The 56131-nt window shown below is 60.0% G+C and carries 54 protein-coding genes and 1 pseudogene (1 of these 55 cut by a window edge); 25 read left to right on the forward strand and 30 right to left on the reverse strand.

Going from position 1 to position 56131, the window contains the following annotated elements:
* Positions 1 to 140: 140 nt before the first annotated feature.
* On the reverse strand, positions 141 to 596 hold the full coding sequence (locus KFS80_RS24045) for a YaiI/YqxD family protein (RefSeq protein WP_212546193.1): 456 nt from the start codon (positions 594 to 596) through the stop codon (positions 141 to 143).
* Positions 597 to 730: 134 nt separating this feature from the next.
* Complete coding sequence (locus tag KFS80_RS24050; RefSeq protein WP_159814370.1) at positions 731 to 2629, reverse strand: FTR1 family protein; 1899 nt, start codon at positions 2627 to 2629, stop codon at positions 731 to 733.
* Positions 2630 to 2807: 178 nt separating this feature from the next.
* Between KFS80_RS24050 and KFS80_RS24055 the strand changes: the two genes are divergently transcribed.
* From KFS80_RS24055 to KFS80_RS24075, 5 genes are all read left to right on the forward strand, one after another.
* Positions 2808 to 4211, forward strand: coding sequence for a COG3014 family protein (locus tag KFS80_RS24055; protein ID WP_212546194.1), 1404 nt, complete (start codon positions 2808 to 2810; stop codon positions 4209 to 4211).
* A gap of 195 nt (positions 4212 to 4406) precedes the next feature.
* Entirely contained in the window at positions 4407 to 5801 is a 1395-nt protein-coding gene (locus KFS80_RS24060) for a COG3014 family protein (RefSeq protein WP_159814374.1), read from the forward strand.
* 15 nt (positions 5802 to 5816) lie between these two features.
* Positions 5817 to 6191: a YcfL family putative periplasmic lipoprotein gene (locus tag KFS80_RS24065; RefSeq protein ID WP_007911131.1), complete on the forward strand. Its 375-nt coding sequence runs from the start codon at positions 5817 to 5819 to the stop codon at positions 6189 to 6191.
* Positions 6192 to 6227: 36 nt separating this feature from the next.
* Positions 6228 to 6815: a penicillin-binding protein activator LpoB gene (gene lpoB, locus KFS80_RS24070; protein ID WP_016772610.1), complete on the forward strand. Its 588-nt coding sequence runs from the start codon at positions 6228 to 6230 to the stop codon at positions 6813 to 6815.
* 3 nt (positions 6816 to 6818) lie between these two features.
* The gene (locus tag KFS80_RS24075) at positions 6819 to 7565 is read left to right on the forward strand and encodes a hypothetical protein (RefSeq protein WP_053124935.1); all 747 of its coding nucleotides are present in this window, start codon (positions 6819 to 6821) and stop codon (positions 7563 to 7565) included.
* Between the two features lie 196 nt (positions 7566 to 7761).
* On the opposite strand, the gene rhtB is transcribed toward KFS80_RS24075, so the two are convergent.
* The 3 genes from rhtB to KFS80_RS24090 all read right to left on the reverse strand — a co-directional run bounded on the left by rhtB (position 7762) and on the right by KFS80_RS24090 (position 11038).
* Positions 7762 to 8394 (reverse strand): homoserine/homoserine lactone efflux protein, encoded by a 633-nt coding sequence (gene rhtB / locus KFS80_RS24080; protein ID WP_053124937.1) that lies wholly within the window; start codon positions 8392 to 8394, stop codon positions 7762 to 7764.
* Positions 8395 to 8546: 152 nt separating this feature from the next.
* Positions 8547 to 9128 (reverse strand): mechanosensitive ion channel family protein, encoded by a 582-nt coding sequence (locus tag KFS80_RS24085; RefSeq protein ID WP_016985893.1) that lies wholly within the window; start codon positions 9126 to 9128, stop codon positions 8547 to 8549.
* The gene (locus tag KFS80_RS24090) at positions 9128 to 11038 is read right to left on the reverse strand and encodes an ATP-binding cassette domain-containing protein (RefSeq protein WP_212546195.1); all 1911 of its coding nucleotides are present in this window, start codon (positions 11036 to 11038) and stop codon (positions 9128 to 9130) included. The genes KFS80_RS24085 and KFS80_RS24090 overlap by 1 nt, the downstream gene beginning before the upstream one ends.
* 50 nt (positions 11039 to 11088) lie before the next feature.
* Here KFS80_RS24090 and KFS80_RS24095 point away from each other — a divergent pair, with 50 nt between their 5' ends.
* Positions 11089 to 11550, forward strand: coding sequence for a TIGR02444 family protein (locus KFS80_RS24095; protein WP_212546196.1), 462 nt, complete (start codon positions 11089 to 11091; stop codon positions 11548 to 11550).
* Here KFS80_RS24095 and KFS80_RS24100 read toward each other — a convergent pair.
* Positions 11547 to 12791: an AlgP family protein gene (locus KFS80_RS24100; protein ID WP_212546197.1), complete on the reverse strand. Its 1245-nt coding sequence runs from the start codon at positions 12789 to 12791 to the stop codon at positions 11547 to 11549. The genes KFS80_RS24095 and KFS80_RS24100 overlap by 4 nt on opposite strands.
* Positions 12792 to 12984: 193 nt before the next feature.
* On the opposite strand from KFS80_RS24100, the gene KFS80_RS24105 reads away from it, so the two are divergent.
* Positions 12985 to 13650 (forward strand): FKBP-type peptidyl-prolyl cis-trans isomerase, encoded by a 666-nt coding sequence (locus KFS80_RS24105; RefSeq protein ID WP_159814381.1) that lies wholly within the window; start codon positions 12985 to 12987, stop codon positions 13648 to 13650.
* Positions 13651 to 13708: 58 nt separating this feature from the next.
* On the opposite strand, the gene KFS80_RS24110 is transcribed toward KFS80_RS24105, so the two are convergent.
* From KFS80_RS24110 to KFS80_RS27375, 8 genes and pseudogenes are all read right to left on the reverse strand, one after another.
* Positions 13709 to 14167 (reverse strand): Rsd/AlgQ family anti-sigma factor, encoded by a 459-nt coding sequence (locus KFS80_RS24110; protein WP_053124949.1) that lies wholly within the window; start codon positions 14165 to 14167, stop codon positions 13709 to 13711.
* Between the two features lie 184 nt (positions 14168 to 14351).
* Positions 14352 to 14903, reverse strand: coding sequence for a disulfide bond formation protein B (locus KFS80_RS24115; protein WP_212546198.1), 552 nt, complete (start codon positions 14901 to 14903; stop codon positions 14352 to 14354).
* Between the two features lie 219 nt (positions 14904 to 15122).
* Positions 15123 to 16361, reverse strand: a complete 1239-nt coding sequence (locus KFS80_RS24120; protein WP_212546199.1) for a heme biosynthesis protein HemY — start codon at positions 16359 to 16361, stop codon at positions 15123 to 15125.
* Positions 16358 to 17500, reverse strand: coding sequence for a uroporphyrinogen-III C-methyltransferase (locus KFS80_RS24125; protein ID WP_212546200.1), 1143 nt, complete (start codon positions 17498 to 17500; stop codon positions 16358 to 16360). The genes KFS80_RS24120 and KFS80_RS24125 overlap by 4 nt, the downstream gene beginning before the upstream one ends.
* Before the next feature lie 16 nt (positions 17501 to 17516).
* On the reverse strand, positions 17517 to 18278 hold the full coding sequence (locus KFS80_RS24130) for a uroporphyrinogen-III synthase (protein WP_212546201.1): 762 nt from the start codon (positions 18276 to 18278) through the stop codon (positions 17517 to 17519).
* Positions 18275 to 19216, reverse strand: coding sequence for a hydroxymethylbilane synthase (hemC, locus tag KFS80_RS24135; protein WP_159814389.1), 942 nt, complete (start codon positions 19214 to 19216; stop codon positions 18275 to 18277). Before hemC ends, KFS80_RS24130 begins: the two co-directional genes overlap by 4 nt.
* Before the next feature lie 138 nt (positions 19217 to 19354).
* Positions 19355 to 20101, reverse strand: coding sequence for a LytR/AlgR family response regulator transcription factor (locus tag KFS80_RS24140; RefSeq protein ID WP_212546202.1), 747 nt, complete (start codon positions 20099 to 20101; stop codon positions 19355 to 19357).
* Positions 20098 to 20301 (reverse strand): annotated as a pseudogene (locus tag KFS80_RS27375) (sensor histidine kinase); the annotation flags it as partial. The gene KFS80_RS24140 and the pseudogene KFS80_RS27375, both read right to left, overlap by 4 nt.
* 272 nt (positions 20302 to 20573) lie before the next feature.
* On the opposite strand from KFS80_RS27375, the gene argH reads away from it, so the two are divergent.
* Positions 20574 to 21968, forward strand: coding sequence for an argininosuccinate lyase (gene argH / locus KFS80_RS24145; RefSeq protein WP_008084559.1), 1395 nt, complete (start codon positions 20574 to 20576; stop codon positions 21966 to 21968).
* 129 nt (positions 21969 to 22097) lie between these two features.
* Here argH and KFS80_RS24150 read toward each other — a convergent pair whose 3' ends face one another.
* Positions 22098 to 22757 (reverse strand): glutathione S-transferase family protein, encoded by a 660-nt coding sequence (locus KFS80_RS24150; protein WP_212546203.1) that lies wholly within the window; start codon positions 22755 to 22757, stop codon positions 22098 to 22100.
* A 123-nt stretch (positions 22758 to 22880) separates the two neighbouring features.
* Between KFS80_RS24150 and KFS80_RS24155 the strand changes: the two genes are divergently transcribed.
* The 3 genes from KFS80_RS24155 to KFS80_RS24165 all read left to right on the forward strand — a co-directional run bounded on the left by KFS80_RS24155 (position 22881) and on the right by KFS80_RS24165 (position 26701).
* The gene (locus KFS80_RS24155) at positions 22881 to 23171 is read left to right on the forward strand and encodes a hypothetical protein (RefSeq protein ID WP_150648999.1); all 291 of its coding nucleotides are present in this window, start codon (positions 22881 to 22883) and stop codon (positions 23169 to 23171) included.
* Between the two features lie 258 nt (positions 23172 to 23429).
* A complete protein-coding gene (locus KFS80_RS24160; protein ID WP_008084565.1) occupies positions 23430 to 23675 on the forward strand; it encodes a TIGR02647 family protein in 246 nt (81 codons plus the stop codon).
* A 182-nt stretch (positions 23676 to 23857) separates the two neighbouring features.
* Positions 23858 to 26701 (forward strand): class I adenylate cyclase, encoded by a 2844-nt coding sequence (locus KFS80_RS24165; RefSeq protein WP_212546204.1) that lies wholly within the window; start codon positions 23858 to 23860, stop codon positions 26699 to 26701.
* A gap of 7 nt (positions 26702 to 26708) precedes the next feature.
* Here KFS80_RS24165 and rnk read toward each other — a convergent pair whose 3' ends face one another.
* From rnk to cyaY, 3 genes are all read right to left on the reverse strand, one after another.
* Positions 26709 to 27128, reverse strand: coding sequence for a nucleoside diphosphate kinase regulator (rnk, locus tag KFS80_RS24170; RefSeq protein ID WP_053124969.1), 420 nt, complete (start codon positions 27126 to 27128; stop codon positions 26709 to 26711).
* Between the two features lie 269 nt (positions 27129 to 27397).
* On the reverse strand, positions 27398 to 27616 hold the full coding sequence (locus KFS80_RS24175; protein WP_081500526.1) for a DUF1289 domain-containing protein: 219 nt from the start codon (positions 27614 to 27616) through the stop codon (positions 27398 to 27400).
* Positions 27617 to 27620: 4 nt separating this feature from the next.
* A complete protein-coding gene (cyaY, locus tag KFS80_RS24180; RefSeq protein ID WP_008084571.1) occupies positions 27621 to 27953 on the reverse strand; it encodes an iron donor protein CyaY in 333 nt (110 codons plus the stop codon).
* 318 nt (positions 27954 to 28271) lie between these two features.
* Between cyaY and lptM the strand changes: the two genes are divergently transcribed.
* From lptM to KFS80_RS24210, 6 genes are read left to right on the forward strand one after another with little or no spacing between them, the layout of a single operon-like run.
* Positions 28272 to 28445 (forward strand): LPS translocon maturation chaperone LptM, encoded by a 174-nt coding sequence (gene lptM / locus KFS80_RS24185; RefSeq protein WP_082341500.1) that lies wholly within the window; start codon positions 28272 to 28274, stop codon positions 28443 to 28445.
* 9 nt (positions 28446 to 28454) lie between these two features.
* Positions 28455 to 29702, forward strand: coding sequence for a diaminopimelate decarboxylase (gene lysA, locus KFS80_RS24190; RefSeq protein ID WP_053124971.1), 1248 nt, complete (start codon positions 28455 to 28457; stop codon positions 29700 to 29702).
* A gap of 3 nt (positions 29703 to 29705) precedes the next feature.
* Positions 29706 to 30536 carry a diaminopimelate epimerase gene (gene dapF / locus KFS80_RS24195; RefSeq protein ID WP_212546205.1) on the forward strand — a complete coding sequence of 277 codons (831 nt, stop codon included), beginning with the start codon at positions 29706 to 29708 and terminating at the stop codon, positions 30534 to 30536.
* Positions 30537 to 30549: 13 nt separating this feature from the next.
* On the forward strand, positions 30550 to 31275 hold the full coding sequence (locus KFS80_RS24200) for a DUF484 family protein (protein ID WP_064116398.1): 726 nt from the start codon (positions 30550 to 30552) through the stop codon (positions 31273 to 31275).
* A gap of 2 nt (positions 31276 to 31277) precedes the next feature.
* Positions 31278 to 32177, forward strand: a complete 900-nt coding sequence (gene xerC, locus KFS80_RS24205) for a tyrosine recombinase XerC (protein ID WP_053124977.1) — start codon at positions 31278 to 31280, stop codon at positions 32175 to 32177.
* Positions 32174 to 32881 carry an HAD family hydrolase gene (locus tag KFS80_RS24210; protein ID WP_212546206.1) on the forward strand — a complete coding sequence of 236 codons (708 nt, stop codon included), beginning with the start codon at positions 32174 to 32176 and terminating at the stop codon, positions 32879 to 32881. Before xerC ends, KFS80_RS24210 begins: the two co-directional genes overlap by 4 nt.
* A gap of 234 nt (positions 32882 to 33115) precedes the next feature.
* Here KFS80_RS24210 and sutA read toward each other — a convergent pair whose 3' ends face one another.
* The 4 genes from sutA to glnK all read right to left on the reverse strand — a co-directional run bounded on the left by sutA (position 33116) and on the right by glnK (position 35901).
* The gene (gene sutA, locus KFS80_RS24215; RefSeq protein WP_007920420.1) at positions 33116 to 33442 is read right to left on the reverse strand and encodes a transcriptional regulator SutA; all 327 of its coding nucleotides are present in this window, start codon (positions 33440 to 33442) and stop codon (positions 33116 to 33118) included.
* A 102-nt stretch (positions 33443 to 33544) separates the two neighbouring features.
* Positions 33545 to 33970, reverse strand: coding sequence for a secondary thiamine-phosphate synthase enzyme YjbQ (locus tag KFS80_RS24220; RefSeq protein WP_007920418.1), 426 nt, complete (start codon positions 33968 to 33970; stop codon positions 33545 to 33547).
* Between the two features lie 216 nt (positions 33971 to 34186).
* Positions 34187 to 35524 carry an ammonium transporter gene (locus KFS80_RS24225; protein ID WP_016985874.1) on the reverse strand — a complete coding sequence of 446 codons (1338 nt, stop codon included), beginning with the start codon at positions 35522 to 35524 and terminating at the stop codon, positions 34187 to 34189.
* A gap of 38 nt (positions 35525 to 35562) precedes the next feature.
* Positions 35563 to 35901 (reverse strand): P-II family nitrogen regulator, encoded by a 339-nt coding sequence (glnK, locus tag KFS80_RS24230; RefSeq protein ID WP_002555808.1) that lies wholly within the window; start codon positions 35899 to 35901, stop codon positions 35563 to 35565.
* Positions 35902 to 36315: 414 nt separating this feature from the next.
* Here glnK and KFS80_RS24235 point away from each other — a divergent pair, with 414 nt between their 5' ends.
* On the forward strand, positions 36316 to 36576 hold the full coding sequence (locus tag KFS80_RS24235) for an accessory factor UbiK family protein (RefSeq protein ID WP_008086041.1): 261 nt from the start codon (positions 36316 to 36318) through the stop codon (positions 36574 to 36576).
* A 364-nt stretch (positions 36577 to 36940) separates the two neighbouring features.
* Positions 36941 to 37462: a BRO-N domain-containing protein gene (locus tag KFS80_RS24240; RefSeq protein ID WP_212546207.1), complete on the forward strand. Its 522-nt coding sequence runs from the start codon at positions 36941 to 36943 to the stop codon at positions 37460 to 37462.
* On the opposite strand, the gene KFS80_RS24245 is transcribed toward KFS80_RS24240, so the two are convergent.
* A complete protein-coding gene (locus KFS80_RS24245; RefSeq protein ID WP_116254251.1) occupies positions 37457 to 37726 on the reverse strand; it encodes a HigA family addiction module antitoxin in 270 nt (89 codons plus the stop codon). The two genes, KFS80_RS24240 and KFS80_RS24245, sit on opposite strands and share 6 nt — an antisense overlap.
* A 916-nt stretch (positions 37727 to 38642) precedes the next feature.
* On the opposite strand from KFS80_RS24245, the gene KFS80_RS24250 reads away from it, so the two are divergent.
* The 3 genes from KFS80_RS24250 (at position 38643) to KFS80_RS24260 (ending at position 40968) form a co-directional block, all read left to right on the forward strand.
* Positions 38643 to 39095 (forward strand): N-acetyltransferase, encoded by a 453-nt coding sequence (locus KFS80_RS24250; protein ID WP_338109632.1) that lies wholly within the window; start codon positions 38643 to 38645, stop codon positions 39093 to 39095.
* A gap of 34 nt (positions 39096 to 39129) precedes the next feature.
* Positions 39130 to 39300, forward strand: a complete 171-nt coding sequence (locus KFS80_RS24255) for a hypothetical protein (RefSeq protein ID WP_171057229.1) — start codon at positions 39130 to 39132, stop codon at positions 39298 to 39300.
* A 174-nt stretch (positions 39301 to 39474) separates the two neighbouring features.
* Positions 39475 to 40968 carry a YifB family Mg chelatase-like AAA ATPase gene (locus KFS80_RS24260; RefSeq protein ID WP_053124981.1) on the forward strand — a complete coding sequence of 498 codons (1494 nt, stop codon included), beginning with the start codon at positions 39475 to 39477 and terminating at the stop codon, positions 40966 to 40968.
* Here KFS80_RS24260 and KFS80_RS24265 read toward each other — a convergent pair.
* The 3 genes from KFS80_RS24265 to KFS80_RS24275 form a co-directional block, all read right to left on the reverse strand.
* Entirely contained in the window at positions 40965 to 42179 is a 1215-nt protein-coding gene (locus KFS80_RS24265; protein WP_212546209.1) for an aldose 1-epimerase family protein, read from the reverse strand. The genes KFS80_RS24260 and KFS80_RS24265 overlap by 4 nt on opposite strands.
* A 218-nt stretch (positions 42180 to 42397) precedes the next feature.
* On the reverse strand, positions 42398 to 44374 hold the full coding sequence (locus tag KFS80_RS24270) for a methyl-accepting chemotaxis protein (RefSeq protein WP_212546210.1): 1977 nt from the start codon (positions 44372 to 44374) through the stop codon (positions 42398 to 42400).
* 189 nt (positions 44375 to 44563) lie between these two features.
* Positions 44564 to 45484 carry a LysR substrate-binding domain-containing protein gene (locus KFS80_RS24275; protein ID WP_212546211.1) on the reverse strand — a complete coding sequence of 307 codons (921 nt, stop codon included), beginning with the start codon at positions 45482 to 45484 and terminating at the stop codon, positions 44564 to 44566.
* 159 nt (positions 45485 to 45643) lie between these two features.
* On the opposite strand from KFS80_RS24275, the gene KFS80_RS24280 reads away from it, so the two are divergent.
* Positions 45644 to 47038 (forward strand): NorM family multidrug efflux MATE transporter, encoded by a 1395-nt coding sequence (locus tag KFS80_RS24280; protein ID WP_212546212.1) that lies wholly within the window; start codon positions 45644 to 45646, stop codon positions 47036 to 47038.
* Positions 47039 to 47108: 70 nt separating this feature from the next.
* On the opposite strand, the gene KFS80_RS24285 is transcribed toward KFS80_RS24280, so the two are convergent.
* Positions 47109 to 48779 (reverse strand): putative bifunctional diguanylate cyclase/phosphodiesterase, encoded by a 1671-nt coding sequence (locus KFS80_RS24285; RefSeq protein WP_212546213.1) that lies wholly within the window; start codon positions 48777 to 48779, stop codon positions 47109 to 47111.
* A gap of 264 nt (positions 48780 to 49043) precedes the next feature.
* Between KFS80_RS24285 and rep the strand changes: the two genes are divergently transcribed.
* Positions 49044 to 51053 (forward strand): DNA helicase Rep, encoded by a 2010-nt coding sequence (gene rep / locus KFS80_RS24290; RefSeq protein WP_212546214.1) that lies wholly within the window; start codon positions 49044 to 49046, stop codon positions 51051 to 51053.
* Positions 51054 to 51112: 59 nt separating this feature from the next.
* Positions 51113 to 51685 carry a xanthine phosphoribosyltransferase gene (locus KFS80_RS24295; RefSeq protein ID WP_016985833.1) on the forward strand — a complete coding sequence of 191 codons (573 nt, stop codon included), beginning with the start codon at positions 51113 to 51115 and terminating at the stop codon, positions 51683 to 51685.
* Between the two features lie 236 nt (positions 51686 to 51921).
* On the opposite strand, the gene srmL is transcribed toward KFS80_RS24295, so the two are convergent.
* From srmL to KFS80_RS24310, 3 genes are all read right to left on the reverse strand, one after another.
* Positions 51922 to 53058: a PheS-related mystery ligase SrmL gene (srmL, locus tag KFS80_RS24300; protein ID WP_212546215.1), complete on the reverse strand. Its 1137-nt coding sequence runs from the start codon at positions 53056 to 53058 to the stop codon at positions 51922 to 51924.
* A 352-nt stretch (positions 53059 to 53410) separates the two neighbouring features.
* Complete coding sequence (locus KFS80_RS24305) at positions 53411 to 55339, reverse strand: acetyl-CoA hydrolase/transferase C-terminal domain-containing protein (RefSeq protein WP_212546216.1); 1929 nt, start codon at positions 55337 to 55339, stop codon at positions 53411 to 53413.
* Positions 55340 to 55832: 493 nt separating this feature from the next.
* A protein-coding gene (locus tag KFS80_RS24310; protein ID WP_159814952.1) for a c-type cytochrome crosses the window boundary here: on the reverse strand, positions 55833 to 56131 show its 3' portion. It continues 118 nt past the right edge of the window; 299 of the gene's 417 nt are visible here — the last part of the coding sequence; its start codon lies off the right edge, out of view; it ends in the stop codon at positions 55833 to 55835.

Below are 56131 nucleotides of genomic sequence, written 5' to 3' on the forward strand. Positions count from 1 at the left end.
GCTTTTGGTCCCACCCACCCCTTCGAGTCCTACCATACAAGCGGGCTTGCTCGCGATGGCGGTGTGTCAGGCAACATATCTGTTGAATGATCGACCGCTATCGCGAGCAGGCTCACTCCTACAAGGGATTTGTGTTGGGCTCAGGGCTTGCGCTCCAGTCGGGTGAGAATCCGGTCCAGCGCATTGGCAAACGCCTGCTTCTCGCGATCGCCAAATGGTGCCGGGCCGCCGCTCATCTGGCCTTGTTCGCGCAGATCGGTGAACAGGTTGCGCACCGCCAATCGCTCGCCCATGTTCTGCGCATCGAACTCCTTGCCGCGCGGATCCAGCGCCGCCACGCCCTTCTTCACCAGCCGATCGGCCAGCGGGATATCGCTGCAAATCACCAGCTCCCCCGGCACCGCGTGCTCGACCAGATAATCATCCGCCGCATCCGGCCCGCTCGGCACCACGATCAGTTTGACGATGGCCAGCCCCGGCTTGATCTGCGGCTGCCCGGCCACCAGCACCACTTCGTACTGGCGCTTGAGCGCAAATTTCACCACCAGATCCTTCGCCGCCCGTGGGCAAGCGTCGGCATCGATCCATACACGCATTTTGTTTACCTCATAAAGCAAAAGATCGCAGCCTGCGGCAGCTCCTACAGAGTGCTCGTCGCGCCGCAATATTGCGACATGCGCGGCCCCTGTAGGAGCTGCCGAAGGCTGCGATCTTTTAAGGGATCACCCAATCAAGCAGCCGAAATCCGCTTCTTCTCAGCCACCCAACTACGCCCATACAACACAACAATCGCCAGAATCGCCACCGCTTGCGCCGTCAACGAATACGCATCGGCATGAATCCCCAACCAGTCAAACTCAAAGAACGCCACCGGCCGCGTGCCGAAGATCCCGGCCTCCTGCAACGCCTTCACGCCATGCCCGGCAAACACCACCGACAGCGCGCAGAGCAGTGCCGCGTTGATGCTGAAGAACAACGTCAGCGGCAGTTTCGCCGAACCGCGCAGGATCACCCATGCCAGACCGACCAGCAGCACCAGCGCCGTCGCACCACCGGCGAGTACCGCGTCATGCCCGGCCGGGCCTGCCTGCAGCCACAGGGTTTCGTAAAACAGGATCACTTCGAACAACTCGCGATACACCGAGAAGAACGCGAGGATCGCAAAACCAAACCGCCCGCCACCGCCGACCAGACTGCTCTTGATGTAATCCTGCCAGGCTGCAGCGTGGCGACGATCGTGCATCCACACGCCCAGCCACAGCACCATGACGCTGGCGAACAGCGCCGTCGCGCCCTCGAGCAATTCACGCTGCGAACCGCTGACATCGATCACGTAAGCCGCCAACGCCCAGGTGCCGAGGCCGGCCAGCAGCGCCAAGCCCCAACCGACGTTAACGCTGCGCACCGCCGACTGCTGGCCGGTGTTGCGCAGGAAGGCCAGAATCGCCGCCAGCACCAGAATCGCTTCCAGGCCTTCGCGCAGCAGAATCAGCAAACCGGAGATGTAGCTCAGCGACCAGCTCAAACCATCGCTGCCAAGCAGCCCGGCGGACTCCTTCAGCTTGGCCTTAGCCGCGTCCAGACGCTGCTCGGCCTGTGCGACCGGCAAACCGTCCTGCAACGACTGACGATAAGCCATCAGCGATTTTTCAGTGTCCTTGCGTACGTTGGCGTCGACGTTATCCAGCGAACTCTCAACCAGCTCGAAACCTTCCAGATACGCCGCCACTGACAGGTCGTAAGCCTGATCGTGTTCACCGGCGCGGTACGCCGCCAGACTCTTGTCCAGCGTCGCCGCGGTGTAGTCGAGCAACTGCGCCGGGCCGCGTTTAACCTGCGGCGGTTGCGCTCGCTGCGCACGGAAAGTCGCCGCCGCTTGCGGGCCTTCAGCGCCCTGCACTTCGGCCGGGGTCTGGCGCGCCAGATCGGCGATGTTGTAGGTTTTCTCGGATTGAGCGGCCGCTGCATCGGCGCTGAAGCCGGCAATGTAAGTGGCCAGATCCCAACGCTGGCGATCGTCGAGCTGATCGGCGAACGCTGGCATGTCGGTACCTTCGACGCCTTGGCCGAGGGTGCTGTAAATCGCGTACAGGCTCAGGTGATCCATCCGCGCCGCCTCACGCAGATTGGCCGGCGCCGGCGACATGCCGACACCCGCCGGGCCATCGCCGAGGCCGGTATCGCCGTGACACACCGAGCAGTTCTGCGCATACAACGGCGCGCCACGGGTCGGATCCGGGGTGATGATCGGCGCCTGACTGACTTCATACGCCACGGCCAGTTTCGCACCCAGTTGCCGCGCCTGACGGGCGACTTCAGCGCCGTCCTGCTTCGCGGTGATGGCCGCACGCAACGCGGCGACGCCCTGCTCCAACGCAGCCTTTTCAGGCTTGGCCGGCATGTCGGCGATCAAGCCTTGCAGCGCTTGGGTGAATTCCAGCTGCTCGCGGTATTCGGCGTCATCGACAACTGTGCCCGCCTCGACCGTCGGCGGGTAATCCGCGCTGATGTAATCGAGCAGGTGCAGCGCTTGTGGCGCGCCTTCCACGGTATCGGCCAGCAGATTGAAGCTGCTCAGGGCAAACAAAGGGAACAGCAGCCAGGCCAGAAATCGGGACGAGGCAGTCATGAAGGAGTCTCAAGGGGAAATACAGAGTTACATATTGTTCACTCCGGCGCCATTTCCCTCAAGCTTTGTCGGTGTTTGATATGTTTCAGCGCTGAATTCGATGACCACTTCCGGGCGCAAACCGCCCCTATAATGCGTCACCTCCCAGCCTTTGCCGTTCAAGGAAGAACCCGTCTCCATGCGCCATTGCCTGCCGTTCTTCCTGCTGCTCAGCGCCATCGTGCAACTGAGCGGGTGCGCCGCTTACCGCAATTACGATGAGGAAATGCAGCAAACCATCGACCAGATGGCCAAGGGCGACCTCAACGAAGCGCTGTACGTGCTGAAGGTCAACAATCCCTGGGAAGACAAGGATCTGCTGTATTACCTGGAGCGAGGCGCGATTCTCAGCGCTGGCACCGCCCTGCCAAAAAGTCAGGAAGCCTGGCGCACCGCTGAGCAGATGATTATCCAGCGTGAAGACGCCGTGCCCTCCGCGCCCATGAAACTGTTGACCCGTTTCGGCAATGAAATGGGCACGATGCTGGTCAACGACAAGCTACTGCGCTACGAAGGCTACGACTACGAAAAGGTCATGCTGACCACCGAGATGGCCCTCAATCAATTGGCAGACACCGATTTCGACGGGGCCCGCGCCGACATCAAGAAAACCCACGAACGCGAAACCCTGATTGCCCGCCAGCGCGAACGGCAATACGAAGAGGCTGAAGAGCAAGCCAAGCAGCAAGGGATCAAGCTGCATTACAAAGACCTGCAAGGCTACCCGGTCGCCGTCCTCGACGCCCCACAGGTCATCGAGCTGAAGAACGGTTACCAAAGTGCGTTCAGCCATTATCTGGCCGGTTTCACCTATGAAGCCTTGGGCGAACGCACGCTCGCGGCGCCGGGTTATCGTCAGGCGATCGAGTTGCGGCCGGGCGTGCCCTTCCTCGAAAGCGCGTTGCGCAATCTCGACAAGCCCGGGCCGGACGATGATGAAAGCGAAGTTCTGATCGTGGTGCAGAGCGGTTTCGCCCCGGCGCGCAGCTCGGTGCAAGTGCCGATTCCGGTGCGCCTCAACGATAACCTGACGATAGTTGCGCCGATCTCGTTTCCGGTGATGCTCCCCGACACCCTCACGCCGCCCCTGACGCATATCGTCGTCGACGGTAAACAGCAGAAACTGACGATGATCAACAGCGTTACCGACATGGCCATGCGTACCTTGCGCGATGACATGCCGCAGATCATTTCGCGGGCGATGTTCCGCGCCAACATGGCCGCCATCGGCCAGGCGGAAAAGAACGAGCGCGATCCTTCCAAGGCTTCGCTGGTAGTCACCGATCCCGACCCTTTCGAAGAGGCTGACACGCGCACCTGGCGCACCCTGCCGGACAAAACCCTGGTCGCCCGGCTGCGCCTGAAAAAAGGCCTGCACCGCGTGCGTTTTCCCTACGAAGGTGCGGAGGGCGGCCTGACCGTGCGCATCGACCAAAGCCACCAGCTATTGAGCCTGCGGGTCTTTTTGTATCAGGGCTTTTTCATCGGATCGTCGTGGCTGTTCCCCGAAACACCGGCAGCGGCCGTAATGGCACCTGACTGACATATGCAATTAAAAAGCTATCACATGGCCATCATCCCGCGCTTATAATGCCGCGCCTTCGCTATGGCGAAACGGCATTAAAGCTCCTCTGGTTATGAGGAATTGGCAGGAGGCCAGCGCCACTGTCGATCGGTCACAACAGCCCGACCAGCACACGCGGCTGCATTTATCTGCACTCAGGGAAGACGTCACCCCATGGCATTCCGCGCCCCCACTTTGATCGCGCTCAGCGCCGTCACTCTGCTGTCCGGCTGTTCGGCCTTTCGCAATTACGATTCGGAACTGGCCCAGACCAACCAGCAACTGGCCTCCGGCAACGTCGACGCGGCGCTGACCCTGCTGGAAAAGAACAACTCCAGCGCGGACAAAGACCTGCTCTATTACTTCGAGAAAGGTGAGTTGTTGCGCGCCAAGGGCGACCTGTCCGGCAGCCAGAACGCCTGGACCAGCGCCGATGTGGTGGTCGGTCAGTGGGAAGATTCGGTCAAGCTCGACACCGGCAAGTACCTGGCCCAGTTCGGCAGCTTCATCGTCAACGACAAGGTGCGTCGCTACGAAGGCTACGACTACGAAAAAGTCATGCTGACCACGCAGATGGCCCTGAACCTGTTGGCGGTCAACGATTTCGACGGCGCCCGCACCGCGATCAAAAAGACTCACGAACGTGAAGCGGTGATCGCCGACCTGCGCGACAAGGAATACCTCAAGAGCGAAGAAGAGGCCGAGAAAGAAGGCGTCAAGACGCAGTACAAAGACCTGCAGGGTTACCCGGTCGCCAGCCTCGACGCGCCGGAAGTGGTCGGCCTGAAAAACAGCTATCAGAGTGCGTTCAGCCACTACCTGGCCGGCTACGTTTACGAAGCGCTGGGCGAAAAAGACCTCGCCGCGCCGGGCTACCGCAAAGCCGCCGAACTGCGCCCGAACACGCCACTGCTGGAACAAGCGCTGATCGACCTCGACAAGCCGTCGAAGTCCGATGACAGCGACATCCTGATCGTGGTGCAAAGCGGTCTGGCCCCGGCGCGTGATTCGATCCGCATTCCGCTGCCATTGCCGATTGCCAACAACGTGGTGATCACCCCGCTGTCGTTCCCGATCATCAAAGCGGATACCTCCACTGCGACTTTTGCGCAGATCGGCGTCGACGGTCAGCAAGTGAATCTGACCGCACTCAACAGCACCACCGCCATGTCCCGCCGCGCCCTGCGTGATGACATGCCGGGCATCATCGTACGCACCACCGTGCGCGCGATCACCAAAGGTGTGGCGCAAAAGAAACTCAACGAAACCAGCCCGCTGGCCGGTCTCGCCGTGGGTATTTCTTCAGCTGTGCTCGAAGGTGCCGATACCCGTACGTGGCGCACCCTGCCGGACAACACCCAGGTGGTGCGTCTGCGCTTGAAGAAAGGTGAGCATCAGGTCACCCTGCCGAGCGCCGTCGGCGGCTCGGTGGTCAAGGTCACCATCGATCAGCGTTATCAAGTGATCAGCCTGCGCGCCGTCGGCAACCAGGTGTTCGCCGGCGGTATCGCCGCCCACGTGATGCCGAGCGCCAGCGCGACCAACGTCGCCAGCCTCAAACAACCTTAAGAACGGAGTCTTTGCATGCGCTTCAAACTCATCGCCGTCGCCGCCCTCGCCTTGCTGGCCAGCGGCTGCGCCACCCCGCCACCGCCTGAGCCGGGCAGCGCCGCGAGCAAAGTCGTGGCCATGGGCCCGCAGAAACACATCGTCGTCGGCGCCATGCGCGTCGCCCGCGAAAACGGTTTCATGACGGTCAATGTGCAGTTGAGCAACACCCTCAACAGCAACAAGATTTTCTACTACCGCTTCGCCTGGCTCGGTGCGGAAGGTTTCCCGATCGCCGAAGAAGAAGTCTGGAAAAGCCAAATGATGTACGGCGCCCAGACCAGCTTCATTCAGGGCATCGCCCCGACCCCGAAAGCCGTGGACTTCCGTCTGGAAATCAAGACGCCGTAAGCCCGCCACCCTATTCCTGATTTAGAGAGCACTCCCATGTTTGCACGCTTTTCCTGCATCGCCGTCATCGCCCTGCTGGCCTCCGGTTGCGCCAATACTTCGCCGACCCTGGGCAGCAAGAACATCAGCTACGGCGACACCAAAGCGGTTGAAACCGTGACCAACGAATTCGGTTCGACCGACCTGCAAATGATCGCCGAATCGATGACCCGCTCGCTGGCCCAGTCCGGCATCCTGCAGGGCCGTCCGGTGGTTCAGGTCTACGACGTGAAGAACAAGACCAGCGAGTACATCGACACCCGCGAAATCACCACCAGCATCAAGACTCAGCTGATGAAGACCGGCGTAGCCCGCTTCGCCAGCGACAACAATGCGATGCAGAGCCAGGTTGACCAGCTCAAGCTGCAAAACCAGAGCGGTCTGTACAAGAAGAGCACCGTGGCCAAGACTGGCAACATGGTTGCCGCCAAGTACCGCATCGAAGGTTCGATCAGCTCGATCGTCAAGCGCAGCAGCGACTACAAGGACGTCTTCTACAAATTCAGCCTGCAATTGATCGACGTTGAAAGCGGTCTGGCCGAGTGGATGGACGAAAAAGAGATTCGCAAAACCACGGAGCGTTAATTGATGCGCGCATGGATTGGCATGATGGCCCTGGCTTGCGCGTTCAGCGTGCAAGCGGCCCCGAAAGTCGCGGTAACGGATCTGGCGTATCAGGAACGCGTGGAGCAATACATCCACATCGTTTCGGCGCAGAGCAGCCACCGCGAGGGTTACTACAGCGCGAGCGGCTCTTCGAGCTACAACGAGATCGAAGCGAGCACCAGCTACATCGAACAAGGCGAGCTGCGTAAATTCACCGGCGACATCAAGGGTGAAATTCTGCGTACCGGCATGTTCCAGCTGGTGCAGGGCACGCCGTACACCGCGTCGTCCAAGGGTGACGTCTACGACGTGATCAAGCGGATCAAGGCCGGCAACTTCAAGGGCGCCGACTACGTGCTGTTCGGTACCGTGTCGGACATCGACTTCACCCAGGACATCAACGAACTGGCGAACACCGACAGCTATTCGGCGGTGCTGGCTTTGACGTTGGTGGCGGATTTCAGCCTGATCAATACCAAGACTTTCGAGATCACTTCGGCCTTCACAGCGATGGGCGAAGCGCAGGACACCAAACTGGTGAACCACCGCGACATCAAGATCTCGCTGAACCGCCCACGGGTGGTGCGTGACGTGTCGAAGGCGCTGGGTGAGGACGTGGCCGGGCAACTGAGCATGCAGCTCGGTGGTGGCGACGGTTATGAACAGCCGCGTGAAGCACCGCAGCGCAACAATTTACCGCGTGATACCGCGCCGGTGATCCTGCGCTGATTAATTTGGAGAAATGCTTCCCTGTGGCGAGGGGATTTATCCCCGTTGGGCTGCGCAGCGGCCCCCTCTTTTAAGATCAAGAGGGCCCGCTGCGCGAGCCAACGGGGATAAATCCCCTCGCCACAAAAGCTCACTCGCCAGACCGGGCAATAAAAAAGGCGACCTCTTGAGGTCGCCTTTTTTGTGCCCGAGCGCTTTACGCCGCTGCTTTGCGCAGCGTCGCCATAAACGCCGCCGCGCCGATGAACAGCCCGGCAAACGTGCGGTTCATGCGTTTCTGCTGCTGCGGTGTGCGCAACAGGCGCAGCACCTTCGACGCCAGACCGGTGTAACCCGCCATCACGATCAGGTCGACGCAGACCATCGTCACGCCAATCACCACGTACTGAATCAGCAGCGGCGCATGCGGATTGATGAACTGCGGCAGCACCGCGAGCATGAACACCAGGGCCTTGGGGTTGCTGATGTTCACCAGAAAGCCTCGGAACACCAATGCCAGCGGCTTGCCGATCGGACGCACCGCTGCGTCATCGCTCATGTCCATGGGCTGCGCGCGCCATTGCTTGATCGCCAGATACACGAGGTAAGCGACACCAAACCATTTGATCGCGTGGAAGGCTGTGGCCGAAGCAGTCAGAATCGCGCCCACACCGGCGCCGACAATCGCGATCTGCACGGCCAGACCGATTTGCAGGCCGAGCGCGTTCCAGTAACCACGCCAGAAACCGTATTGCAGACCGCTGGACATCGACGCAATGGCGCCAGCACCCGGGGACAGACTGATCACCCAGCAGGCGGCAAAAAACGCCAGCCATGTTTGAAGCTCCATCGCACACCTCGCATCTGAATCGTGACAGACGCTCAAGCTAATGCGGTTTGGGGCTAAAAGCAAAAGATCGCAGCCTCCGGCAGCTCCTACATTGGAATGCGATCCCTGTAGGAGCTGCCGCAGGCTGCGATCTTTTGATCTTGCTTGAACCCCTACTTCTCAAACCCGCTAGACGGAAACACATCCGTCCCGCGCCAACGCCGCACAGAGCGCTGGAAGAACAAACTGTTCGGTACCTGCACCATCGCGCTGCCAGTCCCCAACTCTTCCGCCTCGATCAGCGTGGTGTAGAGCAGATTGATCGCCACCACCCGCCCCTTCACCCCAGGCTTGTCCGTGGTATCCACCAACTCAACGATATCCCCCAGCCGAAACGGCCCGACCGTGAAGATCAGAATCGCGCAGAGCAGGTTCGACAGCACACTCCACATCGCAAAGAACGCGACCGCCGCCACCGCAACGAAACCCGACAGCGCCGTCCACAACACCGTGGCCGAGACACCGAGGCGCTCCAAGACGAAGATCAGCGCGCTGCCCATGATCAGCCAGCGCAACACGCCGCGCAGCGGCATCAGCAACTGCGGCGGGAACGGATAGCGCTCGCCCAGTCGGGTCAGGCCTTTGGCAACGAAGCGCTGGGTGAGATAGCCGGCGAGCAGGATCAGCAGAATCTGCACGGTGAACCAGATCGGCTCGACCCACACCGCCGGCAGCGGCAGCTTGAACGCTTCCATCAGGACAGCGCCTCCAGCTCCGCCTGCATGCTTTCCAGCACTTCGAGGGCTTCCATCCACGCCTCTTCCAGCTCGCCTTCGCGAACCTTCAGTTTGGCCTGTTCGGCGAGCAGATCACGCAATTCGTTCTTGCGCGCCGGCTCGTAAATGTCGCTGTCGCCGAGGCTGGCGTCGACCTTGGCGAGCTTCTCGTGGAGCTTGCCCAGTTCAGCTTCAAGCTTGTCAGCTTCACGCTTGTGCGGTGCCAGTTGCTGACGCAGAGCAGCGGCAGCCTGACGCTGAGCCTTCTTGTCGGTCTTGTCCGGGTTGACCGGAGTGTTGCTGACCGGCGCGTTGCGCTGACGGTATTCCACCAGCCAGCGCGCATAGTCTTCGAGGTCGCCATCGAATTCTTCGACCTTGCCGTCCGCGACCAGGTAGAAGTTATCGGTGGTGCTCTTGAGCAAGTGCCGATCGTGAGATACCACCAATACCGCGCCGCTGAATTCCTGCAGCGCCATGGTCAGCGCCAGGCGCATTTCCAGGTCGAGGTGGTTGGTCGGTTCGTCGAGCAGCAGCAGGTTCGGGCGTTCCCAGGCGATCAACGCCAAAGCCAGACGTGCCTTTTCGCCACCGGAGAAATTCAGCACCGGCTCATCAATGCGCGCGCCACGGAAGTCGAAACCGCCGAGGAAGTCGCGCAGGGTCTGCTCGCGTTCGCTCGGCGCCAGACGCTGCATGTGCAGCAACGGGCTAGCCTTGGAGTCCAGCGAGTCGAGCTGATGCTGGGCGAAGTAGCCGACCACGGTGTTTTCACCACGGGTCAGGCGCCCGGCGATCGGCGATAGCTCACCGGCGAGGTTCTTGATCAGCGTCGATTTACCCGCGCCGTTCGGCCCGAGCAGGCCAATCCGTGCACCCGGGGTCAGTTGCAGCTTGACCTTCTCGAGGATGGTTTTGTCGCCGTAACCCAGACGCGCATCGGACAGGTCGATCAGAGGGCTGGAGATTTTCGTCGACTCGCGGAAGACAAAGTCGAACGGCGAATCGACGTGAGCTGCCGACAACTCTTCCATCCGCTCCAGGGCCTTGATCCGGCTCTGCGCCTGACGGGCCTTGGTGGCTTGCGCCTTGAAGCGGGCGATGTAGCTTTCCATGTGCGCACGTTGCGCCTGCTGCTTCTCGTAGGCCTGCTGCTGCTGGGCCAGACGCTCGGCACGGGCGCGCTCGAACGCGGTGTAGCCACCACGGTAGAGGGTGATCTTGCGCTGATCGACATGCGCGACGTGATCGACGACTTCGTCGAGGAAATCACGGTCGTGGGAAATCAGCAGCAAAGTGCCCGGGTAGTTTTTCAGCCACTCTTCGAGCCAGATGATGGCGTCCAGGTCCAAGTGGTTGGTCGGTTCGTCGAGCAGCAACAAATCCGACGGGCACATCAGCGCTTGCGCCAGGTTCAGACGCATCCGCCAGCCACCGGAGAAATCCCCGACCTGACGATCCATCTGCTCGTTGGTGAAACCGAGACCGGCGAGCAACTTGCGCGCCCGCGCATCGGCGGTGTAACCGTCGGCGCTGTCGAGTTCCGAGTGCAGGCGGGCCTGAGCGGCACCGTCATGCGCGGCCTCGGCAGCGGCGAGGTCACGTTGCACCTCGCGTAGACGCAGGTCGCCATCGAGCACATAGTCGACGGCAAGGCGCTCGAGCGTCTCGATTTCCTGGCGCATGTGGGCGATGCGCCAGTCAGCCGGCAAGAAGCAATCACCCGAGTCGGGGTGCAGTTCGCCCCGAATCAAGGCGAACAGGCTCGATTTGCCGGCGCCGTTGGCACCGATGAGGCCGGCTTTGTGGCCGGCGTGCAGGGTCAGCTCGGCGTCTTCTAGCAGACGTTGCGGGCCACGCTGTAAAGTCAGGTTCTGAAGTCGGATCATAATGGCGGCGGAGTCTACCAGCTTCGCTCACAACTGGCGCGAGTAGCACGATGTCCTCTGACCTGTGGAGCTTTTCCCTTGCCACCTACGCCCGTCCGGGCGTGGAAGACGCCTGCCTGCAACTGCAAACGGCGGGCGCGAACGTGTGCCTGCTGTTGTGCGGTTTATGGCTGGAGCAACGCGGGGTGACCTGCGATGAACAACGCGTCAGCGAACTTCAGGCGCTCACCGAGCCTTGGGATATCGAAGTGGTGCAACCGCTGCGGACACTGCGTATGCAATGGAAAGCACGGGCGTTGGATGACGCGGTGTTGAAAGGCATGCGCGAGCAGATCAAATCACTTGAGCTGGAAGCTGAGCGAGCGTTGCTGTCACGGCTTGAAGGTGTGGCGCAGGAATGGACGCGAAACGATGCAGGTTCGATGACCTGGCTTGAAGGCTTGGCCGGCACGGCGGCCAACCCGAACCGCGACGCGCTGCAAGTGCTGCGCGTCGCGGCGACCGGCGTTTAGGAAGCGCTGGTTGGGTTGTTGCTGGTGCTCGACACAGCGGCTGGCGATGGCGCAGTCGATGGCGTCGAGGTCGTAGCGGCTGGAGCGGGTGCGGCTGGCGCAGCCGACGCTGCCGGTGCGGCAGGTTTGGCGGCTGGCGCGGTAGCCGGTTTGGCCGCAGCTGGTTTGGCAGCGGCTGGCTTTTTAACGGCCGGTTTTGCGGCAGGTTTCGCAGCTGGCTTGGCGGCTGCTTTTGCAGCAGCAGGCTTGGCAGCAGCAGTCGCTGGTTTGGCAGCAGCGGCCGGTTTAGCGGTTGGCTTGGCTGCCGGTTTGGCGGCGGCTTTCACGGCTGGTTTGGCAGCCGGTTTTGCAGCAGCTTTGGCTGGCGCTTTTGCCGCAGGTTTGGCTGCTGCTGGTTTAGCGGCAGTCTTGGCAGCGGGTTTTGCAGCGGCAGTTTTAGCAGCAGGTTTTGCCGCAGCTTTGGCAGTAGGTTTGGCGGCCGGTTTAGCAGCGGCGGTTTTCGCTGGAGCAGCTTTGGCAGCGGCTGGCTTCGCAGCTGGTTTAGCAGCAGCGGCACGGGTAGCCGGCTTGGCAGCGGCAGTCCGCGCAGCAGGTTTTGCCGCTGTGGTTTTAGCTGCTGGTTTTGCAGCGCTCGCCGCAGCAGGTTTTTTCGCAGCAGGTTTTGCAGCCGCTTTGGTAGCTGGTTTTGCAGCGGCTTTCACCGGTGCTTTTGCAGCAGGCTTGGCAGCGGATTTAGCAGCCGCTTTTGCAGCAGGCTTGGCCGCCGCAGTTTTCGCCGGAGCTTTGGCTGCAGCAGGTTTTGCAGCAGCTTTCTTCGCCGGTGCCGCCGCTGGTTTGGCCGAGCGAGTCGACAATACCTTGCCCACTGCTTCTTGAACGCGGCCAACACCCTGGGCCAGTTTCAGGCTTTCCTGGGCATCGCGCTTGAGTTGCAGAATGTAGCTGCGGGTGTCGGACTGACGATCCTTCAGCGCATCGAGCAGGTCTTCCAGTTCTTTCACTGCGCCTTTGGCTTTGGTCTGTGCCTTGGCTTTACCGGCAGTGGCTGCGTCCTGCAATTTGGTGCGGGATTTGTGCAGTTTTTCTTGCGCCTTGCCGCGTTGCTTTTCCAGCTTGGCGAGCAGTTTTTCAGCATCAGCCAAGGCTTGCGAGCAAGCGTTTTCCAAATGCTCGAGCAGGCTGCCCGAGAGTTGTTGGAGTAAGTGCAACGGAGTGTTTACAGGCTTCTTGGTGGCCGACATGGTTTACCTCCTGGCTGACGTGAGTGCGGCTCATACTAGACCTCTGCTGACACCGCCGCTAGGTCATGTTGACAGTATCGAAACAGTTGCGTTGCAACGAAGTGAAAATGTTCTGCACAAAGGCAAAAGCAGTTCACCGTTGCAGACGTTTGCGCTGGCATAATCCAGCGCAATTCAGGACGGAGCAGTGACCATGTCGCGCTACTTTTTTTTATCCCTCTGCGTGATCTTTTCTGCAGCCCACGCTGACGAAAAATCCACCGCGAACGATGCTCACGATCTGGCCTACAGCCTCGGTGCCAGCCTGGGCGAACGGCTGCGTCAGGAAGTCCCGCAGCTACAGATTCAGGCATTGGTCGAGGGCTTGCAGCAGGCGTATCAAGGCAAGCCGCTGGCGCTGAGTGAAGCGCGTATCGAACAGGTTCTGGCCGACCACGAAGCGCAAAATGCCGAGCACTCGACACAGCCTTCGAGCGATGCCGCGATGGAAAACGAACAGCGTTTTCTCACCGCTGAAAAAGCCAAACCGGGCGTGAAGGAATTGGCCGATGGCATCCTGCTGACCGAGCTCGCGCCAGGCACCGGCACCAAGGCCGGCCCGGATGGAAAAGTGCAGGTGTTGTATGTCGGTCGCTTGCCGGACGGCACCGTGTTCGATCAGAACACTCAGCCGCAATGGTTCAACCTCGACAGCGTGATCGCCGGCTGGCGCAGCGCTTTGCAAAACATGCCGGTGGGGGCGAAATGGCGTTTGGTGATTCCATCGGATCAGGCCTATGGCGCTGATGGTGCCGGCGACTTGATCGCACCGTTTACACCGCTGGTATTTGAAGTGGAGTTGCGCGGCGCGAGCAGTTGAGCAGGCAATAAAAAACGGTGCGCTTTGGGCGCACCGTTTTTTTGATCGGAGGAAAGAATCAGGCCTGAACCGGATCTTCTTCCTTGTGTGCTGTGTGCAGCACTTCGATCAGGCAGTCTTCGAGTTCGAAGCGCTCGTGCAGCAAACCACCGAGCTCCTTGAATTTCTCGGCAACGCATTTGCCTTCATCGCAAAGGTCATTGAACGCGAGCAGCTTCTCGGTGATCACGTCGATGCGCGGGTAGATTGTCTCGGCGAGCTCCAGACCGCGTTTGTCGTTGAACGCCTTGGCTTCGCCAGTCAGCTGTTCGTAGATTTCGAAGTGCCCGGCCGACACATAATCGACCAGCACGCCGCAGAATTCCTGCAAAGGCTTGCGGCTCTCGGACAGCGACTCAGGCTGTGCACCGAGATTGTCGTAGGCACCGATCAGATCTTCACGCTCTTGCAACCAGCGGTCGATCAGCAGATGAACTCCACCCCAACGTTCCTGAGCATTCTGACAACTTTCGAGCATGGCGATCTCTCTTCCCTTGTGGGTCATGCTGCTCTACACCCGCGCCTCTCTTCTGGTTTATCGCTTGGAGGGCGGCCGGGCAGAGCGTCATCGAGCAACATAATTCCAATGACACGTGCGGGCCAGATTATGCCCGCGCGCCTATGGCATCAAGGTACGCAGGAGATAAAGTTCATACAAGTGTTTAATCCCTGACCAGCCCTTGGTGCGACGCTTCGCCGCTGAGCGGTCGTTGCAGAGCGTTGCAGACCAGCCGCAGCAGTTGATAAAACGCCAGAATCGACACCCCGACAAAGAACAGCAAACTCCATTCCGGGATGCTCAAATCAAACAGCGTCCAGGAAATTTCGGCGCAATCGGCGCTGCCGTTAAACATCCGCAGTGTTGCGCACAGCCATGGCAAGCGGCTGAAAAGGGTCTCGGGATCGGGCGAACATTCCACCAGTTGCAACAGCGGATCACTCTGCAACAGCACCTGCCGCCAGGCCGCCGTCGTGCCCACCAGACAGGCACCCAGCGCCGCCAGCCAATAGAGCGACAGACCGACACGTTGCGGGCCATGTACCGCCGCCAAACCGCAGACGGCCGTCAGCAGCGTCAGGAACAAACGCTGCACCAGGCACAGGCTGCACGGCGCCAGCCCGATCGCGTATTCGAGGTAATAGGAAGCTCCCAGGGCAACGGCCCCCGCAGTGAAAGCCATGAAAAACAAGGAGCGTGAGCAGGCCAACGACATGGCTTTTCCGTAACAGTGGAGACAGGTAGTTACGGTAGAGGAAAGCGCGTAAGCCTTTCAAGGCAAGGGGCTGCCGACACTTCGGCAAAGGTGTAGGGAAAACCCGACAGGGCAGGAAGGAAATGAAGAAGGCGCTCGTAGGACTTTGCCTCTGGCGCCCATTTGCGGGGAATTATTCGGTCGGGAAACCTACACGAGGGAGCGAACTCCCTCGTCGATTCAGACGCGCGCCGGCACCGGCAATGGCGCAGCAAGCAGACGCTCATCGAGCAGGCCTAGGCCTTCCTGGAACAGCTGATTACTGCGATCGGTGTCGCCGAGCTGCGCCAGCAGACGCGCCAGCTCCGCACAGGTTTCCGGGTTGCGCTGCACGCGCAGGCTGCTTTCCAGATAGTCGCGCGCCTTGCCCCACAGACTGGTCTGCAGACACAGACGGCCGAGGGTCAGCAGCAAGCTCGGATCATTTGGATGTTCCTTGAGCCAGCCTTCAGCGGTCTGCAACTGACGCGCCGGATCGCTGCCGCGCACCAGACCATAGAGACGCGCCAGATGACTGTCGTACTGGCGCTTGAGCGCGGTGCGCAGCACTTCTTCCGCCTCGACCTGAGCGCCCAGCTGACGCAGTTGTTCGGCGTAGGCCAGCACCAGCGGCGCTTCTTGACGCTGAGCCGAAGTGAGTTGCTGCCACGCCCGCTGGAGCGACTGCAAACCCACGGTGCCGTTTTCTTCGCGGTGCGCAGCCAGCGAGAGGTTTTCACCCCAGGCACGACGCTCCAGTTCAGACAGTTCAGCCGGCGGCAGCACTTTGTCTTTGCGCAGCTCTGGCAGCAGGCGAATCACCGCCGACCAATCGCCGCGCTGCTGATGCAGGCGATGCAATTGGCGCAGGGTTTGCGCGTTGTGCGGATGGCGTTCGTGCATGGCTTGCAGGGTGACCAGCGCACCGTCGGTATCGCCGCGATCGGTCTGCAACTGCGCATGACTCAGGGCAATCGCCAGCTCGGCTTGCGGCTGACGCTCCAGTGCGCGCTCCAGCAGACGATCGCATTCTTCGTAATTGCCTTGCTCATTGGCCGCGCGGGCGGCACCGAGGTAGTACAGCAGTGGCTGACGCTCGGCCTCGGCGGCGCGAGAAAGATGCCGCTGCGCACTGGCCCAACGACCTTCGGCGAGATCCAGCTGACCGTGCTCGATCGCCACTTGCACACGACGGCTGCGATTGCGTCGCGACCAAGGATTGACCACACCGCTGGAAGCCATCACCAATTCAACCAAGGCCTTGATGCCCCAGATCAGCAGCCACAACACCGCGATCAGCCCGAGCGTTGCCCACAGGCTCGCTTCATAGCGGAAGCTCTTGTAGGCGATCAGCACGTAACCGGAATGCTGCGCCACCGCAAACCCCAGCGCTGCCGTCGCCGCGATCACCAGAAACACGATCACATACAGGCGTTTCATGGCGTGGCCTCCTGCGCAGCATTCGCGGCAGGTTTGGCGAACGGTTTCACCGATTCTTCAGCGTTGACGTTACGGCGTTCGAGATAGCCTTGCACTGCACTCAGGGTGCCGGTCATGTCCGGCGTGTTGACGGTGACCGGTTCTTTGCTCAGCTCGCCAACCTGTTCCAGCATGACTTTGCTTTGCGGGTTGTCCGGGTTGAAATTGCCTTTGAGCACATCGCGCGCTTCGGCCATGGCCTGAGTGTAAACCGGCGCCTGACCATTGAGGGCCGCCCACTGCGCCTGCTCCAACGCCAGGCTCAGGGCCAGACGCACTTGGCTCAGACTCTGCCCGGCCAGCAGCGGCCGCACGTTTTTATCCGCATTGAAATCGATGCGGATGTAACGCGAGACCTGATCCCACCACTGCGCCCAACGACTGGCGCCGTCACCGTCAGCGGTCAGACCCAGCAGCGATTCGCCGCGATCCTTGTACTCGGGCGCCAGCTCGGTGAGCCCGACCACCTGATCACGCAGTGCACCGATGCGCAGGAACAATCCGGTGCGATCCGGCTGCTCGGTGCTGCGCAGGGCGACGAGGGTTTTGGCCACTTGCTCGCGGGCCGCGAAGGCGCCCGGATCGTTCTGTTCGCGGAGGATTTCGTCGGCACCCTGCACCAGTGCCTGAGCGCTGCTGATGTCCTGCAACGCTGAAAGGCGCAGGCTGGCCAGACGCAGCAGATGCTCGGCCTCGGCCAGACGCCAGTCCTTGCGACTTGCGCCGAGGACGGTTTCCAGACGTTGATTGAGGCGCTGTTGATCGCCCTGAAGCTGCGTCACCAGACGCTGGCGTTCGGCAAGTTCGTCGGCGCCCGGCAACTGCGCAAGGCGTTCGGTCAGGCGTTGCTCGTTGAGCTTAAGGGTCTGCGCCTGATCGTTCAGCGCCTGCACTTCACCCGACTGCGCTTGCGTGTTGGTCTGCAGGTGACGCACCTGCCAGACACCCCAGCCACCGATCGCGACGCCGGCTGCGCCAAGCAACAGGGCGACGATGGCCAGTCCATTGCCTCGGCGCGGCTCTTTGGCCGGCGGTGGAGTTTCAACCTGAGCATCGATCACAGGCTGGACATCATCTTTAGGCAAGGCTGTTTCGCTCACGTATCCATCCTTTGCATTAGAGAACGGGCCCGGGATTTTCCCGTAACGCCGTCAGCAAAGCCGCGGCATTCGCGCCGCGGCAATCCACAACTGTTTGAGCCCCGGCGGCACGTGCCAGCTCGGCGACTCTCGGGCTTGGTACAAACAACGGCAATTGCGCAATTTCCGGCCAGGCATCGCCGGCCATTTCGCGCAGGTGCTCAAAACCCTGTCCACTGCTGACCACCAGCCCGTTCAAGCGTTCCGCTTGCAACCGCCGTGGCAGCTCTTTCGGCGCGTACGCTGGCAGGTCGCGTCGATACAATTCCAGATATTCGACACTAGCACCTAGCGCGCGCAGACGCTCGGCAAGCAGCTCGCGCCCGCCCTCGCCACGCAGGATCATCACCTGCGCGCCGGGCTGGCTGACCGCTTCACGCAGACGCGGCAATTGCAGCAAGGCTTCGCTGTCATCACCATCGTCCGGGAAGCTCACGTCGAGGCCATGCTCGCGCAGAATCTGTGCGGTCGCCGCGCCGACGCTGAACCAAGGCATCGTTAGCGCAGACGAATCGCCGAGCAGATCCAGCGCAATGCGTGCCGCCGGTTTGCTGACCACGATCACCGCGTTACAACTCTGCAAGCGCGCCATCGCCTGACGAATATTGTCAGAGACCGGCAGCGCAACAATGTCCAGAAGCGGCAAGCAGCTACTGAAAACACCCTGCGCCGCCAACGTCTCCGCCAGCGCCGCACAGTCTTCCGCAGGGCGCGTCAGCAGCAGGCGCCAAGCGGTCACTCGTGACCTGCCTCGCCATAGACTGCCTTGAGAATCTCGGCTGCGCCCTGGCTCAGCAAGTCTTCGGCGACCCGCACGCCCAACGCTTCGGCGTCGGCACGCGGTGCGCGAGCTTCAGCGCTGAGCAGCAAGCCACCGCTCGGCTCGCCGACCAGACCGCGCAACCACAACTGCTCGCCTTCCAGCACGGCGTAGCAGGCGATCGGCACTTGGCAGCCGCCATTCAGATGCTTGTTGAGGGCACGTTCGGCGGTCACGCGCGACGAGGTGTCGGCATGATGCAGCGGTGCGAGCAAGGCGTGGATTTCAGTGTCAGCGCTGCGGCATTCGATGCCGACCGCGCCCTGGCCACCGGCCGGCAGGCTGTCATCGACACTGATCGCCGAGGTAATGCGTTCTTCGAAACCGAGGCGGATCAAACCGGCCGCGGCGAGGATGATCGCGTCGTACTCACCGGCATCAAGCTTGGCCAGACGCGTGTTGACGTTACCGCGCAGGAAGCGGATTTGCAGATCCGGGCGACGCGTCAGCAATTGCGCCTGACGACGCAGGCTCGACGTGCCGACAATGGCGCCGGCAGGCAACGCATCGAGGCTGGCATAGGTGTTGGAAACGAAGGCATCGCGCGGGTCCTCGCGCTCGCAAATGCAGAACAGACCGAGGCCTTCAGGAAAGTCCATCGGCACGTCTTTCATCGAGTGGACGGCGATGTCGGCTTCGTTTTCGAGCAGCGCGGTTTCCAGTTCTTTGACGAACAGACCCTTGCCGCCGATTTTCGACAGTGGCGAATCGAGCAGCTTGTCGCCGCGACTGACCATGGGCACCAGCGTCACCAGCAGGCCCGGATGGGCCGCTTCCAGACGGGCTTTAACGTATTCGGCCTGCCAAAGGGCCAGCGCACTTTTACGGGTGGCGATGCGGATTTCGCGAGAGGACATGGATCAATCCGTACTGAATAGATACGGCGGATAATAACAGCTCAGCCAAATCCACTTTGACTTGAATCAGCCTCGGCGCGGCCTCCCTGGCCTGCCATGCCCGGTGAAAAGAACAGTGAGCCGCCGAAAAAGTCCGGCTTACAGGCCCTGCATCATTTTGCGTACGCCGGCCACGTGCCGACGACTGACGATCAGCGCATCACCATTGAGGCCTTTGAGGAACAGCTGGAAATGCCCCAGCGGCGTGCGTTGCAGACGTTCGATGCGGTCGCGGGCGACCAAGGCGTTGCGGTGGATCCGCACAAAGCGTTCGCCGAATTCATCTTCGAGAGCCTTGAGCGGCTCATCAAGCAGCACTTCGCCGGCCTCGTGGCGCAAGGTCACGTATTTGTGGTCGGCAATGAAATAGACCACCTGATCCAGCGGGATCAGTTCGATGCCTTTGCGGGTGCGGGCGCTGATGTGGCTGCGCGGGCCGGTGCCACTTTCGGCAGCGGGACGGGTCAGGGCCGAGAGTTGCGCCCGGTTGAGACGTTCTGCCCGTTTCAGGGCGTCATGCAGATGTTCAGTTCGCACGGGTTTCACCACATAGCCCACGGCGCTGGCCTGCAGGGCTTCCACGGCAAATTCATCGGGGCTGGTGCAAAACACCACGGCGGGCGGCGTTTCTCGTTCGCACAGACGGGCAGCGACTTGCAGGCCATCTAGGCCTGGCATGCGGATATCGAGCAAGACGATATCCGGCTTGTGGCTGTCGATCAATGCCAACGCCTCCTCGCCATTCGTGGCGCTGGGCTCCAGAACTGTATAACCCTCGAGCTCGCTCACCATTCGGCTGAGGCGCTCGCGAGCCAGTGGTTCGTCATCAACGATCAGGACATTCATATTGCGCTGGATTCCTGCGTGAGTCTCGCACAAGGATAGCGTAGACAGGTGAAGTGACGTCCGTCACCGCGATCCACGCTAAGACTAGCCCGAGCGCCAAAAAGTGCCGTACGTCGGCCAGCAATATTTGCCAGAGTCCGCGTCGTACCGCTCAAAGCCCGCTGTTTCTCGCGTTTTTCGCAGGGATTGCCGAAGGACAATTACACCCACCCCCTCTTCTTATAGTCGGCGGCCAGACCTTTGCGCGATCCAAAGTCGCGCCGACCCTTATGTCCTACTGTAGACGCTCGTCGGGCCGATATTGCTCAATCGAAAAATATCCTTACGCAAATCCCCCGGGAGCAGTGCCGACTATGGCCGGTTCGATGAGAAAAAAACGTATCGACCAGTGTCAACGACAGGATTGGCAACCCTGTTATTATCCGCGCCAGCGTTTCACGCCTTTTTTCTTCAAGCCGATACGAGCGAATTCATGAGCACTGACAAGACCAATCAGTCCTGGGGCGGCCGCTTCAGTGAACCCGTCGACGCCTTCGTCGCCCGCTTCACCGCCTCCGTCACTTTCGACCAGCGCCTGTATCGCCACGACATCATGGGCTCGATCGCCCACGCCACCATGCTGGCCAAGGTCGGCGTGCTGACCGATGCCGAGCGCGACAGCATCATCGACGGCCTGAACACCATTCAGGGCGAAATCGAAGCCGGCCAGTTCGACTGGCGCATCGACCTCGAAGACGTGCACATGAACATCGAAGCACGCCTGACCGATCGCATCGGCGTCACCGGTAAAAAATTGCACACCGGGCGTAGCCGTAACGACCAGGTCGCCACCGACATCCGCCTGTGGCTGCGTGACGAGATCGACCTGATCCTCGCCGAAATCACCCGCCTGCAAAAAGGCCTGCTGGAGCAAGCAGAGCGCGAAGCCGCAAGCATCATGCCCGGCTTCACTCACCTGCAGACCGCGCAGCCAGTGACCTTCGGGCACCACATGCTGGCCTGGTTCGAAATGCTCAGCCGCGATTACGAGCGTCTGGTCGACTGCCGCAAGCGCACCAACCGCATGCCGCTGGGCAGCGCTGCGCTGGCAGGCACCACCTACCCGATCGACCGCGAATACACCGCACAACTGCTCGGTTTCGACGCCGTCGGCGGCAACTCGTTGGACAACGTTTCCGATCGCGACTTCGCCATCGAATTCTGCTCGGCCGCGAGTATCGCGATGATGCACTTGTCGCGTTTCTCCGAAGAGCTGGTGCTCTGGACCAGCGCGCAGTTCCAGTTCATCGATCTGCCGGATCGTTTCTGCACCGGCAGCTCGATCATGCCGCAAAAGAAAAACCCTGACGTGCCAGAACTGGTGCGTGGCAAGACCGGCCGTGTGTTCGGTGCCTTGATGGGCCTGCTGACCTTGATGAAAGGCCAGCCGCTGGCCTACAACAAAGACAACCAGGAAGACAAAGAGCCGCTGTTCGACGCCGCCGACACCCTGCGCGACTCGCTGCGCGCCTTTGCCGACATGATCCCGGCGATCAAACCGAAGCACGCGATCATGCGTGAAGCGGCGCTGCGTGGTTTCTCCACCGCGACCGACCTGGCGGATTATCTGGTGCGTCGTGGCCTGCCGTTCCGTGATTGCCACGAGATCGTTGGTCATGCGGTGAAATACGGCGTGGACACTGGCAAGGATCTGGCCGAGATGAGCCTGGAAGAACTGCGTCAGTTCAGCGATCAGATCGAGCAGGATGTGTTTGCCGTGCTGACCCTGGAAGGCTCGGTGAATGCCCGTGACCATATCGGCGGGACTGCGCCGGCGCAGGTCAAGGCTGCTGTAGTTCGCGGTCAGGCGCTGATCGCCAGCCGCTAAAAGAAAAAGCTTCGCGAGCAAGCCCGCTCCCACAGGGGATTTATGTCGATCACAGATTCTGTGTACAACATAAATCCAAATGTGGGAGCGGGCTTGCTCGCGAAGGCGTCCTTCACAACACTACAAATCTCACTTCTTGGCAGCGATCATCGCCAAAAACGCTGGCATCGCCGCTTCTTTGTCCGCCGCAATCTTCTGCACATGCGGATTCTGCTCAAGCCGCTCCAGCAGCGCCTTCGCCTGCGGCATCTCCGCCAGCAAATCGATCCCGAACAGTTTATGCCCGACCGCACAGGCCAGCGGCACGCTGTAGAGGAAGTACAAATCGGCAATGCTCAGACTGTCGCCCGCCACGTACGGGGCGAATTTGCCGTGACGGCCCAGTGCGGCAAAACCCAATAGCAATTCAGACTTGGTCTTTTCCTTGATCGCGTCCGGCATGGTCATGCCGAAGAACGCTTCGCCGTAGCAGGCGCGGCCCGGCAATTCGATGTACAGCTCGATTTCCTTGGCAATCGCCAGCACTTGCGCACGTTCGAACGGATCGCTCGGCAGCAGCGGTGTGCCTTTTTGGGTCAGTTCGAGGTATTCGAGGATGATCGCGGTTTCGTTGATGAAACCGGCGTCCACGCCCAGCACCGGGACTTTGCCGCGCGGGCTGATAGCCAGTGATTCCGGGGTTGGCGTCGGGTAGAAGGTGACCTCTTCGAACGGCAGGCCTTTTTCCAGCAGCGCCAGTTTGACCATGTTGTAGTAGTTGCTGACTGAGAATCCGTAGAGCTTGAGCATCACATAGCCTCCAGGCCGTGCGGGGTGGGCAGTGCCTGTTTATAGATCGCTCAGGCCAATCCCGCCAGCAGCATCACGCCGCTGAATGCGGGTAAACTGGCGCCTTTCCTTGAGGAGCCTGCCATGAGCGAGCCGACAGACATCGACAATGACAACGACGAAGAAGAGTTCACCGAAGCGACGTTGATCGAAGCCATCGAAAACCAGATCGAAAGCGACAACCCGCCGGCCGCCAAAGCGACGTTCAACAAACTGACCCTGGTCGGCGTCGAGCGCGAAGAAATCCTCAATCTGATGGCCCACGTGCTGGCCTACGAGATTGACGCGATGCTCGATGAAGACCGCGCATTTGATACTGAATGGTACGAAGCGGCCCTGCGTGCATTGCCAGAACTTCCACCGGAAAAGCAGTAACAACACCGCCCCTTGTGGGAGCGGGCTTGCTCGCGAAAGCGTCGGGCCAGTCAATATCATTGTTGGCAGATCTACCGCTTTCGCGAGCAAGCCCGCTCCCACATGGTTTGTTACGCATCCATCCAGCCTTCTGCCGGGCCCGGACTACACTGGAATCCGCCTCACGACAAAATCCCTGATCTGAGCACTGGACATGCCGCAAAAGCGGGTTCACCTTAGGGGCGCTGTCGTCTAATTCCTAGAAAGTCTGGAGTCCTTATGTCGCTTACCCCTGAGTTGGTTGCCGAACTGGAAGTCCTCGCACTCTTTCCCCTGGACAGTTCCCAGGAAGGTTTGAAAATTCATCAGACCGCTGCCCCGAAACATATCTCTGCCGCTAAACGCCTCTTTGAAAAAGACCTGACGGATCAGCCCGATGGCGGTTATCTGACCAGCCTCGGTCGCGATGCTGCGCAAAATGTGCAAACCGTGCTGACCATTCTGAGAGAGCAAGAAACCGCCTGATTCCACCCGACTTCGCCCACGGGAACTCCTGCCACGGGATTTCCGCGGGCCTGTGCGGGCGAAACGGTAGAAATCTGACGTCAAAAAACAAATTCAGCTTAAAAGTCCCGCTGCCCTAAGGCTAAACTGCCTGACATTCCGAGACCCTCTACGTCCGAGCCTGCGAGCCGGTTTGAGCTGACATGACGCGCACCCACGAAATCCGCCCCGACCTGGACGAGGGAATTGACCGCAAGGTTCTCAGCCAGCTGCGCGCGCGGTTTCTCAAACTCAATGAAGGCCGCCTTGGCCGCGCCCTCGAAGGGTTGTCGCCGCGCCAACAGAGCGTGCTGACGCTGTTGCCGCTGTTCTTCCACGTCAATCATCCGCTGCTGCCGGGTTACGTCTCGGGCAGTGCGCCGGCCGGCCTGTCGAATTACGAGCCGGACGCCAATGTGCTCGCTGAAGCCCAACGCCTGACTCGCTCGTTTTCTTATAAGCCGCGCCACGGCAGCAACCCGCCGCGACCAATTCACGGCCTGTTCCTGATGGGCAGCCTCGGCACGCTGGCGCAGGCCGATCAAAGCGACATGGACGTGTGGGTCTGCCACGCGCCGGATCTGAGCGAAAGCGAACTCAGTGAGCTGAGCAAGAAATGCCAGTTGCTTGAAGCCTGGGCGGCGAGCCAGGGCGCCGAGGCGCATTTCTTCCTGATCGACCCGGTGCGCTTCGTCAAAGGTGAACGCGACAACCAGCTCAGCTCGGAAAACTGCGGCACCACCCAGCACTATTTGCTGCTGGATGAGTTTTATCGCACGGCGATCTGGCTGGCCGGGCGCACGCCGATCTGGTGGCTGGTGCCGGTTTACGAAGAAACCGCCTACGACGTTTACACCCACACCCTGCTGTCGAAGCGCTTTATTCGCGCCGACGAAACCCTCGACCTCGGCCATCTGGCGGCGATTCCGCCGGGGGAATTCATTGGTGCCGGGCTGTGGCAGTTGTTCAAAGGCATCGAGTCGCCGTACAAATCGGTGCTCAAACTGCTGCTGACCGAGGTCTACGCCAGCGAGCACCCGAAAGTGCAGTGCCTGAGCCTGCGCTTCAAAAAAGCCGTGTTCGCCAATCAACTGGATCTGGATGAACTGGATCCGTACATGGTTGTGTACCGGCGCATCGAGGAATACCTCAAGGCGCGCAATGAGCCGGAGCGTCTGGAACTGGTGCGGCGCGCGCTGTACTTGAAGGTCAATCGCAAGCTCACCGGCAACAGCCGCACGCAGAGCTGGCAGCGCTCGCTGCTCGAACGTCTGGCCAGCGAATGGCATTGGGATCAGCGGCAGCTGGCGCTGCTCGATAGCCGCAGCCAGTGGAAAGTTCGTCAGGTCAGCGCCGAACGCCGCGCATTGGTCAGCGAGCTGAATTACAGCTATCGCTTCCTGACCCAATTCGCCCGCACCGAGCAAACCGTCAGCCTGATCAACAAGCGTGACCTCAATGTGCTCGGCCGACGGTTGTACGCGGCGTTTGAACGCAAGGCCGACAAGGTCGAGTTCATCAACCCCGGCATCGCCCCGGACCTGGCCGAAGACACCCTGACGCTGGTGCAATCGCGCAACAAAAAGGAACCCGGGCAAACCCAGTGGGGCCTGTACAACGGCAGCCTTACCGCGCAGGAATGGGAGCATTTCGCACCGATCAAACGCAGCCGCGAGTTGCTTGAACTGCTGACCTGGAGCCATCGCAATGGCGTGATCGACAGCAGCACGCGCCTGGCGCTGCACCCCGGTACCAGTGACATGAGCGAGTTCGAGCTGTTCAACCTGCTCGGCAGCCTGCAACAGTGCATCGCCCTGCCCTTGCCCACGGTCGACGAAATCCCGTTGCTGCGCGCCGCGGTGCCCAGCGAAGTGCTGATGCTGGTCAACGTCGGCATCGACCCGCTCAAGCATCACCGCGATCTCAACATCCTGATGACCACCGAACGCACCGACTCGCTGAGCTACGCCGGCGTGCGCGAGAATCTGGTGCTGACCCTGGATCAGGTCACGCTCAACAGCTGGAACGAAGTGCTGGTCAACCGTTTCGACGGCCCACACGCCTTGCTCGACTGTCTGCGCGACTACCTCAACAACCTGCCGCGCGGGCCGCAGCAGCCGAAATTAAAGGTGCGCTGCTTCTGTCATAACCGCGCACAGTTCATTGCCCGCCGCGTCGAAGAGATCGTCGACACCGCGCAGAACCTGCTGCTCAGCGGCCTGAATCATCGTTACCTGATTCAGGTGCAGCAGCACTATCACGTTTTGGAATTGGTGGCGGGCCAGGTCAACCACGTCGCCCTCGCCACGCTGCCGGCGTTGCTCGATTACCTCGGCGAAGAACAGCCGCGTTATAGCCCGCTGCATCTGGATCCGATGGCGCTGGAGGAGCACGACCTCGCCTTGATCCTGCCGATGGGCCAGCCGGAATGCATTCAGGTGTTCTACCGGATCACTGAGCAACAGGCCGAGTTGTACGTGCTGGATGAATTCAATGCGCTGTGGCTGCAACGATTGCCGTATCACGATGAACAAAGTCTGCTGGTGCCGTTGCAGCGGTTTCTGCAATCGATCCTGTTCCGCCGCGAAGCCGTGCTGTCGATGGATGCAGGCCCAGACGCTGCCCTCGAAACTTTGTATTACCAGTTATTGCCTTCGGGCCCCGGGCGCGCGCGCCGGGTCGAAGCACGGCCCGCGCCGCAAACGCCAGTCAACAAACCGTTCTACGACGTGCAGGCGATCGTCGGCAAAGCCGCACCGGGCGAAGTGCAGGTCACTTTGTATTGCAATCAACGGGAATTCAGCGAGCTGGAACATGGCGACCAGCTGTTCAGCGTGGTCGCCCGGGAGATCGTCGAGCAGCGTCGCGAGACCGAGCGCTACCGCTGCTACATCACCGACCTCGACCTTTCGGGCCTGCTCGGCGACGGGCAGAGTTCAAGCAATTTGTATCTGCGCTACAAGGCTGACCTGGAGCGCGCACTGAACGAGGCGCTCGAACAGGTCTGAGGCAGGATTACTCGGGGAACGCGCCACCGTTGGCCGGTTGCGATTCGACTTCGAGCAAGGTCAGCTTGAGAGTCTTGCCACCCGGTGCCGGCCAATCGATGTGCTGACCGACTTTCAGGCCCAGCAGCGCACTGCCGACCGGCGCCAGAATGGAGATCTTGCCTTCGTCGGCGTTGGCATCCTTGGGATAGACCAGCGTCAGGTGGTAATCCTTGCCACTGCCTTCTTCGCGGCAATGCACGCGGGAATTCATGGTCACGACATCGGCAGGCACTTCATCGTGGCCGACCACGGTGTCGGCGCGATCCAGTTCGGTTTGCAGCGCAATCACGCCCGGCGCAGCCTGATCTTTCTCGTTCAGGTTGTCGATCAAGCGCTCCAGACGTTGCACGTCCAGACGGGTAAGGGTGATGGAAGGTGCGGTCATGATCCGGGCAGACTCCTTTCTTCTGCACATAAAAAGCAAAACCCCGCCAAAAAAGACGGGGTTTTCACCGTGCCTCGGTGGTTTGAGGCGTCTGGGGACACTATCACAGCTCAAAAAATATACAAGCCACCCCGCCCCAGCCCCCACTTATCCATCTGGGAACCTTTGTGGCGAGGGGATTTATCCCCGTTCGGCTGCGCAGCAGTCGTAAAGATTTTGGGGCCGCTACGCGACCCAACGGGGATAAATCCCCTCGCCACAATGGGGTATCAAACAGAATTCTGGCGGGCAGCAGCCTGCTGGCAAATCACCCGGCGGCGCTGATCGTCTGCCGAACGCCATTCGCGAATGTCCTCGACATGGCGGAAGCAACCCAGGCAGACCTTCTGCTCATCCAGCCGGCAAACCCCGCTGCACGGCGAAGGCACGGCCGCGCTGACATTGCTGTAAAGCGGTTTCGGCGGACGAACGGGAGCGGTATCAGTCACGGAATCACAAACCTTCGAAATCGAAATCGGCGCCGGCCTGCTGCTTGACGATGCGCTCGAGCATTTCGCCCAGTTGTTCTTCGCTCTTGTCGCACATCCAGCGCTCGCTTTCTTCGTCGTAGTCAAAGTGGAAACCACCGGACACCGCCGCCAGCCATAGCTGACGCAGCGGCTCCTGACGGCTGAAGATCAGCTGCGAGCCGTTTTCGAACTTGACGGTGAGCACACCGGCAGAGTTCTCCATGTCGATATCCAGGTCACTTTCATCAAAGATGTCTTCCAGTTTTTCCTGGGTTTCATCGACCAGATCGTGGAAACGGGCTTCGGACAAACTCATTGCGGCAACCTCAAAAAATGTTCTGATCAGGCTCAAGCGCCGAAAGATACGGACGCTTCCGGCCGATTGCAAAGATTAACGACCAAGCACCCTCACCACCCTTTGTAGGAGCAAAGCTTGCTCGCGAACGCGGTCAATCATTCAACAATGATGCTGACTGATACAACGCTTTCGCGAGCAAGCTCTGCCCCTACAGGGGATTGCGGCGATCCGGGCTGCTTTGGGCAAGCCCCGCCGGACGGGAAGGCCATCACATAGGCAAGCTGCCGGGTGGCCGGTATACTCCGGCGCAATTAACGCATTTTCAAGGATTTCGCCATGAAGCGCCTGATCTCTTCCCTTGCTGCGCTCGTCGCGGTTGCCTGCCTTGTTTCGGCCTGCGGTCAAAAAGGCCCGCTGTACCTGCCCGATGACACTCAGGATCCGGCCGAGCAAGCCAAATCGTCGCAAAAACAACCGGCTTCCAAAGCACACAAGCACGACGTTTATTAAGGGATCGCCATGGACGCTTTTAACTACCGTGGCGGGGAGCTGTTTGCGGAAGGTGTGGCGCTGTCCGCCATCGCCGACCGCTTCGGCACCCCTACCTACGTTTACTCGCGCGCACACATCGAAGCGCAGTATCTGGCTTACGCCGATGCGCTGGCCGGCATGCCGCACCTGGTCTGCTTTGCGGTCAAAGCCAACTCCAACCTCGGCGTTCTGAATGTCCTAGCCCGTCTCGGCGCCGGTTTCGACATCGTTTCCCGGGGCGAGTTGGAACGCGTGCTCGCCGCTGGCGGCAGCGCTGACAAGATCGTGTTCTCCGGCGTCGGCAAGACCCGTGATGACATGCGTCGCGCCCTCGAAGTCGGCGTGCACTGCTTCAACGTCGAATCCACCGACGAGCTCGAGCGCCTGCAAGTCGTGGCTGCCGAGCTGGGCGTTCGTGCGCCGGTTTCGCTGCGAGTGAACCCGGACGTCGATGCCGGCACCCACCCGTACATTTCCACCGGTCTCAAAGAGAACAAGTTCGGCATCGCCATTGCCGACGCCGAAGACGTGTACGTGCGCGCCGCGCATCTGCCGAACCTGGAAGTGGTCGGTGTCGACTGCCACATCGGTTCGCAACTGACCACGCTGCCACCGTTCCTCGATGCGCTCGACCGTCTGCTGGATCTGGTTGATCGTCTCGGCGATTGCGGCATTCACCTGCGCCACATCGATCTCGGTGGTGGTTTGGGCGTGCGTTATCGCGATGAAGAGCCGCCATTGGCTGCCGACTACATCAAAGCCGTACGCGAGCGTCTTAACGGTCGTGATCTGGCGCTGGTGTTCGAGCCGGGCCGCTACATCGTTGCCAACGCCGGCGTGCTGCTGACTCAGGTCGAGTACCTCAAGCACACTGAACACAAAGACTTCGCCATCGTCGACGCGGCGATGAACGACCTGATCCGCCCGGCGCTGTATCAGGCGTGGATGGACGTTACCGCGGTCAAACCGCGTGATACTGCTGCGCGCAAATACGACATCGTCGGCCCGATCTGCGAAACCGGCGACTTCCTCGCCAAGGATCGCGAATTGGCTCTGGCCGAAGGCGATCTGCTGGCCGTGCATTCGGCCGGTGCCTACGGTTTTGTGATGAGCTCCAACTACAACACCCGTGGCCGTGCCGCTGAAGTGTTGGTAGACGGTGATCAGGCTTTTGAAGTGCGTCGCCGCGAGACCGTGGCCGAGCTGTTTGCCGGCGAAAGCCTGCTGCCGGAGTAACCCATGCTGCTGCGTTTTACTAAAATGCACGGCTTGGGCAATGACTTCATGGTTCTCGACCTGGTCAGCCAGCACGCGCATATTCAGCCAAAGCACGCCAAGCAATGGGGCGACCGCCACACTGGCATTGGTTTCGACCAATTGCTGATCGTCGAGGCGCCGAGCAATCCGGACGTGGATTTCCGTTATCGGATCTTCAACTCCGACGGCTCGGAAGTTGAGCAGTGCGGCAACGGTGCGCGCTGCTTTGCGCGCTTCGTGCTCGACAAGCGTCTGACCGCCAAACGGCAGATTCGCGTCGAAACCAAGGGCGGCATCATCGAACTGGACGTGCGTAACGACGGCCAGATCGGCGTGAACATGGGCGCCCCGCGTCTGGTGCCGGCGGACATTCCGTTCGACGCACCGGCGCAAGCCATCAGCTATCCACTGGAAGTCGATGGCACCACGGTCGAACTGGCCGCTGTGTCGATGGGCAACCCTCACGCGGTACTGCGTGTGGAGGACATCAACAACGCGCCAGTGCATGAACTGGGGCCGAAAATCGAACATCACCCGCGCTTCCCCGCGCGCGTGAACGTCGGTTTTCTCCAGGTCATCGACCGCAACCGCGCGCAACTGCGTGTGTGGGAACGAGGCGCCGGGGAAACCCAGGCCTGCGGTACCGGCGCATGTGCGGCGGCGGTCGCGGCCATCAGTCAGGGGTGGATGGATTCGCCGCTGTTGATCGACTTGCCCGGCGGGCGTCTGTCCATTGAATGGGCAGGCCCTGGCCAACCGGTGCTGATGACCGGTCCGGCAGTGCGTGTATACGAAGGACAAGTGCGTCTTTGAGTGAGCAAAAACCATGACCGATAAGCCTCAGGTACCCGCCCGACAGTCCGACGAATCAGCGTCCGAGAGCCTGGAGGCGGCAGCGGTTGCTGCGTACCTTGAGGCGCATCCGGACTTCTTCGTCGAGCACGAAGAACTGCTGCCCGCCCTGCGCATTCCGCACCAGCGCGGCGACACCGTTTCGCTGGTCGAACGGCAGATGACCATCCTCCGTGATCGCAACATCGAGATGCGCCACCGCCTCTCGCAGTTGATGGACGTCGCCCGCGACAACGATCGCCTGTTCGACAAAACCCGTCGCCTGATTCTTTCTCTGATGGACGCCGCCAGCCTCGAAGACGTGGTAATCAGCGTCGAAGACAGCCTGCGCCAGGATTTCCAAGTGCCTTTTGTCAGCCTGATTTTGCTCGGCGACAACCCGGCACCGGTTGGCCGTTGGGTCACCCACGCCGATGCGCAAGTCGCCATCGGCGGCTTGCTCACCGAAGGCAAAAGCGTCAGCGGCAGCCTGCGCGAACATGAACTGGACTTCCTCTTCGGCGAAGAACAGCGCAAGCAGATCGGCTCCACCGCCGTCGTCGCGGTCAGCCATCAAGGCATCCACGGGATTCTGGCGATTGCCAGCCGTGATCCGCAGCACTACAAGAGTTCGGTCGGAACGCTGTTCCTCAGCTACATCGCCGAAGTCATGGGCCGCGTGCTGCCACGGGTCAACAGCTCCCTGCGCTCGGTACGCTGAACATGGAACGACAACTGGACGCTTACTGCGAACACCTGCGCAGTGAGCGACAGGTGTCGCCGCACACGCTCTCGGCCTACCGCCGCGACCTCGATAAAGTCCTCGGCTGGTGCATCAAACAGAACATCGGCAGTTGGGCGGCGCTGGATATTCAGCGCCTGCGCAGCCTGATCGCCCGTTTGCATGCGCAAGGCCAGTCCTCTCGCAGCCTCGCCCGGTTGCTCTCGGCGGTGCGCGGGCTCTATCACTATCTGAATCGCGAAGGCCTTTGCGACCATGATCCGGCGACCGGTCTGGCGCCACCGAAAGGCGAGCGCCGCTTGCCGAAAACCCTCGACACTGACCGTGCGCTGCAACTGCTGGAAGGTGCAGTCGAGGATGATTTTCTCGCGCGTCGGGATCAGGCGATTCTGGAGTTGTTCTACTCCTCCGGTCTGCGCCTCTCCGAGCTGACCGGGCTTAATCTAGATCAACTTGATCTGGCCGATGGCATGGTGCAAGTGCTCGGCAAGGGCAGCAAAACCCGTCTGCTGCCGGTAGGAAAAAAGGCCCGCGAAGCCATCGAACAATGGCTGCCATTGCGCGCGATGACCAACCCGGCGGACGACGCCGTGTTCGTCAGCCAGCAAGGTCGACGCCTTGGCCCGCGAGCGATTCAGGTACGGGTCAAATTGGCCGGCGAACGCGAGCTCGGGCAGAACCTGCACCCGCACATGCTGCGGCATTCCTTCGCCAGCCATCTGCTCGAATCCTCACAGGATCTGCGCGCGGTGCAGGAATTGCTCGGCCACTCCGACATCAAGACCACGCAGATCTACACCCACCTGGACTTCCAGCACCTGGCGGCGGTCTACGACAGCGCCCACCCACGGGCCAAACGCATGAAAGGCGACGATTCATGAGCATCCAGTTGATCACCTTCGACCTCGACGACACGCTGTGGGACACCGCGCCAGTGATCGTCAGCGCCGAAGCGGTATTGCGCGAATGGCTGAGCGAACATGCGCCGAATCTGGGCGCGGTGCCGGTCGAACATTTGTGGGCGATTCGCGAGCGTGTGCTGACCAATGAACCGGGGCTGAAACATCGCATCAGCGCGTTGCGTCGGCGGGTGTTGTTTCATGCGATGGAAGACGCCGGCTACGCCCATGGCGAAGCCACCGACCTGGCAGACAAGGGTTTTGAAGTGTTTTTGCATGCGCGACATCAGATCGAAGTGTTTCCTGAAGTCGAGCCAGTGCTGGAAATTCTCGCCAATCATTACGCCCTTGGCGTGGTCACCAACGGCAACGCCGATGTGCGTCGATTGGGCCTGGCGGATTACTTCAAGTTTGCGTTGTGCGCGGAAGATATCGGCATCGCCAAACCGGATGCGCGGCTTTTTCATGAGGCTCTGCAACGCGGTGGCGCCACCGCCGAAACCGCCGTGCACATCGGCGATCATCCGGGTGATGACATTGCCGGCGCACAACAGGCGGGGTTGCGGGCAATCTGGTTTAACCCGGCGGGTAAACCGTGGGAAGCGGATCGTCTGCCGGATGCGGAAATCCGTAGCCTCAGCGATTTGCCAGCCGTGCTTGCACGCTGGAATGCCCCCTCCGCCTGACGCACAACCGCCTTTTTGTGGCGAGGGGATTTATCCCCGATGGGCTGCGAAGCGGCCCCAAATGCAGAAAACCCAACAGTCCTGACACACCGCGCAAGCTGACTTCACGGCTGCTGCGCAACCGATCGGGGATAAATCCCCTCGCCACAGTGACCGCAGCGGGTCGTGCATTTTCTAAAGGCATGAAAAAGCCCGCAGCGACGGCGGGCTTTTTCAGCAAGCAAGCGGCACGCCTCAGATAGGGCGGCTGCCGTACTTGTTGTCCGGCTTCTTCGGAGGATCGGCGACCACATTGGCCTCCACTTCCTGCACTTTTCCGCCGCGCGACAGGAACTCTTCCATGGCCTTGGCCAGGGCGTCGCGCTCCTTGTTCTTGGCTTCAATGCTCGGCAACTCGTCTACCGACACCGCAGCCTTGGCTTTGCCTTTGGCAGCCGGGGCCGGCGTATCGTCACCGCCATCGTCGTCAGCAACGTCTTCCGCTGCTGCTTCCAGGCCTTCCTCAGCCTCGTCTTCGTCGCCTACTTCGAGGTCGTCGTTTTCCAGATCATCGTCGCTCATGTTCTACCTCATGACTTGCGAAAAGCAGATTAGTTATAGACCAGCTTTGGCAACTGTCGAAAGTCGCCGTTAAAAAATCAGTGACCATTGGTGACCAACGGTTTATGCCCCTTCACCGTGCAAGGTGGCGAGGACTTTACGGGCACCGCCATGATCACGGTGCTCGCCCAGATAAACACCCTGCCAGGTACCCAGTGCCAGTCGCCCTGCCGACACCGGCAGACTGATCTGACAACCAAGCACGCTGGCCTTGAAGTGCGCCGGGAGGTCGTCCAGGCCTTCGTCGTTATGCTCATAGCCGTCTGTTCCTTGTGGGATCAGACGATTGAAAAATCGTTCGAAGTCGCGACGTACCGCCGGATCGGCGTTCTCGTTGATGGTCAACGACGCCGAGGTATGCTGCAGCCACAAATGCAACAGACCGACCCGGCACTCCCTGAGTTCAGGCAGGCCAGCGAGTAACTCGTCCGTTACCAGATGAAAGCCCCGGGGCCGTGCCCGCAGGGTAATCAGAGTCTGTTGCCACATACAGTTCTCCGCACGTTCGGGGCGCATTCTAGCGCGCTCTGGGAAAAAACAAAGGCCCTAATACGCGTGCAATGACGTAAGCGTTTGGCCGGTGAAAAACCGTCGTCGTAAACACGACTAAAGGCGTACGAAAAATCCTTTCAGCCTGTCGCTTAATGACAAATCCCGGACAAAAAAATGCCCGGCGAACCGGGCAATTTTTTTCAGTGCGCGTACTTACAGGTTGTAGCCGCGTTCGTTGTGTTGTGCCAGATCGAGGCCGACCGATTCTTCTTCCTCGGTCACACGCAGACCCATGACGGCGTCCAGTACCTTGAGGATGATGAAAGTGACGATCGCGGTGTAGATCACCGTGAAGCCGACGCCTTTTACCTGAATCCAGACTTGCGCGCCGATATCGGTGACGGTGCCGAAGCCACCCAGAGCCGGCGCAGCGAAGACACCGGTAAGGATCGCGCCGAGAATACCGCCGATACCGTGTACGCCGAACGCGTCCAGGGAATCGTCATAACCGAGTTTGCGTTTCAGGGTGGTGGCGCAGAAGAAACACACCACGCCTGCGGCCAGACCGATCACCAGTGCGCCCATCGGGCCCACGGTGCCGGCAGCCGGAGTGATCGCGACCAGACCGGCAACCACACCCGAAGCAATGCCCAGTGCGCTTGGCTTGCCGTGGGTGACCCACTCGGCAAACATCCAGCCCAGCGCCGCCGCAGCGGTAGCGATTTGGGTGACCAGCATCGCCATGCCGGCAGTGCCGTTGGCCGCCGCAGCGGAACCGGCGTTGAAGCCGAACCAGCCGACCCACAGCATCGCCGCGCCCATCAGGGTGTAACCGAGGTTGTGCGGAGCCATCGGGGTGGTCGGGAAGCCTTTACGCTTGCCCAACACCAGGCAGCAGATCAGACCGGCCACACCAGCGTTGATGTGCACCACGGTGCCGCCCGCGAAGTCGAGCACGCCCCAGTCCCACATCAGGCCGCCGTTGCCGGACCAGACCATGTGCGCGATCGGCGCGTAAACCAGGGTGAACCAGATGCCCATGAAGATCAGCATCGCGGAGAACTTCATCCGCTCGGCGAACGCACCGACGATCAGCGCCGGGGTGATGATCGCGAAAGTCATCTGGAAGGTGATGAACACCGCTTCAGGGAACAACGCCGCAGGACCGGTCAGGCTCGAAGGCGTGACACCGGCGAGGAACGCCTTGCCCATGCCGCCGAAGAACGAGTTGAAATTGACGACGCCCTGCTCCATGCCGGTGGTGTCGAACGCGATGCTGTAGCCATAAATGACCCACAGGATGCTGATCAGACCGGTAATGGCGAAGCACTGCATCATCACGGAAAGAATGTTTTTCGAGCGAACCATGCCGCCGTAGAACAGCGCCAGGCCGGGAATGGTCATGAACAGCACGAGTGCCGTCGAGGTGAGCATCCAGGCAGTGTCGCCGGAATTGAGGACTGGGGCCGCCACTTCGTCTGCCGCCATTGCAAGGCTTGGCATTACGATGGACAACAGGGCTCCTAGCCCTGCGAATTTACGCAGAGTCATATTGTTTTCTCCTGGGGCGTTGGGGTTTGTGGCGGCGTTTAAATCGCGTCGGTATCGGTTTCGCCGGTACGGATGCGAATCGCCTGTTCCAGATTGACCACGAAGATCTTGCCGTCACCGATCTTGCCGGTGTTGGCCGCCTTGGTTATCGCCTCGATAACCCGATCCAGATCCTTGTCGTCGATGGCCACGTCGATTTTCACCTTGGGCAGAAAATCGACCACATATTCCGCGCCGCGATACAGCTCGGTGTGACCCTTCTGCCGGCCGAAGCCTTTGACTTCAGTAACGGTAATGCCCTGCACGCCGATTTCGGACAGCGACTCGCGCACGTCGTCCAACTTGAACGGCTTGATGATGGCAGTGACTAGCTTCATGAAAACTCTCTCCCGAATTGGTGGACTTGCCCCAGGAAAACAAACCCGACTCAAGTCTAAGCGCAGTGCCTGGCTTTGTAACGCATCGTCGGCCGTACCTGCCCGACTGACGCCAGCTAACCGCTGCCGACGAAACTCCCCGCTCCGTCTGCCGCACTGCATTCGTCACAGCGACTGCATCAGTGCATGGGTCGAAGGTGACTAAGCAGAAAGCTTGCCATCTCGCCAAAAACCTCTGATTTCAATCCCTTGGCCGCTGCCGCACGCCATCCCGTGCAAAACCCCATCCGGATACGCACAACAACGGTGCGTCGCCGTCCGTCCGCCTGCGCGAAAAGCGTGCATCCCTGACCACGGGATTGACTATAGACACTGCGTGATACACTGCCGGCCATTGTTTCCAGGACATCCACCATGCTCGCGCCCAAAGACTTCCTCGACGCCCTGAGCGGCACCGCCTCCCGCCTGTTCAACGGCGACACCCCGCTGCCGAAAGCCGAAATCGAAAGTCAGTTCAAGATGCTGCTGCAGAGTGCGTTCAGCAAACTGGATCTGGTCAGCCGTGAAGAATTCGACAGCCAGATGGTCGTACTGGCCCGCACTCGCGCCCGCCTCGAAAGCCTCGAAGCCAAAGTCGCCGAGATGGAAGCCAAGCTGACGCCGCCCGCTGAATAACCCACGCCCCCTGTAGGAGCTGCCGAAGGCTGCGATCTTTTGATCTCCAGCCCTTCAACCATCCCGGCAACGTCCTACAACCTGAATGACCGCCGTCCGATTGCGCCGATAAGCCCAGGTTTCTAAGCTCACCCGATGCTGAATGTTCAGCAGCGGGTTTGGCGACCTGGAACGAATTTGACGCAATGCAACTAAACTCACAGAGAGGTTTTTTCTCTCAACGAGTTATGGCGGCTTTGCGTGGGAGACCTCAGGGTCTGCCGGTTTCGAATTCACCGGTTCGCCAACCCGCGCATAGCTGCCACCCTTTTCGTTTGGCGACGAACAGAAGCAGTTTTCTTCACTTGAATTCGAGAACTGAACCATGGACGAAAACTACCTGACACCTAACATCTTCACCCGCCACAAACTCCCCCTCCACGCCCTCCTCATCCAGAACCAACCCTGGTTCTGCGCCCGAGACCTGAGCCGCCTGCTGCACATCTACCTCAACGAACGCATGCTGCGAAAACTCGACCCCGACCAATACCAAACCCGAAAAACCCTGATCCACAACCAGATCGAAAACACCCTGCTGATCAGCGAGTCCGGCATCTACGCCCTCCTCGTCTACCACTACTGCCCCGAATACCGAGCCCTGCGCGAATGGCTCACCCACCAGGTCATCCCCACCCTGCGCGACGCGCAACACCCCAGCACAAGCGAACGCCCACACGTGAGCCTGCTCAGTTGGCCGGATATGACGTTAAGTTTGTTGCATTGGAATAACCAGCCGTGGATACGGTTGCAAGATGTGCCGCAGATGATGGTGGAACGGGAACAGACCAAGCGCCCAATGACGGGGCCATGGTGGAAAAGAGCTTCGCGAATGCTGCAATCGCTATAAACCCGCATGCCGGAGCTGGGCCCTGCGCAAATCGTAAGTCGATTGCAGATTCATCCAGAACTCAGGCGTAGTGTTGAGATAAGTGGCAAGGCTGATTGCCAGATCGGCGCAGATCCCGAGCTGGCATTTCACAAGCTTTTCGATCTCACTTTCGGGCCATTTCGTGGGCATGGCCAGATCCATGACGGTCATGCCCAACGGCTCCATGAATTCCTTATTCAGAACCTCGCCCGGATGAATCGGGCGCATACCATTGCGATCCATTTTTCGCCTCCAGAGGCTGCGTTGAGTGGCCAAACTGGAGCATCCGACTCCCGGATTCAAGACCTTCACCCCCCCTTTCGCCGGCGTCCTACAACTATTAGGGCATGGCCCTACAAACATTAGCGTCTGCGCCCAGTTACGCAGCCCTTACGCATGTCATTACATTGGCAAACGAAATACGCCCATCAAGATGGAGCTATCTGTGAAGGATAAGAAGAGGAAGGATAAGCTATTCCAGATTGTTGATTTTCACCTCGAAGCACTCCGTTTGGCTGGGAATATGTCAGCCAACCAACGGCGATTTATTGAAGTTGCTGTTACATGTGGGCCAGCGCTTGAGCCAAGCGGCGTGCTGGCCGGTAGAAGATCCTGAGTGAAAAATAAAAAAGGCGTCCATAGGACGCCTTTTTTGTGTTCGGAGGAGTAGTCGCAGCGATTCTTTAGCTCCCGACTTTACGGCCGTGGGTTCAGAATCCGACAGGCTAGCCCGTCGTCATTACTTCAGAGAAACCAGCTTTCTCTGCTGCCAAAAATGCGGGGGAGCTTTTACTGGTGCCCAGTCCCAACGAATGCGCAGTTGCAGTCCTCGAGCGTGAGGATCCTTCAGTACCGCTCAGGAGTCAAAGCTCATTTACGATCGAGAGCAGCGCAAAACCCTCATCCATACCGGTATAAAGTATTGCCTCTCCGCCCTCTCATACCCTGAACTGGCCATCTCCAACGTCCTTCACTAACACAAGCACAGTCCTACGAGGATCGTCCCCTACGTCTGATTACGTAAGCATCAATGCCTTCGATATCGTCTGTATATTGATCCCGACAGAACAAGACGATGCGAAGAAAAGGCAAAGGTACCGAGCTTCGAAATCAGACACTCAAATCTGAATCGCGCAAACTCGCACATCAAACAATGTCCATGGATCCAGAAGCCGTGGCAGCTGGAGTTGACGCTCTATTACTCAGGATCGATCCGATTACTCCAGTAGCAATTAACGCATTCCACCAGTGGATCGGCCCCGTTGGGTATCCCTGGGACGCTGTTTTGGACTGGAAGACCAAAGATGCAAAAGGGCTGGACTTGGCGTTCTGGTACAAAGAGGAACTGTGCGGACTGTGCTACGCAACACCGCGAAGAAGCACGATCTGCATGAAAATCGTCCTTTTGCAGGGACACACCTGCAAGACGAATACCTTGCGGGGTTGGATCGCTCCGATGGCATTGCTGACAACAGAGTTCTACGCCCGGAAGCTGGGGTGCACGCAAATCGAAGTACAAGAGCCAGACTCAGGCGCCATCCCTTACTATCAAACGCTCGGATTTTATTTTGATACAACCGGTCGCCTTGTCTTTCCATTAGACGACCAATAAGATCGAATCAAGCATCCCGGCACGTGAGGTGTTTATGAAGCAGAAGAAGCAGAAAACCCAACCGGCACGGGTGTCCAAACCGGGTACCGAGGCACTCGGATTACCGGACAGAGTTTCAGCCAGTCAGCGGCATTTTCTGAAAGTGGCCGCGACCTATGGCAAGGAAATGGAGCCCGATGGTTGGCTCGCCGGTGGTGGAACCTGAGTACCGCAAAAATGACCGCCTGACAGGCGGTTTTTTTATGCCTGAGAATTAGTGTCTTCAGCAACATCCAGTGAAGGTTCGACCTTAAAACTGTCCGACCAACGCCCTCTCCCCCGACTACCCTTAAAAAACCCCGCAGGAAGCGGCCCCCCCGATTCAGCTCAAGGAACGACCATGTCCCTCTCCATCGTCCACAGCCGCGCCCAGATTGGCGTGGAAGCCCCCGCTGTCACCGTCGAAGTCCATCTGGCCAACGGCCTGCCGTCGCTGACCATGGTCGGCCTGCCCGAGGCGGCGGTGAAGGAGAGCAAGGATCGGGTGCGCAGCGCGATCATCAATTCCGGGCTGCAGTTTCCCGCGCGGCGGATCACCTTGAATCTGGCGCCGGCTGATTTGCCCAAGGATGGCGGGCGGTTTGATCTGGCGATTGCCTTGGGGATTCTGTCGGCGAGTGTGCAGGTGCCGTGTCTGACGCTGGATGATGTGGAATGTCTTGGTGAGTTGGCGCTGTCCGGCGCCGTACGAGCAGTGCGTGGCGTGTTGCCGGCAGCATTGGCGGCGCGCAAGGCGGGTCGTGCTCTGGTGGTGCCGCGAGCGAATGCTGAGGAAGCCTGTCTGGCATCGGGGTTGAAAGTGTTTGCGGTGGATCATCTGCTGGAGGCGGTGGCGCATTTCAATGGCCATACGCCGGTTGAACCGTATGTCTCGAACGGCCTGATGTACGCCAGTAAACCCTATCCCGATCTCAACGAAGTCCAAGGTCAATCAGCTGCCAAACGTGCGCTGCTGATAGCCGCGGCGGGCGCGCATAACCTGTTGTTCAGCGGCCCGCCGGGGACCGGCAAAACCTTGTTGGCCAGTCGCCTGCCCGGATTGCTGCCACCACTCGCGGAAAGCGAGGCACTGGAAGTGGCGGCCATTCAATCGGTCGCCAGTTGCGTGCCGCTGACCCACTGGCCGCAGCGGCCGTTTCGCCAGCCGCATCACTCGGCATCCGGCCCGGCACTGGTCGGTGGCAGCTCAAAACCGCAACCCGGCGAAATCACCCTCGCCCACCACGGCGTGCTGTTTCTCGATGAATTGCCGGAGTTTGATCGCAAGGTTCTGGAGGTGCTGCGCGAGCCATTGGAGTCCGGACACATCGTGATTTCCCGAGCCAAGGATCGCGTGCGTTTTCCGGCGCGCTTTCAATTGGTGGCGGCGATGAATCCATGTCCCTGTGGATATCTTGGCGAGCCCAGCGGCAAATGTTCCTGCACCCCGGACATGGTGCAGCGCTATCGCAATAAACTATCGGGGCCGCTGCTGGATCGGATTGATCTGCACCTGACGGTCGCGCGGGAGGCGACCGCGTTGAATCCGCAGGTAAAACCGGGAGAGGACAGTGCCACCGCCGCTGCTTTGGTCGCCGAGGCGCGCGAACGGCAGCAGAAACGTCAGGGCTGCGCCAATGCATTTCTTGATTTGCCGGGGTTGAAGAGGCACTGCGCGTTATCCACAGCCGATGAAAAATGGCTCGAGTCGGCCTGTGAGCGATTAACGCTTTCGCTGCGTTCGGCACATCGCCTGCTCAAGGTCGCCCGGACACTGGCAGACCTTGAGCAAGTCGATGCGATCAAACGCGAACACTTGGCCGAGGCGCTGCAATATCGGCCGGCGACACCTTAATGCTCGGTCAGATCAACCAGCGGCGTCTGCCGCACTTCGGTGTCGCGTCCGGCCTGAATCTCAGTCACACGTCTCAAGGCGTTATCCACAGCACCTTTGTCTGCGAGCAGGCTGTAGCTGATCTGGAACTGTTTGTGTTCCTTCGGTGCGATGGTCGGCACCAGATTCAGCGGTCGCTGATAGCGACGGTTGTAGGAAAAACTGGTGCCCGGCTCCAGCCCGGTGACGTAGCCCTGCCCTTGGGTATCGGTGTTTTTCCACAGGGAAAACACCGGCAACTGCTGGGTGTTGAAGCCGACGGAGACGCCGAGGCTGCCAGCCTTATTGTGCAAAACGGTCAGCGTTTCACCTTTGGCGTCGGCATAGGGCACGACGTTGTAGACGGTTTCGTCGTAGTCCTTGGTCGGCGCACGATAAGTCTGCCAGTCAGCCAGATCGCCCTTGGCCTTGTCGTTGAACGGCGAGACCTGTTTTACCGGTGCAGCAAAACGGGCGCCCTGCTCGAGGAACGGCGTGCTGAAATTGCTGTGATACAGCGCCTGGTATTCCTTTGGATAGTCGCCGTTGTTGGTCAGCGTATCGTTAAGTGCAAAGCGCACGCTGCCAGGTTCGGTGACCAGTTCAGTGACGACCGAGAAGTCGACTTTCTTGAAGGCCTGCTCTTTCAGCTCGCCGCGCAGACTGATGGCGTAGGGTGGCTTTTCGTCGATGTGCAGCGTGACGGTACTGGCCGGGATGTTGGCGGCGCGGCCGTGCAAGGTCAGCAGTTCACCGTTGTCCATGCCGGGATGGCCAACCCATTCGTAACCGCAGCGGGCGACCAGCTCGTTGAAACCTTCCAGCCAGCCCAGACCACCGCGCCCGTTGAGCTCGATGAAGGCCGGGTTGACCACGTCCTTGACCGGCGAATCCCAACCCATGCGCACGTTGCCGACAGAGGCCTGCAAAACATTCATCCCTCGGGTTGGCACCACCGAGAGTTTCATCGTGCCGTTATCGATATCGACGATGCTGACGCCTTCCTGTCGCCCTCCGTGCAAGGTACGCAGGCTTACGGAGAAGGGTTTGTCGGTTTTCACGCCGAGCTGCTCACTGGTGATGCTCCAGTTTTGCGCGGACTTGTTGGTGTCGAGGAGGACGTAATCCCAGGCCATGGCGTGGGAAGCAGCAGAGAATGCGCCGAGGGCGACGGCGAGTTTGAGCGGGGTCATGGCAGCAGCCTTTATTGGAGTTGTGCCATTTTTATAGCGCTGCGGAAACGTTTCAGCAAGTGTATTGGATCGACAGATCGCATGTTCTGCGAAGATCTTCAGTGATGCAATCGCGAGCAAGCTCGCTCCCACAGGGTTTTGGGTTGTTCACACGATTAGTGAGCGACCCTGGAAACTGTGGGGGCGAGCTTGCTCGCGAAAGCTATTTCAGGCGCACCTCAACGAAACCGATCAACCTCGGCACGCAAGTCCGCCGCCAAGCCTTCCAGTTCCTTCGCCGTCACAGCCAGATTCGAAACAACCTCACGCTGCTCACTGTTGGCCAACGCAATGCTCTGCAAATTGCTGCTCAGCAAAGTCGCCGTGCTGCTCTGCTCCTGAGTCGCCGTGGTAATCGCGGCAAACTGCTGCCCGGCAGAACGGCTCTGCTCATCAATCCGCGCCAGCGCCGAGGCGACATTGGCGTTACGCGACAAGCCTTCCTGCATCAGCACATTGCCCTGCTCCATGGTGCTGATCGCGTTGCCGGTTTCCTGCTGGATGCTGTGGATCATCACCGAGATTTCATCGGTCGCCTGACGGGTACGCGAAGCCAGGCTGCGCACTTCATCCGCCACCACGGCAAAGCCGCGACCTTGCTCACCGGCACGCGCCGCTTCAATTGCAGCGTTGAGCGCCAGCAAATTGGTCTGCTCGGCAATCGAGGTGATCACGCCAACGATGCCGCCAATTTCCTGCGAACGCTGGCCGAGGGTGTTGATCACTGTGGCGGTGCTGTTGAGGGCGCCAGCGATTTGCTCCAGAGAGGACGAAGCATCTTCCATCGAGCTGCGGCCAATCTGCGTTTGCTGGGCGTTTTCCTGTGCCAGACGTTGGGTCGCGCCCATGTTGTCGGCGATGTTCAACGAGGTCGCGCTGAATTCTTCCACCGCGCCGGCCATGCTGGTGATTTCGCCGGACTGTTGCTCCATGCCTTCGTAAGCACCGCCAGACAAACCGGACAGTGCCTGCGCTCGGCTGTTGACCTCCGCGGAGGAACGGCGAATGTGCTCAACCATGGTCGACAGCGCCTGGCTCATCTGGTTGAACGCGCGCGACAACTGACCGATTTCGTCGTTACTCGCTACATCCAGGCGCACGCTCAGATCACCGGCGCCCAAGGCTTCGGCCTGACGCACCAGATCACCCAGCGGTTGCAGTTTCGAACGCAGCAGCCACATCGCCGAACCGACCGCCAGCAACATCGCCAACAGGCTGCCAATCGCCAGTTGCGTGCCGACGCTCCAGGTCACTGCGCGTATCTCGGCTTTCGGCATGCTTGCCACCACCGACCACGGGCCGCCGTCGAACGGCACCGCGACGCTGTAGAAATCCTCGGACGTGTCGCCCCAGAACTGGCCTTTGCCCGGCGATTTCGCCAGATCCTTGATCAGCGGAATTGCTTGATCCAGCGCCTGCACGCCCGCTGGTGGAACCAGCCATTTGCTTTGCTCATCAAGCAACGCCAGCGAGCCGGTCTGACCGATGCGGAAGCGTTTGAGGTTATCGAACTGAGCATTCTGCGCATCGGTGTAATCGAAACCGACGAACAGCACCGCAATCACTTTGCCGCTGCCATCGCGCACCGGGGTGTATTGGGTCATGTAGGAACGATCAAACAGCAAGGCGCGGCCGACATAACCCTGTCCGGCCATCAACTTCGCGTAGGCCGGATGGGCGTGGTCAAGCAAGGTGCCAATGGCGCGGCTGCCGTCCTGTTTGGTCAGCGAGGTGCTGACGCGGATGAAGTCTTCGCCACTGCGCACGAACAGCGTGGCGACGCCCGCGGTCATCTGCTTGAACTCGTCGACTTCCTTGAAGTTGTTGTTCAGCACTTCGCTGCCCAGGTGCAGGCCCGGAGTCTGGGTGCCGGCAACACTCACTGGCTCGTCCGGATGAAGGCTCAACCCGCTGCTGAAGCGCTTCTCGAACAACCCGCTGAGGCGCTGGGTGCTTTCACGCAACGTGCCGTGGAAGGTGCTCAGTTGGTCGGCCAGCAGCCGAGCCTCACTGGCCAGATGTTCTTCACGGGTGGCGAGGTTGGCGGTATCCAGCGAACGCAACGCGAACAGCGTACTGCCACTGATGACGACCGCCAGAATCACAGCAAGGGCAAGGCCCAGCTGCGAGGCAATCCGAGCGCGAGGTTGAGACATGAACAGCTCCTGGCCGAGCCACCGGATCCTCCTTGATCGCAGCTGATGCTCGGAATAATTCTAATAATGGGGGTGAAGCATGGAGACCGGCACGACGGTTCCACTTGCTCATAGTCGGCGGTAAATCCGAATACTTGAGCGCTGTGCGAGGGTATGGCACGGGGCCGGCATTGTGGCGGCTCGAACGTTTCAGCTCAAGCGCGCAACGGCTGGCAGTTCCATGGCGCGGACTTCGCCTTGAAGAAAGTCGCTGAGGCGGCGCAAACGTTCACCTCCCGGACGGGTTTTTGGCCACACCAGGTAATAATTCAGGCCACTGGCAACGGCGGTCGGCCACGGCAGACTGAGGCGTCCTTGCGCGACATCTTCGGCGACCATCAACAAATCGCCCATTGATACGCCATAGCCGCGCGCCGCCGCGATCATGCCAAGTTCGAGCGTGTCGAATACTTGCCCGCCCTTTAGCGAAACCTGATCGGACAAACCCATGTGCTCCAGCCAACTGCGCCAGTCGCGGCGATCCGGGGTCGGGTGGAGCAATTCGGTAGACGCCAGCCGATCAAGATCCCACGGTTGATCGTTGAGCAGATTCGGCGCGCCGACCGGGATCAACTCTTCGGGAAACAACAAACTCGCTTCCCAGTCCGGCGGAAAATGGCCGTCGCTGAGCAACACGGCGCAATCAAACGGCTCATCGTTGAAGTCAACCGAATCGACATCCATCCACGCACTGGTCAGTTGCACCTCGTTGCCCGGCTGCAAGTGGCGGAAGCGACTCAGGCGCGCCAGCAACCAGCGCATGGTCAGGGTCGACGGGGCTTTCATGCGCAGGATGTCGTCCTCGGCACGCAAGGTGTTGCAGGCGCGCTCCAGCGCCGTGAAACCTTCGCGAATCCCCGGCAACAGCAGCCGCGCCGCTTCGGTCAGTTGCAAATTGCGGCCGCTGCGGTGAAACAAGCGGCAGGCAAAATGCTCTTCCAGCGTACGAATATGCCGACTCACCGCGCTCTGGGTGATCGACAGCTCTTCCGCCGCGCGGGTGAACGAGCTATGGCGCGCCGCCGCTTCAAATGCGCGCAGGGCATACAACGGAGGAAGTCGACGGGCCATGCACAAAGCTCCAATGGCGGGATGCAGCGAAATGAGCGGATTCTGTTCAGGATGAGTTTTAGTCATGCCACCCATCCTTTTTATCCCTTTGTGCAATGCCTGCCAAGGCCGGAGAATCGACGGTCTCCTGTTCCCTCTGAAAATTGAGTGGTGATACTCATGCAGCATCCTGTGCGTACTGAACTCTGGGCCATTCTGCGGCTGGCAGGGCCGTTGATCGCTTCACAGTTGGCGCACATGTTGATGGTGCTGACCGACACTTTGATGATGGCGCGCCTCAGTCCCGAAGCGCTGGCCGGCGGCGGTCTGGGCGCGGCGACTTATTCGTTCGTGTCGATCTTCTGCATCGGCGTGATTGCCGCAGTCGGCACCTTGGTAGCGATTCGCAAAGGTGCAGGCGACATCATTGGCGCTGCACGCCTGACCCAGGCCGGATTGTGGCTGGCGTGGCTGATGGCGCTGGGCGCCGGTTTGCTGCTGTGGAACCTGAAACCGGTGTTGCTGCTGTTCGGCCAGACCGAAACCAACGTCAACGCCGCCGGGCAATTTCTGATCGCCCTGCCGTTCGCCCTGCCCGGCTACCTGAGCTTTATGGCCCTGCGCGGTTTCACCAGTGCAATTGGTCGGGCGACACCGGTGATGGTCATCAGTCTGGCCGGCACCGTGGCCAACTTCCTGCTCAATTACGCGCTGATCACTGGCATGTTCGGTCTGCCGAAAATGGGCCTGATGGGCATCGGTCTGGTCACGGCGATTGTCGCCAACTGCATGGCGCTGGCATTGGCCTGGCATATACGCCGGCACCCGGCGTATGACGCTTATCCGCTGCGCGCAGGGTTATCGCGGCCGAACCGCCAGTACCTGAAAGAACTCTGGCGCCTCGGTCTGCCGATCGGTGGCACCTACGCGGTGGAGGTCGGGTTGTTTGCCTTCGCGGCGCTGTGCATGGGCACCATGGGCAGCACGCAACTGGGCGCGCATCAGATTGCTCTGCAGATTGTTTCGGTGGCGTTCATGGTGCCGGCGGGGATGTCGTACGCGATCACCATGCGCATCGGCCAGCACTACGGCGCCGGGCAATTGCTTGATGCACGGATGTCGGGCCGGGTCGGGATCGTCTTTGGTGCGGTGGTGATGCTCGGCTTTGCGATGGTGTTCTGGTTGCTGCCAAATCAGTTGGTCGGGTTATTCCTTGATCACAATGATCCGGCGTTTGCCGAAGTGATTCGTTTGGCGGTGAGCCTGCTGGCCGTGGCGGCATGGTTCGAGCTGTTCGACGGCACGCAGACGATTGCCATGGGCTGTATTCGCGGGCTCAAGGATGCGAAGACCACGTTTCTGGTCGGGCTCGGCTGTTATTGGCTGATTGGCGCGCCAGCGGCGTGGTGGATGGCATTCCACTTGAACTGGGGGCCGACGGGCGTCTGGTGGGGATTGGCGCTGGGGTTGGCGTGCGCGGCGGTGAGTCTGACGTTGGCGTTTGAGTGGAAGATGAAGCGGATGATTCGGCTGGAGCCTGCTACATCACGCGTTGAGGTCGTTGGCGCAGATTAAGATCAAAAGATCGCAGCCTTTGGCAGCTCCTACAGGGATCGGTGTAGGAGCTGCCGCAGGCTGCGATCTTTTAAACGGCCTCCACAGAAACCTGTTGGCTTGAGCCAAACGTCAGGTACTCAACCAGTTCCGCCAACGGCAACGGCCGGCTGATCAGATAACCCTGCACCTGATCGCAACCAAACCCGCGCAGCAATTCCAGTTGTTCCGGCGTTTCAACCCCTTCCGCCACCACTTCCAGATGCAGGTTGTGCGCAAGGTTGATCATCGCGTGCACCAGTTTGCGGTTCTCTTCACGCTGTTCCATGCCACCGACAAAGCTCTTGTCGATCTTCAGCAAAGTGATCGGCAAGCTGTTGAGGTGCACGAACGATGAGAACCCGGTGCCAAAGTCATCCAGCGAAAAACGCACTCCGAGGCGGCCCAACGCATCCATGGTCTGCTTGACCAGATCACTGCGGCGCATCACCGCCGTTTCCGTCAGTTCGAACTCCAGCCACTGCGCCTCCACACCGCGCTCAGCGATCAAGCGGCTCAGCGTCGGCAACAACTGACTGTCCTGAAATTGGCGGAACGACAAGTTGATCGCCATGTGCAGCGCCGGCAATCCGCGTTCGCGCAGTGCCTGCATATCGCGCAACGCCCGGGAAATCACCCAATAACCCAGCGGCACAATCAAGCCGCTCTGCTCGGCCAACGGCACGAACTCACTCGGCGGCAGCAAACCGCGTTCGCCATGGCGCCAGCGCACCAAGGCTTCGAGGCCGACAATCTGGCCGTCCTCAAGATTCAGGCGTGGCTGGTAATGCAATTCCAGCTCATCACGACGCAAGGCCCGGCGCAGCTCACTTTCGAGGTCAGCCATGTTCCGCGCGTTGCGGTTGATGCGTTCGTTGAAGATATGAAAAGTGCAGCCCTGCGTGCTTTTGGCCTGCTGCATGGCGATGTGCGCATGCCACATCAGCGGGTCAGCGCCAGCCTGCGCGCGGGCGTGGGCGATGCCGAGGCTGGAGCCGATCAGAAGGCTTTCGCCATCCACCCAATACGGTTCGGACAAGGCTTCAGTAATGCGTTCGGCCATCCACTCGGCGCGTTGCGGCGCGCGGCGGGTGTCGATCAGCAAAGCAAATTCATCGCTGCCGAGACGTGCCAATTGATCGCCGGCCTCCAACTGACTTTTCAGCCGCGCCACGACCTGCAGGATCAGCCGATCGCCAGCCTGATGGCCAAGGGCGTCGTTGGCGTGACGGAAGTTGTCGAGATCGAGATGCCCGAGGGCCAAGCCGCGACCATCGCCTTCAGCGAGACGCGCTGTCAGCAAGGTCTGGAAACCCTGACGGTTGGCGATGCCGGTCAGCGGATCCTGTTCGGCGAGGCGTTGCAGGGTGTTTTCGAGAACGCCGCGTTCGCGCACATGGCGCAGGCAACGGCGCAGCATGCCGGGGTCGAGGGCGTCGAACACCAGCCAGTCACTGACGCCAACCGGCGCGGTGTCCGGTTCGTGTTCGAGCAACAATACCGTCGGCAGGCTGCAGCGGCCGGGTGCCGGTTGCAACGCAGGAAGGGTCAACAACACCGCATGGCGGTTGTCTTCGAACAAACTGCTGACCGACTCCCAGCTCGGCGCGCTGATCAGCACCGCCGCGCTCCCCATCGGAGCCAGACACTCACGCAATAACGCTGTCCACGCTGGCTCTTCGGCCAGTAGCAGCAAACGCAAGGGTTCGACAGGCGTAGACAAGCTAGCTCCCTAGACTCTGCAATGATGTGGGCGGCGGGCATTATGCCGTTGCGCTGACCAATGACCAAATGACAACGGTTATCGAAACGTTATTTTGTGTCACGAATGAGAACATTAGCCGCAAAATCACCGCGCATCCTGCGTGAAAGTAACAAAACCGGCAAATATGAATCGCGTGGTACGTCACAAGTCGGACAGAGCAGCACAAATCTCTGAGCCTGTTAAAATGCCGGCCCATTTCGTCAACGACTCCCGAATTTTCGTATGTCCCGACTCAATCCCCGGCAGCAAGAAGCCGTGAACTACGTCGGCGGCCCTCTATTGGTGCTCGCCGGTGCTGGCTCCGGCAAGACCAGCGTGATCACGCGCAAAATCGCGCACCTGATCCAGAACTGCGGCATCCGCGCCCAGTACATCGTCGCCATGACCTTTACCAACAAGGCCGCGCGCGAGATGAAAGAGCGGGTCGGTACCCTGTTGCGTGCCGGCGAAGGGCGCGGTCTGACGGTCTGCACCTTCCACAATCTCGGTCTGAACATCATCCGCAAGGAGCACGTGCGGCTGGGCTACAAACCCGGTTTCTCGATCTTCGACGAGACCGACGTCAAGTCCCTGATGACCGACATCATGCAGAAGGAATACGCAGGCGAAGACGGCGTCGACGAGATCAAGAACATGATCGGCGCCTGGAAAAACGACCTGATCCTGCCGCCTCAGGCGCTGGAGAACGCGCGTAATCCCAAGGAACAGACTGCCGCCATCGTCTACACCCACTATCAGCGCACGCTTAAAGCGTTCAACGCGGTGGACTTCGACGACCTGATCCTGCTGCCGGTAAAACTCTTCGAAGAACACGCCGACATCCTCGAAAAGTGGCAGAACAAGGTGCGTTACCTGCTCGTCGATGAATACCAGGACACCAACGCCAGCCAGTACCTGCTGGTAAAAATGCTCATCGGCAAGCGCAACCAGTTCACCGTGGTCGGCGACGACGACCAGTCGATCTACGCCTGGCGTGGCGCGCGACCGGAAAACCTGATGCTGCTGAAGGACGACTATCCGTCCTTGAAAGTGGTGATGCTCGAACAAAACTACCGCTCGACCAGTCGCATCCTGCGTTGCGCCAACGTGCTGATCTCGAACAACCCGCACGAATTCGAAAAGCAGCTGTGGAGTGAAATGGGCCACGGTGACGAGATCCGCGTGATCCGCTGCCGCAACGAAGACGCCGAAGCCGAGCGCGTGGCCATGGAAATCCTCAGCCTGCACTTGCGCACCGACCGCCCGTACAGCGATTTCGCGATCCTCTATCGCGGTAACTATCAGGCCAAGCTGATCGAGCTGAAGCTGCAGCACCACCAGGTGCCGTATCGCCTGAGCGGCGGCAACAGCTTCTTCGGCCGCCAGGAAGTGAAAGACCTGATGGCCTACTTCCGCCTGATCGTGAACCCGGATGACGACAACGCCTTCCTGCGCGTGATCAACGTGCCGCGCCGCGAAATCGGCTCGACTACTTTGGAAAAACTCGGCAACTACGCCACCGAACGCAAGATCTCGATGTACGCCGCCACCGACGAAATCGGTCTGGGCGAGCATCTGGACAGCCGCTTCACCGATCGTCTGTCGCGCTTCAAGCGTTTCATGGACAAGGTGCGCGAGCAGTGCGCCGGCGAAGACCCGATCTCCGCGCTGCGCAGCATGGTCATGGACATCGACTACGAGAACTGGCTGCGCACCAACAGCTCCAGCGACAAGGCCGCCGACTACCGGATGAGCAACGTCTGGTTCCTGATCGAGGCGTTGAAAAACACCCTCGAGAAGGACGAAGAAGGAGAAATGACCGTCGAGGATGCCATCGGCAAACTCGTCCTGCGCGACATGCTCGAACGTCAGCAGGAAGAGGAAGACGGTGCCGAAGGCGTGCAGATGATGACGCTGCATGCGTCCAAGGGTCTGGAATTCCCTTACGTGTTCATCATGGGCATGGAAGAGGAAATCCTCCCGCACCGCTCCAGCATCGAAGCCGACACCATTGAAGAAGAACGCCGCCTGGCCTATGTGGGCATCACCCGCGCGCGCCAGACACTGGCGTTCACCTTCGCCGCCAAGCGCAAGCAGTACGGCGAGATCATCGACTGCGCGCCGAGCCGCTTCCTCGATGAGCTGCCGCCGGACGATCTGGCCTGGGAAGGCAACGACGACACACCGAGCGAAGTCAAAGTCGTGCGCGGCAACAGCGCATTGGCTGATATACGCGCGATGTTAAAGCGCTAGAATTGACCACTTTTTTTACTAGACCTTCGGCGCACAAAGCGCCAAAAGAGGACAGCTTCATGGAAGCATTGCACCAGAAAATCCGCGAACAAGGCATTGTGCTTTCCGACCAGGTCCTGAAGGTCGACGCCTTCCTGAACCACCAGATCGACCCGGCCCTGATGAAGCTGATCGGCGACGAATTCGCCGCGCTGTTCAAGGATTCGGGCATCACCAAGATCGTCACCATCGAAGCCTCGGGCATCGCCCCGGCGATCATGACCGGTCTGAACCTCGGCGTGCCGGTGATCTTCGCCCGTAAGCAACAGTCCCTGACCCTGACCGAAAACCTGCTGTCGGCGACCGTTTACTCGTTCACCAAAAAGACCGAAAGCACCGTGGCCATCTCGCCGCGCCACCTGACCAGCAGCGACCGCGTGCTGATCATCGACGACTTCCTGGCCAACGGTAAGGCCTCGCAAGCGCTGATCTCGATCATCAAACAGGCCGGCGCCACCGTGGCCGGCCTGGGCATCGTCATCGAGAAGTCGTTCCAGGGCGGCCGCGCCGAACTGGACTCGCAAGGCTACCGCGTCGAATCGCTGGCCCGCGTTAAATCGCTGACAGGTGGCGTTGTCACCTTCATCGAATAAAGCCACACCGCAATACCCTTGTAGGAGCCGAGCTTGCTCGCGAAGGCGTCGTGTCAGTCGAATATTCTTTGACTGATCCACCGCTTTCGCGAGCAAGCTTTTCTCCTACAGTTGTTCGGGTACTCCGCAATCCCCGTGTAGGAGCTGTCGAGTGCAACGAGGCTGCGATCTTTTGATCTGATTTTCAGGATCAACATCAAAAGATCGCAGCGTGCCGCAGCTCCTACAGATTTCACTTAATCCATTCTGTAACCCGCCCCCGGTACCCCTTCGTGCATCGCAGCTTGAATATCCGCGTACAAGGCATTCGCCTCACCGGTGGTAATCGAACGAGAACAATCACGCAGCACCACATGCAAAAGCACGTTCTCCTGACCCGGTAACATCCCGAGTCGCTCAATGGCCTGCGCCGGTAAATCCGAACGTGGCCAGCGCCCCTTGATTCGCATCTCCTCGATCCATCCAGAGCAATCCCCTGCCGCCTGCAACATCCTCTCGGTCAATACCTCTTCACTCAATCCCGGCGTTACTGCCAACGAGATATCGCGGGCAATCGACGGCAAACGGGATACCGCAGTCCACGGATCCAGATCATGCATCTGCGCCTGCACGCGCACATTCTGATCACGCAACAAACGAATATCAGGAATGCCTTTGCGCAACATCGTCAGGCGATCCAGCCCCATCCCAAGAGCGAGTCCGCCATGGCGCAGCGGATCAATCTGCAAACGCTGCAACAGCGACTTCGCGATACGCCCGCACTCAAGAACCTCGACCGGCACGCCATCATTCAACACATTCACTTCAATCCCGCCCTCGGTGTAGTGATGTGGACTTTCGCTATAAACCCAGGACTTTTCCGGGACGGCCGACTGCAAAATATCACCGACCAAACGCAGTAAATGCTCATGGGATGCCAGCTCCGGGTCACCCAATACCCAGATATCCATTTGGTGCGGCTCGGCGCAATGCCAACGATCTCGGCTATCACGCCTGAAGGTAATGCCTGGCGCTGCCAGCAAAATGGTTTGTCCCGGCCGACGAACCTCGGCGGCCTGCTGAAGCGCCGCAGGAATCTGGCTGGTGGTCTGCGTTCGCAAAAGCGAATGCTCATCGACCCAACGTGTGTGCTCGCTGCCAAGGGTAATTTCTGCCGGGTCGTAACCCAGCAAACCGTAGTTCTCTTCGGCGGACACAATCCTTGGCCCAACCTGCAACTGCGCTCGGGGCCAGCCTCTTGCTGCGAGTCCTTGAAGGACTTCATTGAGCAGTAGTCGGACTGCGTGGTCGGGTTGGTTCTTTTCGGTTAAGTCAGTGAGGAGTAAGGCCTGCTCGACAGACTCTTGTGGCAAGTATTTCTTCGATGCTGACACTCTGTACCCCCCGAATTTGCTGCTGGATAGACCACAGACAAACCTATCGACAGGCGAATGCCGACGACAATCCAAAAACTCAGTGATTGATGATTTTCAGAACGGGACTACGGATGGCATTCCGTATTCATTCAGATATCAGACATGGCTCTTGTGGGAGCGGGCTTGCTCGCGAAGGCGTCGTGTCAGTCGATACATTTTTTGACCGATCCACCGCTTTCGCGAGCAAGCCCGCTCCCACAGTTGTTCGGGTACTCCGCAGTCGCCGTGTAGGAGCTGTCGAGTGCAACGAGGCTGCGATCTTTTGATCTTTTAAGGATCAGGATCAAAAGATCGCAGCGTGCCGCAGCTCCTACGGGGTTTGGGTGGTGGCTTTTAGGCCGGTGAGGAGCAGGCGTTGGAAGAGGTCTTCTTTCAGGCCTTCCGGGTTTGTGAGTTGCATGCGTTCGAGGTGTTCGGGGTACAGCGATGCCTCGGGGGCGTCGAGGGCGGCTTTGCCGAGTTCGAGGATTTCGGTGAGTTTGAATTTGCTTTTTAGCCAGTTCAGCGCCCGCAGTAGATCCCGTTCGATCGGGGAGAAATCACAGCCCAGCGGGTACTCCGGAAACAGGTTTTTGTGCCGTGCGGCGATGGCTTGCAAACGCTGCGGCGTGTTGTCAGTGAAGCGGGGATCGAGGCGGAAATCCTTTGGCAGTTTGCCGACCTTTTGCGCTTGTTCGATCAGGCCCGGCTGGAAGCGTGAATCGCTGATGTTCAGCAGCGATTCGATCACTACGGCATCGGTTTTACCGCGCAGATCGGCGATGCCATATTCGGTCACGACGATGTCGCGCAGGTGCCGTGGGATCGTGCAGTGGCCGTATTCCCAAACGATGTTGGAGCTGACGTCGCCGCCGGATTCGCGCCAGCTGCGCAGGATCAGGATCGAGCGCGCGTCGCGCAACGCGTGGCCCTGCGCGACGAAGTTGTACTGCCCGCCGACACCGCTGAGTACTCGTCCATCCTCCAGTTGATCTGCCACGCCAGCGCCGAGCACGGTCATGGTAAACACCGTGTTGATGAATCGCGCGTCGAGGCGCTGCAAGCGCTTGAGTTCTTCCTGCCCGTAGAGCTCGTTGATGTAGCTGATGCGAGTCATGTTGAATTCGAGGCGTTTGCTCAACGGCAACTCACGCAGTCGCTCGTAAAAACTGCGCGGGCCGAGGAAGAATCCGCCGTGCACGGAAATGCCGTCGGTTTGCGCCGCTTCGTCGAGGGTGCCGGCGTTGGCCTGCTCCTGCGTCGGCACATCGGGGTAGACCTTGCGCCGGATGATCCCGGCATCCGCCAGCACCAGCAGGCCGTTGACGAACATTTCGCTACAACCGTACAGGCCTTTGGCGAATGGCCCGGTGCCGCCCTCGCGGTTGATCAATTGCGCCCACTGACTGAGGTTGATGTCATCGAGCAACGCCTGATAACCGGCGTTATCCGCCTGACGTGCGAGCAACGCGGCAGTCAGCGCATCACCCATCGAACCGATGCCAATCTGCAACGTGCCGCCGTCGCGCACCAGCGTACTCGCGTGCAAACCAATGAAATGGTCCTGAAACCCCACCGGCATGTTCGGCGTGGAAAACAGCGTGCTGCTGTCCTTCTCGTCGATCAGCAGGTCGAAGGTGTCGATGTCGACTTCGGCGTCGCCGGGCATGTACGGCAGATCGGTGTGCACCTGGCCGACCAGCAGAATCGTCTCCCCGGCTTCGCGACGTTTGGCGATCATCGGGAACAGGTCGAGGGTGATGTCGGGGTTGCAGCTCAGGCTCAGGCGATCCGGGTGTTCGCTGCTGCTGGCCAATAACTGCGCCACCAGATTCAGCCCGGCGGCGTTGATGTCGCGGGCGGCGTGGCTGTAGTTGCTGCTGACGTAATCCTGCTGGGCCGGCGCGCTGTTGAGCAGGCTGCCGGGCTGCATGAAGAACTGTTCGATGCGGATGTTGGCGGGCAGGCTGTCGCGGTGCAGGTCGGCGAGGAAATCGAATTCCGCGTAGTCACCGAAGACGCGCTCGACGAAGGGTTCGATGAAGCGCTTTTGCAAGCCATCGCCCAACGCCGGGCGACCGAGGCACAGCGCGGTGTAGATCGTCAGCTGCCGCTCGGGCAGGCCTTTGATCCGCCGGTACAGCGCGTTGACGAAGTGATTGGGTTTGCCCAGGCCCAGCGGCATGCCCATGTGGATATGCGCCGGCAAGCGCGCCAGCACGTCGTCCACTGCTTGTTCGATCGAACACAACTGCACCATCTGAAGCCTCCTGCCCGTTCCGTGAATAGGGGTAGACCGAGATTGCCTTGAGTTTGCTGCAAAGAACAGCCCAAAGTCCTGGACGATTGTCGGCCACAGGAGGTGTTTAGGCTGGAGCTTGCTTGCCCTCACCCTAGCCCTCTCCCGGAGGGAGAGGGGACTGAATGGGGGATATTTGGGAGATACGCCGACGTGAACGTGATGTACCGAATCCATAGTCGCTAAGGTCTTTCAGGTCGATGTCGGACGCAAGAAACCGCGGTCGTCCCCTCTCCCGGAGGGAGAGGGGACTGAATGGGGGATATTTGGGAGGTACGCCGACTTGAACGTGATGTACCGGATCCATAGTCGCTACGACCTGTCAGGTCGATGGATAGCGCCATACACCGCGGTCGGCCCCCTCTCCCTCCGGGAGAGGGCTGGGGTGAGGGGCTCTTGAATCGCAGGCACAAAAAAACCGTCCGAAGACGGTTTTTTTCATCAGATGCACGCCTTATTTCAGACCGGACATCTTCTCGATCGCGCCCTTCAGCTCTTCATCCGAGCAATCGGCGCAGGTGCCTTTCGGCGGCATCGAATTGATACCGGTGATGGCTTTGGCAAGGATGCCATCAAGGCCGCCTTGGTGATCCGCACGTTCTTTCCACGCGGCCGTGTCACCGATCTTCGGCGCACCCAACAACCCGGTACCGTGGCAAGCGTTGCAATGTTTGGCAATCACTTCGTCGGGGGTTTTCGCGCCGCCACCGCCGCCGGCAGTCGCAGCCACTTCCATCCCTTTGCATTCCTGAC

Origin of the sequence: Pseudomonas rustica (assembly GCF_018336155.1) — a bacterium.
Taxonomy (GTDB): domain Bacteria; phylum Pseudomonadota; class Gammaproteobacteria; order Pseudomonadales; family Pseudomonadaceae; genus Aquipseudomonas; species Aquipseudomonas rustica.

Bases quoted from the DNA above. Each gene is read 5' to 3' on its own strand.
- KFS80_RS24150 (WP_212546203.1), bottom strand. From the start codon at position 22,757: ATGCTCAAGCTCTACGGATTCTCAGTCAGCAACTACTACAACATGGTC.
- rep (WP_212546214.1), top strand. From the start codon at position 49,044: ATGTCCCGACTCAATCCCCGGCAGCAAGAAGCCGTGAACTACGTCGGC.
- KFS80_RS24165 (WP_212546204.1), top strand. From the start codon at position 23,858: ATGACGCGCACCCACGAAATCCGCCCCGACCTGGACGAGGGAATTGAC.
- KFS80_RS24265 (WP_212546209.1), bottom strand. From the start codon at position 42,179: ATGACCCCGCTCAAACTCGCCGTCGCCCTCGGCGCATTCTCTGCTGCT.
- KFS80_RS24100 (WP_212546197.1), bottom strand. From the start codon at position 12,791: ATGTCGGCCACCAAGAAGCCTGTAAACACTCCGTTGCACTTACTCCAA.
- KFS80_RS24115 (WP_212546198.1), bottom strand. From the start codon at position 14,903: ATGTCGTTGGCCTGCTCACGCTCCTTGTTTTTCATGGCTTTCACTGCG.
- lysA (WP_053124971.1), top strand. From the start codon at position 28,455: ATGGACGCTTTTAACTACCGTGGCGGGGAGCTGTTTGCGGAAGGTGTG.
- KFS80_RS24220 (WP_007920418.1), bottom strand. From the start codon at position 33,970: ATGTGGCAACAGACTCTGATTACCCTGCGGGCACGGCCCCGGGGCTTT.
- KFS80_RS24200 (WP_064116398.1), top strand. From the start codon at position 30,550: ATGACCGATAAGCCTCAGGTACCCGCCCGACAGTCCGACGAATCAGCG.
- xerC (WP_053124977.1), top strand. From the start codon at position 31,278: ATGGAACGACAACTGGACGCTTACTGCGAACACCTGCGCAGTGAGCGA.
- KFS80_RS24295 (WP_016985833.1), top strand. From the start codon at position 51,113: ATGGAAGCATTGCACCAGAAAATCCGCGAACAAGGCATTGTGCTTTCC.
- KFS80_RS24065 (WP_007911131.1), top strand. From the start codon at position 5,817: ATGCGCTTCAAACTCATCGCCGTCGCCGCCCTCGCCTTGCTGGCCAGC.
- hemC (WP_159814389.1), bottom strand. From the start codon at position 19,216: ATGTCCTCTCGCGAAATCCGCATCGCCACCCGTAAAAGTGCGCTGGCC.
- KFS80_RS24260 (WP_053124981.1), top strand. From the start codon at position 39,475: ATGTCCCTCTCCATCGTCCACAGCCGCGCCCAGATTGGCGTGGAAGCC.
- dapF (WP_212546205.1), top strand. From the start codon at position 29,706: ATGCTGCTGCGTTTTACTAAAATGCACGGCTTGGGCAATGACTTCATG.
- rhtB (WP_053124937.1), bottom strand. From the start codon at position 8,394: ATGGAGCTTCAAACATGGCTGGCGTTTTTTGCCGCCTGCTGGGTGATC.
- KFS80_RS24120 (WP_212546199.1), bottom strand. From the start codon at position 16,361: ATGAAACGCCTGTATGTGATCGTGTTTCTGGTGATCGCGGCGACGGCA.
- KFS80_RS24090 (WP_212546195.1), bottom strand. From the start codon at position 11,038: ATGATCCGACTTCAGAACCTGACTTTACAGCGTGGCCCGCAACGTCTG.
- lptM (WP_082341500.1), top strand. From the start codon at position 28,272: ATGAAGCGCCTGATCTCTTCCCTTGCTGCGCTCGTCGCGGTTGCCTGC.
- KFS80_RS24105 (WP_159814381.1), top strand. From the start codon at position 12,985: ATGTCGCGCTACTTTTTTTTATCCCTCTGCGTGATCTTTTCTGCAGCC.
- KFS80_RS24095 (WP_212546196.1), top strand. From the start codon at position 11,089: ATGTCCTCTGACCTGTGGAGCTTTTCCCTTGCCACCTACGCCCGTCCG.
- argH (WP_008084559.1), top strand. From the start codon at position 20,574: ATGAGCACTGACAAGACCAATCAGTCCTGGGGCGGCCGCTTCAGTGAA.
- KFS80_RS24075 (WP_053124935.1), top strand. From the start codon at position 6,819: ATGCGCGCATGGATTGGCATGATGGCCCTGGCTTGCGCGTTCAGCGTG.
- KFS80_RS24235 (WP_008086041.1), top strand. From the start codon at position 36,316: ATGCTCGCGCCCAAAGACTTCCTCGACGCCCTGAGCGGCACCGCCTCC.
- KFS80_RS24305 (WP_212546216.1), bottom strand. From the start codon at position 55,339: ATGGTGCAGTTGTGTTCGATCGAACAAGCAGTGGACGACGTGCTGGCG.
- KFS80_RS24055 (WP_212546194.1), top strand. From the start codon at position 2,808: ATGCGCCATTGCCTGCCGTTCTTCCTGCTGCTCAGCGCCATCGTGCAA.
- cyaY (WP_008084571.1), bottom strand. From the start codon at position 27,953: ATGAGTTTGTCCGAAGCCCGTTTCCACGATCTGGTCGATGAAACCCAG.
- KFS80_RS24210 (WP_212546206.1), top strand. From the start codon at position 32,174: ATGAGCATCCAGTTGATCACCTTCGACCTCGACGACACGCTGTGGGAC.
- KFS80_RS24045 (WP_212546193.1), bottom strand. From the start codon at position 596: ATGCGTGTATGGATCGATGCCGACGCTTGCCCACGGGCGGCGAAGGAT.
- rnk (WP_053124969.1), bottom strand. From the start codon at position 27,128: ATGACCGCACCTTCCATCACCCTTACCCGTCTGGACGTGCAACGTCTG.
- KFS80_RS24155 (WP_150648999.1), top strand. From the start codon at position 22,881: ATGAGCGAGCCGACAGACATCGACAATGACAACGACGAAGAAGAGTTC.
- KFS80_RS24085 (WP_016985893.1), bottom strand. From the start codon at position 9,128: ATGGAAGCGTTCAAGCTGCCGCTGCCGGCGGTGTGGGTCGAGCCGATC.
- KFS80_RS24060 (WP_159814374.1), top strand. From the start codon at position 4,407: ATGGCATTCCGCGCCCCCACTTTGATCGCGCTCAGCGCCGTCACTCTG.
- lpoB (WP_016772610.1), top strand. From the start codon at position 6,228: ATGTTTGCACGCTTTTCCTGCATCGCCGTCATCGCCCTGCTGGCCTCC.
- KFS80_RS24140 (WP_212546202.1), bottom strand. From the start codon at position 20,101: ATGAATGTCCTGATCGTTGATGACGAACCACTGGCTCGCGAGCGCCTC.
- KFS80_RS24250 (WP_338109632.1), top strand. From the start codon at position 38,643: ATGGATCCAGAAGCCGTGGCAGCTGGAGTTGACGCTCTATTACTCAGG.
- KFS80_RS24110 (WP_053124949.1), bottom strand. From the start codon at position 14,167: ATGCTCGAAAGTTGTCAGAATGCTCAGGAACGTTGGGGTGGAGTTCAT.
- sutA (WP_007920420.1), bottom strand. From the start codon at position 33,442: ATGAGCGACGATGATCTGGAAAACGACGACCTCGAAGTAGGCGACGAA.
- KFS80_RS24280 (WP_212546212.1), top strand. From the start codon at position 45,644: ATGCAGCATCCTGTGCGTACTGAACTCTGGGCCATTCTGCGGCTGGCA.
- KFS80_RS24255 (WP_171057229.1), top strand. From the start codon at position 39,130: ATGAAGCAGAAGAAGCAGAAAACCCAACCGGCACGGGTGTCCAAACCG.
- KFS80_RS24160 (WP_008084565.1), top strand. From the start codon at position 23,430: ATGTCGCTTACCCCTGAGTTGGTTGCCGAACTGGAAGTCCTCGCACTC.
- KFS80_RS24050 (WP_159814370.1), bottom strand. From the start codon at position 2,629: ATGACTGCCTCGTCCCGATTTCTGGCCTGGCTGCTGTTCCCTTTGTTT.
- glnK (WP_002555808.1), bottom strand. From the start codon at position 35,901: ATGAAGCTAGTCACTGCCATCATCAAGCCGTTCAAGTTGGACGACGTG.
- KFS80_RS24275 (WP_212546211.1), bottom strand. From the start codon at position 45,484: ATGGCCCGTCGACTTCCTCCGTTGTATGCCCTGCGCGCATTTGAAGCG.
- KFS80_RS24225 (WP_016985874.1), bottom strand. From the start codon at position 35,524: ATGACTCTGCGTAAATTCGCAGGGCTAGGAGCCCTGTTGTCCATCGTA.
- KFS80_RS24240 (WP_212546207.1), top strand. From the start codon at position 36,941: ATGGACGAAAACTACCTGACACCTAACATCTTCACCCGCCACAAACTC.
- KFS80_RS24245 (WP_116254251.1), bottom strand. From the start codon at position 37,726: ATGGATCGCAATGGTATGCGCCCGATTCATCCGGGCGAGGTTCTGAAT.
- KFS80_RS24270 (WP_212546210.1), bottom strand. From the start codon at position 44,374: ATGTCTCAACCTCGCGCTCGGATTGCCTCGCAGCTGGGCCTTGCCCTT.